Source organism: Microbulbifer sp. SH-1, from assembly GCF_011326135.1.
Taxonomy (GTDB): domain Bacteria; phylum Pseudomonadota; class Gammaproteobacteria; order Pseudomonadales; family Cellvibrionaceae; genus Microbulbifer; species Microbulbifer harenosus.
Genome location: NZ_CP046948.1, coordinates 2800172 through 2857842 on the forward strand (window position 1 = coordinate 2800172; position 57671 = coordinate 2857842).

At 57.9% G+C, this 57671-nt stretch carries 48 protein-coding genes and 1 tRNA gene (2 of these 49 running past the window's edge); 32 read left to right on the forward strand and 17 right to left on the reverse strand.

All coding sequences use genetic code 11. The features are described from left to right. The 7 genes from trpD to GNX18_RS11570 form a co-directional block, all read right to left on the reverse strand. Window positions 1-622, reverse strand: the 5' portion of a protein-coding gene (trpD, locus tag GNX18_RS11540; RefSeq protein ID WP_166218212.1) for an anthranilate phosphoribosyltransferase. It extends 413 nt beyond the left edge of the window; only the first 622 of its 1035 coding nucleotides appear in the window; its start codon is at window positions 620-622; the stop codon falls past the left edge of the window. A 227-nt stretch (window positions 623-849) separates the two neighbouring features. Continuing rightward, a complete protein-coding gene (locus GNX18_RS11545; protein ID WP_138235024.1) occupies window positions 850-1428 on the reverse strand; it encodes an aminodeoxychorismate/anthranilate synthase component II in 579 nt (192 codons plus the stop codon). Beyond that, on the reverse strand, window positions 1425-2291 hold the full coding sequence (locus GNX18_RS11550) for an ion transporter (protein ID WP_166218215.1): 867 nt from the start codon (window positions 2289-2291) through the stop codon (window positions 1425-1427). The genes GNX18_RS11545 and GNX18_RS11550 overlap by 4 nt, the downstream gene beginning before the upstream one ends. A 35-nt stretch (window positions 2292-2326) precedes the next feature. After that, window positions 2327-3808 carry an anthranilate synthase component I gene (trpE, locus tag GNX18_RS11555; RefSeq protein WP_166218217.1) on the reverse strand — a complete coding sequence of 494 codons (1482 nt, stop codon included), beginning with the start codon at window positions 3806-3808 and terminating at the stop codon, window positions 2327-2329. A gap of 339 nt (window positions 3809-4147) precedes the next feature. After that, entirely contained in the window at window positions 4148-4816 is a 669-nt protein-coding gene (gene rpe / locus GNX18_RS11560; RefSeq protein WP_166218220.1) for a ribulose-phosphate 3-epimerase, read from the reverse strand. A 228-nt stretch (window positions 4817-5044) separates the two neighbouring features. Continuing rightward, on the reverse strand, window positions 5045-5752 hold the full coding sequence (gene murU, locus GNX18_RS11565; protein WP_166218223.1) for an N-acetylmuramate alpha-1-phosphate uridylyltransferase MurU: 708 nt from the start codon (window positions 5750-5752) through the stop codon (window positions 5045-5047). 11 nt (window positions 5753-5763) lie between these two features. Further along, window positions 5764-6870, reverse strand: a complete 1107-nt coding sequence (locus GNX18_RS11570; RefSeq protein ID WP_166218226.1) for an aminoglycoside phosphotransferase family protein — start codon at window positions 6868-6870, stop codon at window positions 5764-5766. A 327-nt stretch (window positions 6871-7197) separates the two neighbouring features. Here GNX18_RS11570 and GNX18_RS11575 point away from each other — a divergent pair, with 327 nt between their 5' ends. From GNX18_RS11575 to GNX18_RS11595, 5 genes are read left to right on the forward strand one after another with little or no spacing between them, the layout of a single operon-like run. Continuing rightward, window positions 7198-9825, forward strand: a complete 2628-nt coding sequence (locus tag GNX18_RS11575) for an LPS-assembly protein LptD (protein WP_166218229.1) — start codon at window positions 7198-7200, stop codon at window positions 9823-9825. Beyond that, window positions 9825-11204, forward strand: a complete 1380-nt coding sequence (locus GNX18_RS11580; protein ID WP_166218232.1) for a peptidylprolyl isomerase — start codon at window positions 9825-9827, stop codon at window positions 11202-11204. Before GNX18_RS11575 ends, GNX18_RS11580 begins: the two co-directional genes overlap by 1 nt. A 17-nt stretch (window positions 11205-11221) precedes the next feature. After that, on the forward strand, window positions 11222-12223 hold the full coding sequence (gene pdxA / locus GNX18_RS11585; protein WP_166218235.1) for a 4-hydroxythreonine-4-phosphate dehydrogenase PdxA: 1002 nt from the start codon (window positions 11222-11224) through the stop codon (window positions 12221-12223). Window positions 12224-12266: 43 nt separating this feature from the next. After that, window positions 12267-13088 carry a 16S rRNA (adenine(1518)-N(6)/adenine(1519)-N(6))-dimethyltransferase RsmA gene (gene rsmA / locus GNX18_RS11590; RefSeq protein WP_166218238.1) on the forward strand — a complete coding sequence of 274 codons (822 nt, stop codon included), beginning with the start codon at window positions 12267-12269 and terminating at the stop codon, window positions 13086-13088. A 12-nt stretch (window positions 13089-13100) separates the two neighbouring features. Continuing rightward, the gene (locus tag GNX18_RS11595; RefSeq protein ID WP_166218241.1) at window positions 13101-13925 is read left to right on the forward strand and encodes a symmetrical bis(5'-nucleosyl)-tetraphosphatase; all 825 of its coding nucleotides are present in this window, start codon (window positions 13101-13103) and stop codon (window positions 13923-13925) included. Window positions 13926-13984: 59 nt separating this feature from the next. Here GNX18_RS11595 and galE read toward each other — a convergent pair whose 3' ends face one another. Next, complete coding sequence (gene galE / locus GNX18_RS11600; RefSeq protein ID WP_166218246.1) at window positions 13985-15010, reverse strand: UDP-glucose 4-epimerase GalE; 1026 nt, start codon at window positions 15008-15010, stop codon at window positions 13985-13987. Window positions 15011-15400: 390 nt separating this feature from the next. Between galE and GNX18_RS11605 the strand changes: the two genes are divergently transcribed. The 3 genes from GNX18_RS11605 (at window position 15401) to GNX18_RS11615 (ending at window position 20415) form a co-directional block, all read left to right on the forward strand. Beyond that, window positions 15401-17323, forward strand: coding sequence for a PrkA family serine protein kinase (locus tag GNX18_RS11605; RefSeq protein ID WP_138235036.1), 1923 nt, complete (start codon window positions 15401-15403; stop codon window positions 17321-17323). Between the two features lie 249 nt (window positions 17324-17572). Then, the gene (locus tag GNX18_RS11610; RefSeq protein ID WP_166218249.1) at window positions 17573-18853 is read left to right on the forward strand and encodes a YeaH/YhbH family protein; all 1281 of its coding nucleotides are present in this window, start codon (window positions 17573-17575) and stop codon (window positions 18851-18853) included. Continuing rightward, window positions 18853-20415, forward strand: a complete 1563-nt coding sequence (locus GNX18_RS11615) for a SpoVR family protein (RefSeq protein ID WP_166218251.1) — start codon at window positions 18853-18855, stop codon at window positions 20413-20415. The genes GNX18_RS11610 and GNX18_RS11615 overlap by 1 nt, the downstream gene beginning before the upstream one ends. Window positions 20416-20462: 47 nt before the next feature. On the opposite strand, the gene GNX18_RS11620 is transcribed toward GNX18_RS11615, so the two are convergent. Further along, on the reverse strand, window positions 20463-21026 hold the full coding sequence (locus GNX18_RS11620) for a response regulator (RefSeq protein ID WP_166218254.1): 564 nt from the start codon (window positions 21024-21026) through the stop codon (window positions 20463-20465). Between the two features lie 483 nt (window positions 21027-21509). On the opposite strand from GNX18_RS11620, the gene GNX18_RS11625 reads away from it, so the two are divergent. From GNX18_RS11625 to GNX18_RS11635, 3 genes are read left to right on the forward strand one after another with little or no spacing between them, the layout of a single operon-like run. Further along, window positions 21510-22742: a multifunctional CCA addition/repair protein gene (locus tag GNX18_RS11625; protein ID WP_138235040.1), complete on the forward strand. Its 1233-nt coding sequence runs from the start codon at window positions 21510-21512 to the stop codon at window positions 22740-22742. Window positions 22743-22788: 46 nt separating this feature from the next. Continuing rightward, window positions 22789-23514, forward strand: a complete 726-nt coding sequence (locus GNX18_RS11630; RefSeq protein WP_166218257.1) for a pteridine reductase — start codon at window positions 22789-22791, stop codon at window positions 23512-23514. A gap of 19 nt (window positions 23515-23533) precedes the next feature. Beyond that, entirely contained in the window at window positions 23534-24109 is a 576-nt protein-coding gene (locus tag GNX18_RS11635) for a phosphoribosyltransferase (protein ID WP_166218260.1), read from the forward strand. A gap of 16 nt (window positions 24110-24125) precedes the next feature. On the opposite strand, the gene GNX18_RS11640 is transcribed toward GNX18_RS11635, so the two are convergent. Further along, a complete protein-coding gene (locus tag GNX18_RS11640) occupies window positions 24126-24587 on the reverse strand; it encodes a helix-turn-helix domain-containing protein (RefSeq protein ID WP_166218263.1) in 462 nt (153 codons plus the stop codon). Between the two features lie 127 nt (window positions 24588-24714). Between GNX18_RS11640 and GNX18_RS11645 the strand changes: the two genes are divergently transcribed. The 4 genes from GNX18_RS11645 to GNX18_RS11660 all read left to right on the forward strand — a co-directional run bounded on the left by GNX18_RS11645 (window position 24715) and on the right by GNX18_RS11660 (window position 29127). Then, a complete protein-coding gene (locus tag GNX18_RS11645; RefSeq protein ID WP_166218266.1) occupies window positions 24715-25824 on the forward strand; it encodes an NADH:flavin oxidoreductase in 1110 nt (369 codons plus the stop codon). Window positions 25825-26006: 182 nt separating this feature from the next. Further along, window positions 26007-26696 (forward strand): response regulator transcription factor, encoded by a 690-nt coding sequence (locus tag GNX18_RS11650; protein WP_166218269.1) that lies wholly within the window; start codon window positions 26007-26009, stop codon window positions 26694-26696. A 28-nt stretch (window positions 26697-26724) separates the two neighbouring features. Then, window positions 26725-27966, forward strand: coding sequence for a HAMP domain-containing sensor histidine kinase (locus GNX18_RS11655; protein ID WP_166218272.1), 1242 nt, complete (start codon window positions 26725-26727; stop codon window positions 27964-27966). 63 nt (window positions 27967-28029) lie between these two features. Next, the gene (locus GNX18_RS11660; RefSeq protein WP_166218275.1) at window positions 28030-29127 is read left to right on the forward strand and encodes a type 1 glutamine amidotransferase domain-containing protein; all 1098 of its coding nucleotides are present in this window, start codon (window positions 28030-28032) and stop codon (window positions 29125-29127) included. Window positions 29128-29200: 73 nt separating this feature from the next. Here GNX18_RS11660 and folK read toward each other — a convergent pair whose 3' ends face one another. The 3 genes from folK to tsaD are packed head-to-tail and all read right to left on the reverse strand — an operon-like array spanning window position 29201 to window position 31138. Further along, window positions 29201-29698 carry a 2-amino-4-hydroxy-6-hydroxymethyldihydropteridine diphosphokinase gene (gene folK, locus GNX18_RS11665; protein WP_166218278.1) on the reverse strand — a complete coding sequence of 166 codons (498 nt, stop codon included), beginning with the start codon at window positions 29696-29698 and terminating at the stop codon, window positions 29201-29203. 3 nt (window positions 29699-29701) lie between these two features. Further along, window positions 29702-30070, reverse strand: coding sequence for a dihydroneopterin aldolase (gene folB / locus GNX18_RS11670; protein ID WP_166218281.1), 369 nt, complete (start codon window positions 30068-30070; stop codon window positions 29702-29704). Window positions 30071-30094: 24 nt separating this feature from the next. Next, complete coding sequence (gene tsaD / locus GNX18_RS11675; RefSeq protein WP_166218284.1) at window positions 30095-31138, reverse strand: tRNA (adenosine(37)-N6)-threonylcarbamoyltransferase complex transferase subunit TsaD; 1044 nt, start codon at window positions 31136-31138, stop codon at window positions 30095-30097. A gap of 370 nt (window positions 31139-31508) precedes the next feature. Between tsaD and rpsU the strand changes: the two genes are divergently transcribed. From rpsU to GNX18_RS11750, 15 genes are all read left to right on the forward strand, one after another. Continuing rightward, window positions 31509-31724: a 30S ribosomal protein S21 gene (gene rpsU, locus GNX18_RS11680; RefSeq protein ID WP_010133379.1), complete on the forward strand. Its 216-nt coding sequence runs from the start codon at window positions 31509-31511 to the stop codon at window positions 31722-31724. Window positions 31725-31926: 202 nt separating this feature from the next. Next, window positions 31927-32370 (forward strand): GatB/YqeY domain-containing protein, encoded by a 444-nt coding sequence (locus tag GNX18_RS11685; RefSeq protein ID WP_138235051.1) that lies wholly within the window; start codon window positions 31927-31929, stop codon window positions 32368-32370. A gap of 21 nt (window positions 32371-32391) precedes the next feature. Continuing rightward, window positions 32392-34395, forward strand: a complete 2004-nt coding sequence (gene dnaG / locus GNX18_RS11690) for a DNA primase (RefSeq protein ID WP_166218287.1) — start codon at window positions 32392-32394, stop codon at window positions 34393-34395. 222 nt (window positions 34396-34617) lie between these two features. Then, entirely contained in the window at window positions 34618-36495 is a 1878-nt protein-coding gene (gene rpoD, locus GNX18_RS11695) for an RNA polymerase sigma factor RpoD (RefSeq protein ID WP_138235053.1), read from the forward strand. 112 nt (window positions 36496-36607) lie between these two features. Next, on the forward strand, window positions 36608-36997 hold the full coding sequence (locus tag GNX18_RS11700; protein WP_138235054.1) for a diacylglycerol kinase: 390 nt from the start codon (window positions 36608-36610) through the stop codon (window positions 36995-36997). A gap of 185 nt (window positions 36998-37182) precedes the next feature. Next, a complete protein-coding gene (locus GNX18_RS11705) occupies window positions 37183-39162 on the forward strand; it encodes an autotransporter outer membrane beta-barrel domain-containing protein (RefSeq protein WP_166218290.1) in 1980 nt (659 codons plus the stop codon). A 101-nt stretch (window positions 39163-39263) separates the two neighbouring features. Beyond that, window positions 39264-39340 (forward strand) — tRNA-Ile (locus GNX18_RS11710). Between the two features lie 240 nt (window positions 39341-39580). Beyond that, window positions 39581-39784 (forward strand): helix-turn-helix transcriptional regulator, encoded by a 204-nt coding sequence (locus GNX18_RS11715; protein ID WP_166218294.1) that lies wholly within the window; start codon window positions 39581-39583, stop codon window positions 39782-39784. Window positions 39785-39811: 27 nt separating this feature from the next. Then, on the forward strand, window positions 39812-42943 hold the full coding sequence (locus GNX18_RS11720) for a type I restriction endonuclease subunit R (protein WP_166220592.1): 3132 nt from the start codon (window positions 39812-39814) through the stop codon (window positions 42941-42943). Between the two features lie 139 nt (window positions 42944-43082). Then, on the forward strand, window positions 43083-44597 hold the full coding sequence (locus GNX18_RS11725) for a class I SAM-dependent DNA methyltransferase (RefSeq protein WP_205827895.1): 1515 nt from the start codon (window positions 43083-43085) through the stop codon (window positions 44595-44597). Beyond that, the gene (locus GNX18_RS11730) at window positions 44590-45825 is read left to right on the forward strand and encodes a restriction endonuclease subunit S (RefSeq protein WP_166218300.1); all 1236 of its coding nucleotides are present in this window, start codon (window positions 44590-44592) and stop codon (window positions 45823-45825) included. Before GNX18_RS11725 ends, GNX18_RS11730 begins: the two co-directional genes overlap by 8 nt. Continuing rightward, window positions 45822-46382 carry a hypothetical protein gene (locus tag GNX18_RS11735; protein ID WP_240913987.1) on the forward strand — a complete coding sequence of 187 codons (561 nt, stop codon included), beginning with the start codon at window positions 45822-45824 and terminating at the stop codon, window positions 46380-46382. Before GNX18_RS11730 ends, GNX18_RS11735 begins: the two co-directional genes overlap by 4 nt. Window positions 46383-46384: 2 nt before the next feature. Further along, entirely contained in the window at window positions 46385-47218 is an 834-nt protein-coding gene (locus tag GNX18_RS11740; protein WP_166218303.1) for an ATP F0F1 synthase synthase, read from the forward strand. Continuing rightward, window positions 47190-48242 (forward strand): DNA-binding protein, encoded by a 1053-nt coding sequence (locus GNX18_RS11745; protein ID WP_240913988.1) that lies wholly within the window; start codon window positions 47190-47192, stop codon window positions 48240-48242. The genes GNX18_RS11740 and GNX18_RS11745 overlap by 29 nt, the downstream gene beginning before the upstream one ends. Window positions 48243-48258: 16 nt before the next feature. Continuing rightward, window positions 48259-48741 carry a type II toxin-antitoxin system death-on-curing family toxin gene (locus GNX18_RS11750; protein WP_166218305.1) on the forward strand — a complete coding sequence of 161 codons (483 nt, stop codon included), beginning with the start codon at window positions 48259-48261 and terminating at the stop codon, window positions 48739-48741. Between the two features lie 447 nt (window positions 48742-49188). On the opposite strand, the gene GNX18_RS11755 is transcribed toward GNX18_RS11750, so the two are convergent. Then, window positions 49189-49386 (reverse strand): hypothetical protein, encoded by a 198-nt coding sequence (locus GNX18_RS11755; protein WP_166218308.1) that lies wholly within the window; start codon window positions 49384-49386, stop codon window positions 49189-49191. Between the two features lie 347 nt (window positions 49387-49733). Here GNX18_RS11755 and GNX18_RS11760 point away from each other — a divergent pair, with 347 nt between their 5' ends. Continuing rightward, window positions 49734-50084: a DUF2200 domain-containing protein gene (locus GNX18_RS11760; protein ID WP_166218311.1), complete on the forward strand. Its 351-nt coding sequence runs from the start codon at window positions 49734-49736 to the stop codon at window positions 50082-50084. Between the two features lie 38 nt (window positions 50085-50122). Here the strand turns inward: GNX18_RS11760 and GNX18_RS11765 are convergent, their stop codons facing one another. From GNX18_RS11765 to GNX18_RS11775, 3 genes are all read right to left on the reverse strand, one after another. Beyond that, window positions 50123-52687: an arylsulfatase gene (locus GNX18_RS11765; RefSeq protein ID WP_205827896.1), complete on the reverse strand. Its 2565-nt coding sequence runs from the start codon at window positions 52685-52687 to the stop codon at window positions 50123-50125. Between the two features lie 186 nt (window positions 52688-52873). After that, window positions 52874-54091, reverse strand: coding sequence for an MFS transporter (locus tag GNX18_RS11770; RefSeq protein WP_138235063.1), 1218 nt, complete (start codon window positions 54089-54091; stop codon window positions 52874-52876). A gap of 1 nt (window position 54092) precedes the next feature. Further along, complete coding sequence (locus tag GNX18_RS11775; protein WP_138235064.1) at window positions 54093-54893, reverse strand: DUF3298 and DUF4163 domain-containing protein; 801 nt, start codon at window positions 54891-54893, stop codon at window positions 54093-54095. A 190-nt stretch (window positions 54894-55083) separates the two neighbouring features. Here GNX18_RS11775 and GNX18_RS11780 point away from each other — a divergent pair, with 190 nt between their 5' ends. After that, window positions 55084-57671, forward strand: partial view of a DEAD/DEAH box helicase gene (locus GNX18_RS11780; RefSeq protein WP_166218317.1) — the 5' portion only. The gene runs 646 nt beyond the window's last position; the window shows 2588 of its 3234 coding nt (coding positions 1-2588); the start codon lies at window positions 55084-55086; its stop codon lies off the right edge, out of view.

The window sequence follows — 57671 nt, forward strand, 5'->3', positions numbered from 1 at the left end:
ACACTTCGGCGAGCACCCGGGTGTAGTGGGGATCGTACACCCCGATTACCTGGCGCTTGACCCCGGCGGGGTTGGTGAGCGGCCCCAGCAGATTGAAAATAGTGCGCAGCCCCAGTGCTTTGCGAGCCCCGATCGCGTGGCGCATGGCGCTGTGATAGCTGGGTGCAAACATGAACCCCACCCCCACGCCGTCGATACAGCGGGCAACCTGCTCAGGGGTGAGCGGCAGGTAAATACCGGCTTTTTCCAGCAGGTCGGCGGCGCCGGAAGACGAGGAGACGGAGCGGTTGCCATGCTTGGCCACCCGCGCGCCAGCGGCGGCGGCAACAAAACTCGATGCGCTGGAAACATTGAACAGGTTGGCGCCGTCACCGCCGGTGCCGACGATATCCACCGCGTGGGTGTGATCGATCTCCACCCTGGTGGCGAGTTCGCGCATCACTTCCACGGCGCCGGTAATCTCTTCCACCGACTCACCGGCCATACGCAGCGCCACCAGAAACCCACCGATCTGCGCGTCTTCGGCCTCGCCCTGCATGATCTGGCCCATGGCTTCCCGCATTTCTTCGCGGGTGAGATGTTCGCCGTCCACCAGTTTGCCGATGGCCTGTTGGATATTCATTATTTTTGCTCCCCTTCCCTAAGTATTCGTACCCGGGGTTCGCAATTTCTCCGAACGTCAACGCGAAGGCGCTGATGCCGGTATCCGTTTGCGAGACCTTCTAAAACAGGGATGTTTTAGAAGAGCCCCCATGGATGGGTTCACGGCGTGTCTCGCAAACGGATACCGGCGGCAGTGCCGCCACCAATCCACCTACGAAGCACCATGAACTGGCAGAGCACTCAGGCTCAGCTCTCCAGAAAATTCCTCAACATATCGTGCCCGTGCTGGGTCAGGATCGATTCGGGATGGAACTGCACGCCTTCGACCGCCAGCTCGCGGTGGCGCAACCCCATAATCTCGTCGATCTCACCGTCTTCTGTCTCCGTCCAGGCGGTGATTTCCAGGCAATCCGGCAGGCTGCCCTTCTCCACCACCAGTGAATGATAGCGGGTGGCCTCAAACGGATTGGACAAGCCGTGAAACACACCGACATTGCTGTGCACAATCGGCGAGGTTTTGCCGTGCATCACCTGACGGGCGCGCACCACGCGACCACCGAACACCTGACCGATACTCTGGTGACCGAGACAAATACCCAGAATCGGCAGCTTCCCCGCATACGCGCGGATAGTATCCATGGAAATACCCGCCTCATTCGGCGTGCAGGGCCCGGGAGAAATCACGATTTTTTCCGGACTCAATGTTTCGATATCCGCAACGCTGATTTCATCGTTGCGCTTTACCACGACATCCGCACCCAGCTCCGCCAGATACTGCACCACGTTGAAGGTGAAGGAGTCGTAGTTGTCGATCATCAGGATCATGATTCAGTTCCCTTTTCTTGCGGCTTACCGTCTCCCAGGTCGCCCAGGCGCTTCTGCAAACGCGCGAGGGACTCCTGGGTTGCGCGCAGCTCGCGCAGAATTTCAGTCTGGCTCGGCGGCATGGAAAGTTCATCCAACCTCCGCAACTTGGCCTCTTCCAGATTGTTCAGCACCACCCCGATAAACAGGTTGATCATCACGAATGCACCCATCACCACAAAGCTGATGAAGTACACCCAGGCATAGGGCATGGACTCCATCGCGGTGTACATGATGTCTGTCCAGTCCTCGAAGGTGACGATGCGGAACAGGCTCAACAGCGCGATGGGCAGACTGCGCCAGTGGGTGGGGTCGATTTCGTGAAACAGGAAATAGCCGGCCACCGCGTAAATATAAAAGATGATGCCCATCAGCAGGCTGATATGGAACATGCTCGGCAGACTGCGCAGCAGCGTATCCACCAGCAGCCGCAACTCCGGAAAGGCGGACACCAGGCGCAACACCCGCAGCACGCGTACCAGTCGCGCCAGCGTCGCCATCGGCCCCGCGGCGGGGATCAGGCTCAGCACGATGATGGAGAAATCAAAACAGTTCCAGCCATTGGCGAAATAGCGCCAGGGGCGGTTGCCGTGGGCGGCAATCTTGATCGCGGCCTCGATCATGAACGCCAGCAGGATCAGCTGGTTGATGCCGTGCAGCACACCGCTGTAGCGCTCCAGAATCCATGTGGACGTTTCCAGCCCCACCACCAAGGCATTGACCGAAATCAGGGCAATAATGATCTGATTGAACAGCGGCAGATCCACCAGCTGGCGGCACTGATCCGCAAAACTTTTCTTGGCCGCTACTGAGACTTCATTCATCGGGAATACTTCTTCCAATGGTTACACAGCAAAAGTTATTGACCGGTGGCGATGGCCACGGCGCGGAATAGCGCCCGCGCCTTGTTCATGGTCTCATCCCACTCGGATTGTGGATCGGAATCCGCCACCAGGCCGGCACCGGCCTGCACGTATACTTTCCGGTCCTTGATAACCGCGGTGCGGATAGCAATCGCGGTGTCCATATTGCCGTTCCACGCCAGATAGCCCACGGCTCCGCCGTAGACCCCGCGTTTTTCCGGCTCCAGCTCGTCGATGATTTCCATCGCGCGAATTTTTGGTGCCCCCGATAAAGTGCCCGCCGGGTGCGCCGCACGCAGGGCGTCGATGGCACTGAATTCCGGGCGGATTCTGCCGGTAACGTTGGACACGATATGCATCACGTGGGAGTAGCGCTCCACCACCATTTTTTCCGTGACCCGCACACTGCCGGTCTCGGCCACACGGCCCACATCGTTGCGGCCGAGGTCGATCAGCATCAGGTGTTCGGCAATCTCCTTCGGGTCAGCCAGCAGATCCTGCTCCAGTGCCAGATCCTGCTCCTCGGTGGCTCCGCGACGGCGGGTACCGGCGATCGGGCGCACGGTCATATCGCCGTGTTCGAGGTGCACCAGGATCTCGGGGCTCGAGCCCACCACCTGGTGGTCGCCGAGGTCGAGGAAATACATATACGGTGAGGGGTTGAGGCTGCGCAGGGCGCGGTAGAGATTGAGCGGCGGCACCGTGAACGGCGCCGACAGGCGCTGCGACGGCACTACCTGCATCACGTCGCCGGCCAGAATATATTCCTTAACCCGGTGCACCCCCTGCTTAAAGGCCGCTTCGCCGAAGTGGGAAGTGAAGGTGTCCTCGGCGGTGTGGTCACCATCAATGCCCAGCGGGTCAACGCTGGTCAGCGGCTGCGCCAGCTGCCCTACCAGTTCGTCGAGGCGGCGCTGGGCCTGTTCCAGCGCGCCGGCCTGTGCAGGGTCCGCGTGCACGATGAAGATGACCGCGCCCGCGAGGTTGTCGAACACCACCAGCTCGTCGCTGACCATCAGCAAGATATCGGGGGTGCCGAGGGTATCCGGGGGGCAGCTGTGGGCGAGCTTGGGCTCCACGTAGCGCACGCAGTCGTAGCCGAAATAGCCGACCAGGCCGCCGTTGAAGCGCGGCAGGCCGCCGATTTCCGGCACCTTGTAGCGCTCCTTGAAGGCCTCCACAAAGGCCAGCGGGTCTTCCACCTGTGACTGCTCGATCACTTTGCCGTCGCGCTCGATGCTGACTTCATGGCCGATGGCGCGCAGCACGGTGCGCGCAGGCAGGCCGATGATGGAGTAGCGCCCCCACTTTTCCCCGCCCTGCACGGATTCGAACAGGTAGCTATAGCGACCGCCATCGCGGGCGGCGAGTTTCATATAGGTTGTTAGCGGGGTTTCGATGTCGGCCAGTACACGGCGGACGAGTGGTATGCGGTTGTATCCTGCAGACGCAAGTTGGGCGTATTCGCTGGGGGTCATGGCGACTCCGATCTGTGCAAAGCTTCGTTTTTTGTCGTGGGGTGTGGATTGCGCATCGTTTGAGGAATCCTACCCGCGGGAAAGGCGCCCGTCGGACCGGTTCTTGGTCTTCAGGCTGGAAGGATCAGTGGCGCCATCGCCAGCTGTTGATGTGGGGGGCAGTGCAGTTCAATGTCACTTTCTCGCAGCGTCGAGTTGCTTCCCGGTATTCGGTCGGCAAGTGTACAAATCTCTGGTAGAGGCGGCAAGCACCAGATTTTGTTGCTCCATTGCGGCCCTCTGCAGGCCTTTATGACCGAATGACAGGGAGTGGCGCCGGAGCGCCACTTACTAAGAACTTCAGACCTGCGCCAGTTCCGCCCGCATGGCCCGGATTACGTCGGCGTAGTCCTCGGCATTGAAAATCGCGGAGCCGGCGACGAAGCTGTCGGCACCCGCCTGGGCAATTTCACGGATGTTGTCCTTGGTGACGCCGCCGTCGATTTCAAGGCGGATGTCGAGGCCGGAGTCGTCGATGAGTTTGCGGGCCTCTTTGAGTTTGCCGAGGGTGGCGGGGATGAATTTCTGGCCGCCGAAGCCGGGGTTTACGGACATGAGCAGGATCATGTCGAGTTTGTCGAGTACGTATTTAGCGGCGTCGAGGCTGGAGGCGGGGTTGAATACGAGGCCGGCTTTGCAGCCCAGCGACTGGATCAGTTGCAGGGAGCGGTCGACGTGCCGGCTGGCTTCCGGGTGGAAGGTGATGTAGGTGGCGCCGGCGTCGGCGAACATGCGGATCATGTCGTCGACGGGTTCGACCATGAGGTGGACGTCGATGGGGGCTTCTACGCCGTGGCTGCGCAGCGCTTTGCAGACCATGGGGCCGATGGTGAGGTTGGGGACGTAGTGGTTGTCCATTACGTCGAAGTGCACCCAGTCGGCGCCGGCGGCGAGGACGTTGTCGACTTCTTCACCCAGGCGGGCGAAGTTGGCGGAGAGGATGGAGGGTGCAATTTTGTAGTCCGGCATGTTCTCGTCTCGGTGCTTTGGTTTTTTGTGTCTCCGAGCTACTTGCTTTGTTTCAGCTCGGCAGCGGCCGGGCACCGGGGGAAGCTTTTCGAAACCGCTGTGAATACATCCATGTACGCTGCGTCGGCAACATCCCTGTTGCCGACGCTTTCGAAAAGCTTCCCCCGGCACCCGGCCTTCAATTCGGGTTTTCGTACTTCGTAAGCCGCTGTACTCCGGGCTTCGCGATTATTCAGCCCGCAGTCTTTCTTCCAGATTGTTCAGTCTTTCCGGCGTACCCACATCGCACCAGTCACCCTCATACACTTCCGCCTGCATCAGGTCTTCATTGTGGGCGAAGACTTCACCCAGGCCGTAACGCTCGCGGGCATTGGGGTAGCCGGTCAGGATTTCCGGTCTCAGGTAGCTGATGCCGGCGAAGGTGTAGCGCGGTTTGGTGGTGCCAGAGAGCAGGCCGTTGTCGATTCCGAAGTCGCCCTCGGGGTTGTGCGGCGGGTTCGGCACCATCAGCAGGCGGCCCGGGCAGTTTTCCGGCAGTGGGTCCGCAATCCAACGGGAGAAGTCGAAGTCGCACCAAACATCGCCGTTAACCACCAGAAATGGCTCTTCCCCGAGCATGGACAGCGCTTTGGTAATACCACCGGCGGTTTCCAGCGGTTCGTTTTCCTCGGAGTAGCGGATGTCGAGTCCGAAGCGGTCGCCGCTGCCGAGGTGGTCGCGGATCCGGTGGCCCAGATGCGCCAGGTTGATGACGACTTTTTTAACACCGGCGGCAGCGAGGCGATCGAGGGTGTATTCGATCAGGGGTTTGCCCAGCACCGGGATCAGCGGTTTGGGCATGTGGTCGGTGAGCGGGCGCATGCGCCTGCCGAACCCGGCGGCGAGGACCATGGCCACGGGGGCAGTTGTCGGTGTTTTGCTCGGCTTGGCTGTCATTGCTGCTTGCTTCAGGAGGGCTCAGTTTCCGTGGAGCGGCGTTCGCCGGCGGTGCGGTAGTCGCGATACCAGTCCTGCTGCTCGATCAGCGGCAGTATTTCCGCGCGGAACCAGTCGGCGAAGGGCTGCATTTCCGGGTATTTGTCGCTGACTTCCAGGGTGTAGCGGATCACCAGGGGCAGGTCCGGCAGGTAGCCGTGTTTGCCGTCGCGCAGGTAGAGGCGCGGGAAGAGGCCGAGCACCTTCAAATGACGCTGCAGTCCAATCCAGTCAAACCAGCGCAGGAAGGTTTCCGGGGCGACCTCGGGAATGATTCCGGCGTCGATGGCAGAGGAGGCGTAGGCGAGCGCCCAGTTTTCCACCTGTTCCTGCGGCCAGCGGATATAACAGTCCCGCAACAACGAGACAACGTCGTAGGTAACCGGGCCCCACACGGCGTCCTGGAAGTCCACCACCCCTGGGCGTTCGCCGTTGCGCAGCATCAGGTTGCGGCTGTGGTAGTCGCGGTGTACCAGTACCTGCGGCTGGCTGCTGGCGCTGTCGAGCAGGTGGGCGAAGGTGCGCTCCAGCAGCTGGTGCTCCTCGGCGCTGAGTTCGCGCCCCAGCAGCTTGCCGATCAACCACTCCGGCAGCAGCGACATTTCCATGTGCAGCAGCTCGCGATTGTAGGGCGGAAACAGGCCCTCGGCGCGCGGGATCTGCTGCAGGCACAGCAGTTCATTGATGACTTCGGCGTAGAGTCCGGTGGCGCTGTCGGAATTGAGCATCCGCAGCAGCTGGGTATCCCCCAGGTCTTCCAGCAGCATGTAGCCATGCTCGATGTCGGCGGCGATGACCAGCGGCGTGTGAATACCGTGCCGGCGCAGATAATCGGCGAGGGCGACAAAGCGGTTGATGTTGGTCCTGCTCGGCGGCGAATCCACGGCGATCAGCGCCGGTGTGGTATCGGTGCGGAAATAGCGACGGAAGCCGGCATCGCCGGAGAGCGGGCTCAGACCGAGGACGTTTTCCAGCGGCGGCACACGAAGAACCTCATGCCCCGACTGCAGGGCGCGGGCAGCCCACTGGCGCAGCGCTTCGCGGCGCTCGTCGGGGGCCTGGGTTACACATTCATTCATCCGCCACCTGCTTTGTTCGGTACTGCCGGGATTGGTACTGCCGCTATGACGGGGGCACTCTCCACCCGCCTAAAAACTGTGCATTGTAACTGCGCTGGCGGCACGGATCACCCGCTATTGTTTCCATGGTTACGGCCATTCAAGTAGAATCGACCGCTGATTTTCGCGCACCGGCCTGGCGGCGGCGCCGTAAATTTCAGCCGTTGTCACAGGCTATGCCATTTAGCGCTACAACACTGGCTGAAGATACCAGGCGACATCGTCGCATCAGGATTGCGCCACTCGCCAACGGAACAGACCCTAAAGATAGCCGGAACCAATCATTCGATGCTGGAAGCTTCCCGCTGGCGCCGCCTCGCGCTGGCCATTGGACACGTAACACACCCGCGCACTCTCGCTTTCGGTCTTATTGCCGCCAACCCGCTGTGGCCGATGGCGGCGACCGCCGAATCGTCTTCCGGTGTCGCGGATGAACCCCAGCTGGTATCGCCATCGGCAAGCAATCCGTACCTGTATCTCGACTGGTTCCCCAGAAGCCAGTTGGACCCGCTGGAGCGCAGCCAACTGCCGTCGGTTTGCGGCGGCATGTTCATCGAGCCGCCACGCAACTACCCCAATGCCAACCTGCTCCCGGAGGAAGCACCGCTGCGTGCCACCTCCGACAGCTCCAACTGGCTGGAAGACGGAACCGCACAACTGCGCGGCAATGTGCACATTACCCAGGGCTACCGCCAGCTGTTCGCCGACCAGGTAGATGTGAACCGCGAGGAGAGCACCGCCTACCTGAGCGGCGCGATCGAGATGCGCGAGCCCAGCCTGCTGGTGCGGGGCAAAGCTGCCGAGATTCACACCGATAGCAAGGCGGCGTCCATTGAAGACGCCACCTACGTGGTGCACGACGAATTCGTGCACGGTTCCGCCCGCTTCGCCTCCCGCGAGGCCAGCGGTGAGTTGATTCTGACCGAAGGCAGCTACACGCGCTGCGAACCGGACGACGTTTTCTGGCGTATGACCGGTGGCGAGATCACCATCAACAACGTCGAGCGCCAGGGCACCGCGCGCAATGTGCGCCTGGAAATCGCCGATGTGCCGGTATTCTATTTCCCCTACCTGCGCTTCCCGGTGGGCAGCGAGCGCATGTCAGGTTTTCTGTTCCCGAGCGTCAGCAACAGCGAAGAAAACGGCTGGGATATTGCCATCCCCTACTACTGGAATATCGCCCCACAGCTGGATGCAACCATCATCCCCCGTTATATACAGTACCGCGGCACCGGGCTGGAACTGGAAACCCGTCACCTGAGCCCATGGTTCAGCACCGAATTGCGCATGGCCGGCCTGCCCGACGACAAGGGTGGCAACGACGATGATGCACAGCGCCTCATCAATGAAGGCTTTCCGGAGGATCTGGTGCTGCCCGCCAAAGGCGAGGATCGCTGGTTTGTGAACCTGGATCAGCTGGGTGGCAACGGCGGCCCGTGGCGCACACGTATTGACTACACCAAAGTCAGCGACGCGGACTACTTCCGCGATCTGGACAATGCCGAGCTGGAAACCCCACAAATGACCAGCCCGCGTACGCTCACCGCACTCAACCAGTCCGCCGAGGCCAGCCTCGCCAGCGAGCACTGGTTCGCGAGCGTGCGCGCTCAGGAATACCAACAACTGGTCAAGGATCGCTTTGATACCTTCAGCCAGCTGCCGCGGGTCAATTTCAACGGCAACTACAAGTGGGATGACTGGCAGCTGCTGATGCACCACGAAGTCACCAGCTTCGACCACGCCGATACCCAGACCATCCGCTTTATTGCCGATGTGGACAACCCGAACAGCGAAACCTCGCTGACGCGGAATTTCGTCAATGCCAGGCGCGCCCGGGTCGATTACAGCTTTGGCTGGGACAAACAGTGGCTGTGGGGTTTCTTCAACCCGAAGGTTACCGGTATCTATCTCGGTTACGAACTGGACGAAACCTTCCTCGCCGATCCCGCCCACAACACGCCGGAAGCCTCTGCCGCCCAGTTCACCATCGACAGCGGCCTGTTTTTCGAACGCTACGGCACTCTGCTGCAGCGGGAGTATGTGCAGACGCTGGAACCGCGCCTGTTCCTGATGGCGAGCAGCGACGCCGACCAGAGCGATTTCCTGAACGTGAGCACCAGCAACAGCGATGGCGGCAACGACCTGCTGTACGATACCTCGCTGTTCACCTTCAGCTATGACCAACTGTTTCGCGACAGCCGCTTCAACGGCAATGACCGCATTGATGACGCCGACCGCGCCGCCTTCGGCCTCACCACCCGCTTCATCGACCCGCGCAGCGGGCGCGATCTGTTCGCCGCCAGTGCCGGGCAGATCTTCTACTCCGAGAGCAGCCGAATCGAACTGGCGAATTTCATCCAGGACGTTCCCCGCTCCGAGTTCGCCGCGCGCCTTGAGAGCCGCCCCACCGATGCCCTGCGTATCAGCAGCGAAGTGATCTACCACGACACAGACCACACCATCAATCGCGGCAACGTCACCCTGCGCTATCTGGACAACGATTTCCGCCTGTTCAACGTGGGCTATCGCTACCTGCGCAAGGAAGAAATTTACGACACCACCGACTCCTACCTGATACAGGGCCCGGTGAAGCAGGGGGATGTATCCGCGGCCTGGCCCATTAACAATAGGCTGTCCATCCTCGCCCGGGCCGCATACGATTTCACCTTCGACCGGGAACTGGAGTACCTGGCGGGACTCGAATACGACACGTGCTGTTACCGCACCCGGCTGCTGTGGCGCCGGGAGCTGGATAACGACCTGGCGGACGTGGTGCCACCGGAAGAGCTGCAATTCGACGAAGGCATCTATATTGAACTGCAGCTGAAGGGCCTCGCCGGCATCGGCGGTTCCGTGACCCGTATGCTCAGCCAGGGCATTGCCAACTTTGACCAGAGAGAAGTACTGAAACAGTGATGACAATAATGCAGATGTTCAACTTCCCCCGCCGCGGTGCACTTGTCGCCGCCGCCCTGTGCGCCTGTTGCGCCCTCGCCCTGTCCGCCCAGGCACAGGTGCAGAAGCTCGACCGGGTGGTGGCGGTCGTGGATGACGACGTGGTCATGGCCAGCGAACTGCAACAGCGCATGAACACCATCACCCAGCAGATCGCCGCCCAGAACGTACAGGCCCCACCCATCGATATTCTCCGCCGCCAGGTGCTGGAGCAGCTGATTATCGAGCGCCTGCAGCTCCAGATGGGCGCCCGCGCCGGCGTCACCATCCCCGAGGAAGAATTGGATCAGGCCATCGCCCGGGTGCAGCAGAACATGAACGTGTCCCCCGCAGAGTTCCAACAGAAGCTGGAAGCAGACGGCATCTCCAACAATGCCTTCCGCCAGCAGATCCGCCAGGAGATGATCATCCGCCGCGTGGAGCAGGGTAGCGTGGCCCGCCGTATCCAGATTACCGATCAGGACATCAACAACTTCCTGCGCTCCAAAGAGGGCGAGTTCTGGAAGTCGCCTCAGTACCAGCTCGGCCACATCCTCATCCCAGTCGGCTCCAGCGCACCGGCGGAAGAAGTGGCCGCGGCCCGCGCCAAGGCAGACGAGGTGTACGAAAAAGCCACCAAAGGGGAAGACTTCCGCGCGCTGGCCATTTCCAACTCCGCCGGCCAGAACGCCCTCCAGGGCGGCGATCTGGGGTGGCGCAAAACGGTGGAGCTGCCCACGCTGTTTTCCGACGCCCTTGACGGGGTAAAAGTGGGCGAGACCACCAAGCCCTTCCGCAGCGACGCCGGTTTCCACCTGCTGAAAATTCACGAGCAGCGCGGCGCCACCGAGCAAGTGGTCGAGCAAACCAAGGTGCGTCACATTCTGGTGAAGACCTCCGCCATTCGCGACGACGATGCCGCCTACAAACTGTTGGTGGACCTGCGCAGCAAGATCGAGGCGGGCGAGCTCAAGTTTGAAGACGCCGCCAAAGAAAACTCCGAGGACATAGGCACCATGCTCCAGGGCGGAGACCTGGGCTGGTCCAACCCCGGACAGTTCGTCCCGGAATTCACCCAGGCCATGGACAACACCCCCGTGGGTGAAATCACCATGCCCTTCCGCAGCCAGTTTGGCTGGCACATTCTGCAGGTCGAAGGCCGCCGCCAGCAGGACATGACAGACCAGTACATCCGCAATCAGGCCGCCAACCTGCTGCGCAACCGCCGCTATGAGGAAGAGCTGCAGAACTGGCGCCAGGAAATCCGCGACCAGGCCTACGTGGAAATCAAACTGCCGGAGCTGCAGGACCCATCCCAGTCCGCAAGCGACGACGCCAAAGGCACAAGCGAACGTCAATAACCGGTTTTGAACCCGCGATGATCCCCCGTATTGCATTCACTCCCGGCGAGCCCGCCGGGATAGGCCCGGAACTCGCCGTCAAACTGGCGAGCTCCCCGCGTACGCCAGACATCGCCGGTGCGCAGATCATCGCCATTGCCGACCCCGAACTGCTGCAGCAGGAAGCCGCCCGCCAGGGTAAACCCCTGCAACTGCTGGCGTTCGATCCCGCGCAGCCCGCCGAGGCCACGCCGGAAGGCAGCCTGCATATTCTGGCGGTTACCCTCGCGGAGCCTTCCAGCCCCGGGCAACTCAACCCAGCCAACGGCCCCTATGTGCTCGAAACCCTGCGGGTCGCGGCCGAGGGCAGTAAGGACCGAACCTTCGACGCCATCGTCACCGGCCCGGTGCACAAAGGTGTGATCAACGACGCCGGTATCCCGTTCAGCGGCCACACCGAGTATTTCGCCGAGCAAGCCGGGATTGAAAAAGTGGTGATGATGCTCGCCGCCAACGACCTGCGGGTGGCACTGGCCACCACTCACCTGCCCCTGAAGGAGGTGAGCGACGCCATCAGCGGGGAATCCCTGCAGCAGGTGCTCACCATTCTCAACCGCAGCCTGCAGCAGCAATTCCGTATTGAGCGCCCGCGCATCGGTGTGTGCGGTCTCAACCCCCATGCCGGCGAAGGCGGGCATCTGGGGCGCGAGGAAATCGAGATCATTGAACCGGCGCTCGCCACCCTGCGCGCGCTGGGCCTGGACCTTATTGGTCCTTTGCCCGCCGACACCCTGTTCACCCCGCCGCAACTGGCACGCTGCGACGCGGTGCTCGCCATGTACCACGACCAGGGGCTGCCGGTGTTAAAATTCAAGGGTTTCGGGCGCGCCATCAATATCACGCTGGGGCTGCCGTTTATCCGCACCTCGGTGGATCACGGCACCGCACTCAATATTGCCGGCCAGGGCATTGCCGATACCGGCAGCCTGATCGCCGCCCTGAGCCAGGCCATCGAACTGGTCCAGCTGCGCCATATCTAATTACCCCTTGTAGGAGCCTGCTCGCAGGCGAACAACCCAATCCATGGACAACTTTTTCCAACACAAGGCGCGCAAGCGCTTCGGTCAGAACTTTCTCGTCGACGAGAACATCATCGAGCGCATCGTGCGCGCCATCGGCCCCAAGGACACCGACAAACTGGTGGAAATCGGCCCCGGCCAGGGCGCCATTACCGCGCTGCTGCTGGACAAGTGCCCTTCGCTGACCGCAGTGGAACTGGACCGCGACCTGATTCCGATGCTGCAGTTCAAGTTCCGCGATTTCCCCGACTTCACCATCATCGAGAAGGATGCGCTGAAATTCGATTTCGGTAGCCTCGCGCAGGGCGAAGGTGAGCAACTGCGTATCGTCGGCAACCTGCCTTACAACATTTCCACACCCCTGCTGTTTCACCTGCTGAGTTTCCGCGGCAAGGTGAAAGACATGCATTTCATGCTGCAGAAGGAAGTGGTGGACCGCCTGAGCGCCGTACCGGGCGCCAAGTCCTACGGCCGCCTGAGTGTAATGACCCAGTACCACTGCCGTGTGCAGGGGCTCTTCCCGGTGCCGCCGCAGTCTTTCCGCCCGGCACCCAAGGTGGATTCCGCCATCGTGCGCCTGATTCCCCACCAGACACTGCCGCACCCGGCGCAGGACGAAGCCCTGCTCGAACGCATTGTCAGCGTCGCCTTCCAACAGCGCCGCAAGACCCTGCGCAATGCACTGAAACCGCTGTTCCCGGAGCTTGACCCGGAGCAGCTGCCAGTGGACGCCAGCCGTCGCCCGGAAACCCTGAGCGTGAAGGAGTATGTGGAGCTGGCGGACTTCTGCGGCAGCCTCGCACTGTCACCGGATCAACCGCAGTAAACGGGGTAGACGTTGGCAACTTACGCAATCGGCGATATTCAGGGCTGTCTGGAACCACTCGAGAGACTGCTGAAAAAAATCCGCTTCGACCCGGACAAGGACAAGCTGTGGCTGGCCGGCGACATGGTGCACCGCGGCCCCGACAGCCTCGGCACCCTGCGCTTCCTGTATCGGCACCGCCACCAGATCACCGCGGTGCTCGGCAATCACGACCTGCATCTGCTGGCCATCGCCCACGGTGCCAAACGCCTTACCGACAAGGAGTACGACCTGGCGGAAGTACTGCGTGCGAAAGACGCGGACGTTTTGCTGGGCTGGCTGCAGGATCAGCCGCTGATGGTGCACAAGAAAGTCGCCGACAAATACTTTTCCATGGTGCACGCCGGCATCCCCCCCATGTGGAGCATGAGCAGGGCGCTTGAACTGGCTGGGGAAGTGCACCGGGCGCTGCGCGACCCGGCCATGGCCAAGGCGTATTTCTACGGCATGTACGGCAATGAGCCGCACAAGTGGAGCGACCACCTGATCGGCGTCGAGCGCCTGCGCTCAATCACCAATTACTTCACGCGCATGCGCTTCTGCAAACCCGACGGCACTCTTGATCTCGTCACCAAACAGGGACCACTGGCGGCCCACCACGACTACAAACCCTGGTTCAGTTTCAAAGAGCGCAAAACAAAAGACGATCGAATCATCTTCGGCCACTGGGCCGCGCTGGAGGGAGAGGCGCACACCAGGAATGTGTACGCGCTGGATACCGGGTGCGTCTGGGGGGGTTATCTCACCGCGATGCGGCTGGATGACGAGGAATTTTTCTGTGCGGATTGCACCTTCTGAATCCGTAAAGAAAAACGGGCCCGAGAGCCCGCTTTGAATAAACACTCCAGAATACTGGCTTAATCGGCATATCCCTGCGGATTCTGCGACTGCCAGCGCCAGGTGTCTTCTACCATGCGCTTCAAATCGAATTCCGCCTTCCAGCCCAGCTCTTGTTCTGCGTAGGCTGGGTCGGCATAGCACTCGGCGATATCGCCCGGGCGGCGCGGTACGATGCTGTAGGGGATTTCCCTGTCCGCAGCCATGGCAAACGCGCGCACGATTTCCAGCACCGAGCTGCCGCGACCCGTGCCCAGATTGTAGGTGTAGCAACCGGCATCGGTTTCCGCCTTCTGCAGCTTGTTCAGCGCGGCCAGATGGCCTCGGGCCAGATCCACCACATGGATGTAATCGCGCACGCCGGTACCGTCTGGCGTAGGGTAATCGTCACCGAAAACCTGAAGTTGCGGCAAACGCCCCACTGCCACTTGGGCCACGTAGGGCAACAGGTTATTGGGAATACCCGCAGGATCTTCGCCGATGGTACCGCTCTGGTGCGCGCCAATCGGGTTGAAATAGCGCAGCAGGCTGATTTTCCAGGCATTGCCCGGCGCCTTGCACAGGTCGCGCAGGATGTCTTCCACCATCAACTTGCTGGCACCGTAAGGATTGGTGGCGCCGGTAGGAAAGTCTTCGCGGATAGGCACGCTGGCCGGGTCACCGTAGACGGTGGCGGAGGAGCTGAAAATCAGCTGGTGCACACCAAACTCCTGCATCACCTCGCACAGAGTAAGCGTACCTGCAACATTATTCTGGTAATAGCGCAGCGGTTGGGAAACCGACTCGCCCACGGCCTTGAGCCCGGCAAAATGGATCACGGCAGAAACGGCATGTGTGCGGAAAACTTCCCGCAGCGCTTCGGCATCGCGGATATCCACAGGGTGAAAATGCACGGATTTGCCGGTAATCATTTCTACCCGTGCCAGCGCCGTTTCACTGCTGTTACACAGATTGTCTACCACCACCGGCTCTATGCCGGCCTCCAGCAATTCTACACAGGTGTGACTGCCGATATAGCCGGCGCCTCCGGTTACCAGAACCTTCATAATCTTCCTTTTTTGTTCATTTCATTCCGCAATATTGCGGCCCCAGGCCAGCCCCGGTTTACTCCGCCAGTCTGACAGACAGGGATGCGATGTATTTTACGCGGCAAACGCCCTTCGCAAAACTGACGCCAGTTTCAACCCATCTTTTGCCGATCTGCCGTGGAAGGTCCCAGCGCTGACTATCCTGAAGGTGCGGGGACGACTGTCCCCCTGTTGCGACAGCAGCATCGTCGCGCAATCAATAGGTAATAAAGTTAGCGTTCTCGCGCGCCGGCATTCACTGGCATTCGTTGCGGGATGTTTTCGCGGTCATTACACGCTGCAGCGCAGTCGGCCCTCCACGGCAGGAGACCGATTACTGGCGCGGTACGCTACAGGGAGTCGTACACCATGTCGATATTCAATCACTACCTGGAACGCTACGAGTCGATTCAGGAAGAAGAACTCACCATCCAGGAGTATCTGGAGCTGTGCAAGAACGACCGCAGCGCCTATGCCTCTCCCGCGGAGCGCATGTTGATGGCCATCGGTGAAGCCGAGCTGATCGACACCTCCCGCGACCCCCGACTCTCGCGCATTTTCTCCAACAAGGTCATCAAGCGCTACAAGGCGTTCAGTGAATTTTATGGAATGGAGGAGGCCATAGAGCAGATCGTCTCCTTCTTCCGCCATGCGGCCCAGGGACTGGAAGAGAAGAAACAGATCCTGTATCTGCTGGGCCCGGTGGGCGGCGGCAAATCCTCGCTGGCGGAGCGCCTGAAGGCGCTGATGGAGCAGATCCCGATTTATGCGATCAAGGGCTCGCCGGTGTTTGAATCCCCTCTCGCGCTGTTTTCGCCCAACGAGGACGGCCAGATCCTGGAGGAGGACTACGGCATTCCGCGCCGCTACGTGAACACCATCATGTCTCCCTGGGCGGTCAAGCGCCTGCACGAGTACAAGGGCGACATCAGCAAATTCAAGGTGGTGAAGATCCGGCCGTCCATTCTCGATCAAATCGCAATCGCCAAAACCGAACCCGGTGATGAAAACAACCAGGATATATCGTCCCTGGTGGGCAAGGTGGACATCCGCAAGCTGGAAGATTTTCCACAGAATGACCCGGATGCCTACAGTTTCTCCGGCAGCCTGTGCCGTTCCAATCAGGGCCTGATGGAATTCGTGGAGATGTTCAAGGCGCCCATCAAGGTGCTGCATCCGCTGCTGACCGCCACCCAGGAAGGTAACTACAACAGCACCGAGGGTCTCGGCGCCATTCCGTTCAACGGCGTGATCCTCGCCCACTCCAATGAATCCGAGTGGCAATCTTTCCGCAATAACCGCAACAACGAAGCCTTCCTCGACCGCATTTATATCGTCAAGGTGCCCTACTGTCTGCGGGTTAAGGAAGAGATCAAAATTTACGACAAGCTACTGGAACACAGCTCACTGGCCAAAGCGCCCTGCGCACCGGACACACTGCGGATGCTGGCCCAGTTTTCAGTGCTGTCGCGAATCAAGATTCCGGATAATTCCAGCGTCTTCTCAAAGATGCGTGTTTATGACGGAGAAAACCTGAAAGACACAGACCCGAAAGCAAAAACCATACAGGAATACCGCGACAACGCCGGTGTAGATGAAGGCATGAATGGCCTGTCCACCCGTTTCGCGTTCAAGATCCTGTCCAAGGTGTTTAACTTCGACGCAACCGAAGTGGCGGCCAACCCGGTGCACCTGTTGTATGTTCTCGAGCAGCAGATTGAGCAGCAACAGTTCCCGCCGGAACAACAGGAAAATTACCTGGGTTTCATCAAGGAGTATCTGGCACCACGCTATGTGGAATTCATCGGCAAGGAAATCCAGACCGCCTATCTCGAGTCCTACGCGGAATACGGTCAGAACCTGTTCGACCGATACGTAACATACGCCGACTTCTGGATTCAGGATCAGGAGTATCGCGATCCGGAAACCGGTGAGATTCTCGACCGTGCCGCGCTGAACGAGGAGCTGGAAAAAACCGAGAAACCCGCAGGTATTTCCAATCCGAAAGATTTCCGCAACGAGATCGTCAACTTCGTGCTGCGCGCCCGCGCGGGCAATCAGGGAAAAAATCCCGACTGGCGCTCTTACGAGAAACTGCGCGCGGTGATCGAGAAGAAGATGTTCTCCAACACCGAGGATCTGCTGCCGGTTATCTCGTTCAACACCAAGGCGTCGGCAGACGACCAGAAGAAACACGCGGACTTTGTCGCACGGATGGTCGAGCGCGGTTATACCGAGAAGCAGGTGCGATTGCTCTCTGAGTGGTATCTGCGGGTGCGCAAGTCTCAGTAACTGTTTAGGGTTTGTGCCTTGAAGTCCTGCGGTGGCGGCCCTGCCACCGGTGGAGCTCTTCGAGACACGCCGTGAACCCATCCCTGGGGGCTTGTCCGTCGGGTCCCTCCGACGGACAGTCTCGAAGAGCTCCACCGGTGCCAGGGCCTTCAGACAACCCCTCCAACCCTGTAACGACTGCGGTTGGAATTAATTGCTGGGCATACCGAGTTATTTGATCGGTTTGGTAAAGCAATATAAGGCAGTACTATGAGCTACATCATCGACCGTCGCCTGAATGGCAAGAAAAAAAGCACGGTAAACCGTCAGCGTTTTTTGCGGCGCTACAAAGCCCATATCAAAAAAGCCGTCGGTGAAGCCATGAACAGCCGATCCATCACCGACATGGATAAGGGCGAAAAAATCAGCATTCCCTCTCGCGATCTCAATGAACCACTATTTTCCCATGGCCGCGGCGGCCATATGGAACAAGTACTGCCCGGCAACAAGGAATTCATCACCGGTGATCGCATCCCCCGCCCCGGGCAGGGGGCGGGCCAGGGTGGTGCCGGCGGCGGTGCCAGCGACAGCGGCGAAGGGATTGACGAATTTGTATTTCAGATCTCCCAGGAAGAGTTTCTCGACTTCATGTTCGAAGGCCTGGAACTTCCAAACATGGTCAAACGCAAGCTCGCTGGCAATGAATCCTTCCAGGTCGTGCGCGCCGGCATCTGCAACGAAGGATCACCCGGGCGCTTGAACGTGGTGCGCTCCATGCGCGCTGCCAATGCGCGTCGCATCGCGCTGAGTGGCGGCAAGCGTCGCAATATAAAAGTACTGGAACAGGAACTCGAGCTCGAGGAAAGCAAAGACCAGGCGCTGAAAGACCACCGCAAAGTGGACGAACTGCGTCTGAGAATCGAAGAGCTGCGCGGTCGCGTCAACCGTATTCCGTTTCTCGATGATTTCGACCTCAAGTACAACCTGCTGATTAAGCAGCCAAGACCTCGCTCGAAGGCCGTGATGTTCTGCCTGATGGATGTATCCGGCTCCATGAACCAGGCCACCAAGGACATGGCCAAGCGTTTTTTCCTGTTGCTGTACCTGTTTTTACAGCGCAGTTACGAATACACCGAAGTGGTGTTCATTCGTCACCATACCAGCGCCAAGGAAGTAGACGAGCAGGAGTTTTTCTACTCACGGGAAACCGGCGGCACCATTGTTTCCAGTGCACTGAAGATGATGCGCGACATTATGCGCGAGCGCTATCCGGCCAGCGAGTGGAATATTTACGGCGCCCAGGCCTCCGATGGCGACAACTGGAATGACGACTCCAGCACCTGCCACAAGATTCTGATCGACGATATCATGCCCCACGTACAGTACTACTCTTACGTGGAAATCACACCGCGGGACCATCAGGCTCTGTGGGACGAATACCAGAGCGTGGCCATGGCCTTTCCCGAGCACTTCGCTATGGAGCAGATCATCGATGTCAAGGATATCTATCCGGTGTTCCGTCAACTATTTAGCCAGAAGGTGGTCGCCTGATGTTAGATACTGCCATCAACCAAAAGCAGCCTATCTCGACCACGTCCGAGTGGACCTTCGAGCTGGTTCAGGAGTACGACCGGGAAATTGCGCTGCTGGCCAAGGAATTTGGTCTCGACACCTACCCAAATCAGATTGAGATCATCTGTTCCGAACAGATGATGGATGCCTATTCTTCAGTGGGCATGCCAGTCGGCTACAATCACTGGTCGTTCGGCAAACAATTCATCAGTGTCGAAAACAATTATCAGCGCGGACGTATGGGTTTGGCGTATGAAATTGTTATCAATTCCAACCCCTGCATTGCCTACCTCATGGAAGAAAACACCATGACAATGCAGGCGCTGGTGATCGCCCACGCCTGCTATGGACACAACTCTTTCTTCAAGGGCAATTATCTTTTTCGCACCTGGACCGATGCCAGCAGCATCATCGACTATCTGTTGTTTGCCAAGAACTATATCGCCCGCTGTGAAGAGCGCCACGGTGTGGATGAAGTCGAATCCCTGCTGGACAGCTGCCATGCACTGATGAACTACGGCGTCGATCGCTACAAGCGCCCCTATCCGATTTCCGCCCATGAAGAAGAGCGCCGCCAAAAGGAACGCGAAGAGTACCGGCAGCGCCAACTGAACGATCTGTGGCGCACCATTCCCAGACCTGGCGGCGGCGAGGAGCAAGCAAAAACACACCGCTTCCCCGAAGAACCCCAGGAAAACTTACTGTATTTCATCGAAAAAAATGCGCCGCTGCTGGAGAACTGGCAACGCGAGCTGGTACGCATTGTGCGTAAAATGGCGCAGTACTTTTACCCGCAGCGCCAGACCCAGGTAATGAACGAAGGCTGGGCGACCTTCTGGCACTACACCCTGCTGAATGAACTCTATCTGCGCGGCAAAGTAACCGATGGGTTCATGCTGGAGTTCCTGCAGAGTCACACCAGCGTTATTTATCAACCACCCTACGATAGCCCCTATTACAACGGCATAAACCCCTATGCCCTGGGATTCAATATCTTTACCGACCTGCGCCGCATCTGCGAAAACCCGACGGAAGAGGATAGGGCCTGGTTCCCAGACATCGCCGGTAGCAATTGGAAAGAGACCCTGCAGTTCGCCATGCGGGACTTCAAAGATGAAAGCTTCATCCTCCAGTTCCTGTCGCCGAAAGTAATGCGGGATATGAAGCTTTTCTGTATTTCCGATGACGACCGGGAAAAAGAAATTCTGGTGAATGCAATCCACAATGAGGATGGCTACCGGGAACTGCGCGCGAAACTCGCAGGGCAGTACAACCTAGGCAACCGCGAACCAAACATTCAGGTGTACTCGGTAAATACCCGCGGGGATCGCTCAATGACCCTGCACCACACCCAGCACCAACGCCGGCCGCTGGGCAAAGAGACCACAGAAGTGCTGAAGCACTTGCACCGCCTGTGGGGATTCAATGTGCACTTGCACAGCCTGAATGGCGACGAGATTACCGCGAGCTACCACTGCCCGGAAATGGGAAGAGACAGAACGGAAGACGAAGAATCCATGCTGGTACCCAAGCCGATCTGACGAGCGGCCGGGGCACCAGATAGAAGCAAAAAAACACCGGCAAAAGATCAGGCGTCCAACAACAGATTGACGCGCCCCACCAGTTCACTGCGATCACAGCTCGCCGCAACTACCGCATCGGCACCGGCATCCAGCCAGCGCTGCTGGTTGGTTTCCTCTTGTGGCGCAATCAGCAGTACACACACGGAAGAAAATTCCGCCCGCGAGCGGATAGTATCCAGAACCTGAAAGCCATTAACGCCATCCAGATTGGTATCCAGCACCAGCATGGTGGGCTTGGCCGTTGCGAGCAGCGCGCCGGCGCTGAAGCTGTCCCCAGCAATTTCCACCTCACACCCCGCCTGCTGCAACAACTGGCGGGCCGCCGCGAGCTCTGGTGAGTTGGCGACCAACAGGATTTTGCGCGTAGCACTGCCAAGTTCCGCAGGCACCGGCATAGCGTTGTCGCGCAGAAAGCCCACAAAGTCTTCCACACAGATGCGGTGATCGCCGCGCCCCGGAAGCTTGTACGCCTTCAACTGGCCGCGCTCGATCCAGCGGATCACGGTTCGAAAATTCACCCCACAGTACCGGGCGGCTTCCCCGGTAGTGAGAACATGCACCTCGCTCATTTATAACTATCCCCCACGAATCGCGCATTTCTTTATTAATTATGCTGAATTAAACCAAATAAACAGGCTTTAATTCTATGCCTATATATATTTAACGAACCAACCGACACTTCCCTCAATAAAAGTTTGATAGCCAAGGTTGACAGCTAAGACAGGTTAAATAGAATGGACAGCAAGTTGTCATGGGTCAGTCAACCATTGGCAAAAATCGCCAATTTTCTGTGATTTGCGGGCTTTTGCAGCCATCTCCAGAAAAAGCCGGGAAGCCGGAATGCGAGCTTGTTGGGTTTCTCTCTCTTCACGAATACCCTAAGACCCTGGGCCCCCTTGTATTTTCGGGGCCTTTTTTTTATCTTCCCGCCCCCTGATTTCCCAGTTTTTACTCGGCAAGCGCGACGCTTTGTCGGGAGTGGCGGCATTTATGGCAATCCCTGCCCCCCTCTACCCCTCGTCCACAACCGGCAACACCCGGGGAGCACGGCAGTGAAAATCTATCTGGTCGGCGGTGCCGTTCGCGACAAACTGCTTCAGCGCCCGATTCACGAGCGGGACTGGGTGGTAGTCGGCGCGACCGAAGCCGAAATGCTCGCGCGCGGCTTCCGCCCGGTGGGCAAGGATTTTCCGGTATTCCTACACCCCGACAGCCGCGAGGAGTACGCCCTGGCTCGCACCGAGCGCAAGAGCGGTCACGGCTACGGCGGCTTTACTGTTTACGCCAGCCCCGATGTCACTCTTGAGGAGGACCTCCAGCGCCGCGACCTCACCGTCAACGCAATGGCGGAAACCCCGGATGGTGAGATCATCGACCCCTATAACGGCCAGGCGGACATCCGCGCACGCAAACTGCGCCATGTCGCCCCCGCTTTTGCCGAAGATCCACTGCGTATCCTGAGAGTGGCGCGATTTGCTGCCCGCTACGCGCCACTGGGATTTTCCGTGGCCGACGAGACTATGACGCTAATGCAGGCCATGGTGGATGCAGGGGAAGTGGAACATCTGGTGCCAGAGCGGGTTTGGAAGGAAGTGAGCCGCGCTCTGACCGAGCCGCGGGCAGATATCTTTATCCAGGTACTGCGGGACTGCGGCGCCCTCCGCGTGCTATTGCCGGAGGTGGACCGCCTGTTCGGCGTACCCCAACCGGCGCTGCATCACCCCGAAATTGACACCGGCGACCACATCCTGCGCGCTCTGCGCCAGGCGCCGGCGGACCTGCCGGTGCGCTTTGCGGTACTGGTGCACGACCTGGGCAAGGGGATCACTCCGGACCACGTGCTGCCCAGCCACAGGGGGCACGAAGCCGCCGGCCTGCCACTGGTGAAGGCGGTGTGCCAACGGTTGCGGGTACCCAACCCCATCACCGCACTGGCTCTCGGGGTGTGCGAATACCACCTGCACTGCCACAAGGCGTTTGAACTGCGCCCGCAGACAATTCTCAAACTATTGCGCGCTCTGGACGCCTTGCGCCGGCCGGAACGCTTCGAACAGTTTCTGGAGAGCTGCGAGGCGGACGCGCGTGGCCGCCTGGGCCTGGAAGACCGCGAGTACCCACAGGCGGGCTATTTGCGCGCTGCCCGCGAGGCCGCCGCCGGAGTAGACCCACAAGCACTGATGGCGCAGGGGTTCGAGGGTGCGCAACTGGGCAAGGCCCTGGACCGGGCGCGCCTGGAGGCACTGGCCAACCTGAAGCAAACCTACGGCGCCCCCGGGCAGAAGTGACCTCAGCGCCAGCCCATCCAAGTAAACCGGTTTTATGGAGGCCACCATGGCAACAGCCCTGATCACTGGCGCCGCCGCCCGCCTGGGCCGCGCCATTGCCGAAGAACTGCACCTTGATCACCAGGTCATCATCCATTACCGCAGCGCCGATCAGGCGGCGCTGGCGCTGGTGGAGGAACTGAACCGACGGCGTCCGGATTCTGCCGCGGCAGTCCAGAACGACCTCAAGACCGCCGCGGACTGCCGGCGACTCGCCGAAGCCGCGCTCGCCTGCTTCAGCGAGATCTCCGTACTCGTCAACAATGCCTCTGCATTTTTCCCCACCCCCATCGGCAGCGCCGATGAGCGACAGTGGGATGAATTAATGGGCAGTAATCTGAAAGCACCTTTCTTTCTGAGCCAGGCATTGATGCCCGCATTGACCAAAGCCAGAGGCAGTATCGTCAACCTTGCCGACATCCACGCCGACAAGCCGATGCCCAGCCACACCATTTATTGTGCCGCCAAGGCCGGCCTGGTAATGCTGACCAAGAGCATGGCGCGGGAACTGGCACCCGATGTGCGAGTCAACGCCGTAGCGCCCGGTGCAATACTGTGGCCGCAACAGGAGAGCGAAGGCTATAACAAGGAACGGATTCTGGCGCGCATCCCCATGCAGCGCAGTGGCAAGCCGTCGGACATTGCCCGCACTGTGCGTTTTCTGGCGACCGATGCCCCCTACATTACCGGCCAGGTGATCGCCGTAGACGGCGGTCGCAGCCTGAACATCTGAGAATTCAACGAGGCCTTACGTGAGCGACAAGCAATTTATTTCTGCCCAGTCCCTGCTGGATGATTCCTACAGCCTGGCCCTGAAAGTGGTAGAGAGCGGTTTCCGCCCCGACTATATCGTCGGTGTCTGGCGCGGCGGAGCACCCATCGGTATCGCGGTGCAGGAAATGTTTGACTTTCTTGGCTTCCACGCCGATCACATCGCCATTCGCACCTCCTCCTACGCGGGGATCGGCCAGCGCCAGAAAGAAGTGAAGGTGCACGGGCTCACCTACCTGATCAAGCAGGTGGAGTCCCATGAAAAAATGCTGATCGTGGACGACGTTTACGACACCGGCCTAAGTATCCAGCAGGCCATCAGCGATATGCGCAAGGCGTGCAAGAAAAACACCCCGGAAATCCGCATCGCCTGCCCCTATTTCAAACCCAGCCGCAACCAGACCGAATTCGAGCCCGATTACTACCTCCACGAGACCGACAAATGGCTGGTGTTCCCGCACGAATTGAAGGGACTCACCATGGATGAAATTCTGGAAAACAAGGAAGAATTGCGCAAGCATGAGGAGCGGTTGCGCGCGCTGAAGAACAGGGCATAAATCCGGGACTGGGGGGTCAGCCCATCTTCTCCAAGGGCCGCCCCTCATCATCCACAAACAACACATCCCGCACGCCCAACACCGCACCCTGCAAACTCTGGACGGCCACTGGAGCAATGGGTTTTCCGCTGCTGCGCTCCACCAGTTGCATGTCATCCCGGTTGCCATTCCAGCGCTCACTCCACTGGCGCAGCGCCACAACCACCGGAAACAGATCCCGCCCCTTATCGGTCAGGCGATATTCATAGCGGGTGCCGTGCTCACCCACATCCACGCGGATCATTACGCCGTTGTCCACCAGGCGGGATAGGCGGTCACAAAGAATATTCTTGGCAATCCCAAGCTCACCCTGAAAATCCACGAAACGCCGCGTGCCCAGCATCGCCTGCTTGATTACCAGCAGGGACCACCAGTCACCGACTTCATTCAGTGCGCAGGCCACCGAGCAGCCCAGATCATCAAAACGTTTACGTGCCATGGGGCGCAGTATACGGGAAAAGGGTTGCATTAAAAAACCAAATCCGGTTTCATTACGCAACCTTATTTCGGACCACCGGCAGCAAAGCCGCGCAGGTCCATCGAATTCCAGAAATCGGGAGACCGTTATGAGTGGCACCCTGGACAGCCTGTTACGTCCGTTTGAACACAAATCCCTGAAACTCCGCAACCGCGTGGCCATGGCTCCCATGACCCGCACCGCCTCTCCGGGCTACGTACCTAATGACCAGGTCGCCGGCTATTACCGCCGCCGCGCCGAGGGCGAAGTGGGCCTGATCATCACCGAAGGCACATTTGTCGAGCCCGCGGCCAATGGTTACGAAAACGTGCCGGCCATCTACGGTGACGAGGCACTGGCGGGCTGGAAAAAGGTTGTTGCCGACGTGCACGTCGCGGGTGGCCAGATCATTCCGCAGCTGTGGCATGTGGGCTCGGTGCGCAAGGAGGGCACAGGCCCGGATAAATCCCTACCCGGTTTTTCCCCCTCCGGCCTGTTCAAGCCCGGCAAACCCAACGGTCGGGCCATGACCAAAGCCGACATCCAGAACAGCATCAAGGCATTTGCGGACGCGGCGAAGGCCGCCAAGGAAGTGGGCTTCGACGGCGTCGAGCTGCACGGCGCCCACGGCTACCTGATCGACCAGTTTTTCTGGGAAGGCACCAACGAGCGCGACGACGAGTACGGCGGCTCACTGGAAAACCGCACCCGCTTCGCCGTGGAAATCATTGAAGCCGTGCGCGATGCCGTGGGTGAAGACTTCGCCATCGTGCTGCGCTACTCCCAGTGGAAACAGCAGGACTACGACGCGCGCCTGGCAAACACTCCCGATGAACTGCAGCGTTTCCTCACTCCGCTGGCGAATGCCGGCGTAGATGTTTTCCACGCGTCCACAAGACGCTTCTGGGTACCGGAATTTGAAGGTTCCGATATGAACCTGGCGGGCTGGACCAAGGAACTGACCGGCAAACCGGTCATCTCGGTCGGCAGCGTAGGCCTCGACGACGACTTTATCGGCGGCAATAACCAGGGCATGGGCGGCACCGCCAACCCAACCGGTCTCGACGAGCTGGCCCGCCGCATGGACAACAACGAGTTCGACATGATCGCCGTGGGCCGCGCACTGCTGCAGGACCCGAACTGGCTGCAGAAAATGAAGCAAGGTCGGGAAGAAGAGATAGTGCCGTTTACCAAGCAGGCTTTGGCGAGCCTGAGCTAATCCGCACCCTGTAGGAGCCTGCCTTGCAGGCGAACGGTCAAGGGCGATCAATCGTTCGCCTGCAGGCAGGCTCCTACACGTGCAGGGTAGCCAACCTTCGGATCAAGCCATATTTCACTTCAACTTCACCGGCAGATTGTCACAATGTCCAATTCCTCGGATAAGTGGACAGGCAGCTGCCGGTGAACAGACTCAAAATTCTTCTGGTTGAAGACAATCCCACGCTCGCCCGCCAGACAGGTGAATTCCTGGAAGGGCACGGCTGGCAGGTGGATTTCGCCAACTGCGGGCAACTCGGTCTGCAGCTGGCCCTGACAGAAATCTACGACCTCATTCTGCTGGACCTGAACCTGCCGGATATCGACGGTATCGAGGTTTGCCTCCAACTCCGCCAGCAGGCTCCCATCGCCACCCCGATTCTTATGCTCACTGCCCGTGATGCCTTTGCTGACAAAGCGCAGGGCTTCCACTCCGGCGCCGACGACTATCTTTGCAAGCCCTTTGACCCACGCGAGCTGGCCCTGCGCAGCGAAGCGCTGGCACGACGCCGGGAACTGCATCGCAACGATGAGATTTGTATCGGTACCCTGCGCATATCCGGGCGTCGTCGCGAGGCAACAAGAAGCGGACAACCGCTAAAGCTCACAACGATTACATTTAATATTTTGTGGGAGCTGGCACGTGCCTACCCGGAGCCACTCAGTCGAAGTGAACTCAGCCATCGTATCTGGGGCGACGATCCACCGGATAGCGACGCATTAAAATCCCATATTTACAGCCTTCGACGCCAGCTTGACCGACCATTTCCCGAGCCAATGCTGAAAACCATCAGCAATATTGGTTTCAAACTGGAGCAGCCGGGTGCGAACTGAAATGCTAAAAGGAAGCCTGAAACTCTCAGTGTTTACACTTTTCGGGGGATTCACACTGCTGCTTTGCCTGATCTATTCGGGCATTGGCGTACTCGCCGCCTACGTGATTGAAGACCAGCTGATCGACAACCTGATCACCAACGAGGTTGACTATATCGAGCAGCACTTCCAGCAACACGGTGAACTGCCATCGCCCCGACTGCCACAGTTCACGCTCTACACCTCACCAGCCGACACGCCCGCGGCGTTTACGGCCACACTGGATGGCGAGCGACGCAAAGCCGAGTTATTTGTCACCGGCCATCAGCATTACCACCTGCGAGAACTGGCGCCGGAAACCGGCACAATACTCGCGGCAGAGGTCGGCAGCCTACTTACCGTATCCAACCAATCGGGGCGACTGCTCTGGCTGTTGTTTGCCGCGTTCCTGTGCACAACCGGCATGGCAGTCTGGCTTGCCCATGGACTGGTTACCGCCAGTATCCGGCCGATACTCTCTCTCGCACGGGAAGTCGAGGCACAGACTGGAAGCGAGCAGCCGCTGGAGCTGACCACCAACACACGCAACGATGAAATCGGCTTTCTCGCCCGCACGCTTCAGCGCAGCCTCAACGATCTTCGGCAGGCGCAGCGCAGGGAGGCCGAGTTCACGCGCGACGTCAGCCACGAACTGCGCACTGGCCTGGCTATTGCCACCAACACCCTGACCCTCGCTCGGAATCGCAGTTTGAGTGAGATGGAATTGCAGGAGCTCCGTTCGATACTGGCGACAATGAACAGAACCGTCAGCACACTACTGACACTCGCGCGGGCTGAATCCTTCGAATTCAGCACCTTCAATCTGCGCGCGTTGCTCGAACAGCGGTTACTCATGCGACCTGAAATTTCCGATGGGAAAAACTTCCAGCTGGAGCTGATTCTCCCTGAGTCAATGTCGGCAAACGGCAACCCAAACCTCACCGGCCTGCTCTTGGATATTCTGCTGGACAATGCCATCCGACACGCTTCAAAACCCGTATTGCAGGTTTACACCTTGAGCAATGCACTGGTGTTCGAGAATCCGGTTGACGCTATGTTTGATACTGAGCCCTTATTCAATGCGGGTATTCGCGGAGAAAACAGTGAAGGCATTGGCCAGGGACTTTACCTGGCACGACGGATTCTCGCGGCACAGCGTTGGGATTTTTCGGCGCGCTGCGATAACGGGATTTTTTCCCTTTCTATCTTTCCCGCGCAATCCGCCACAGGCGCACTGCAAATTTCCCCGTAAAATTCACCTATCCTTCACGCGCACACGATCAGGATGCACCTTTCTAAAGAAGGGAAATCCATCATGCTTAAAAAAATTCTGATCACCGCGCTGTGTAGCACCCTGTTTGTATTGGGTGCCGGCTACTGGTTAATGGGACTTGTTCCACCGGCGCCGGACCAGCAGTTAATGGCGCGCACTCAAGTCGAAGATATCCCCTATCTGCAACAGAGTCCGTCAACAAACGATCGCGGACGTGTCCTGATAGTCGTCACCAGTACGGCGACAATGGGTAAATCCGGCAAGAAGACGGGGTATGAGTTCACCGAGCTTACACGCCCCTATTACGTATTGCGTGCCAACGGTTTCGAGGTCGATATCGCCAGTCCGCAGGGCGGCGAGCCACCGGCAGTGATGGACAAGGACGACATGGGACCGTTCGATTATGCGTTTCTCAATGACATCGTCGCCATGAAAAAGCTGCGCAACAGCATCGCCCTGGTAGAGGTCGAAGCGGAGCAATATCGAGGCGTATTCTTTGCCGGCGGCAAGGGCGCCATGTTCGATTTCCCGGGCAACCCCGAGATGCAGAATCTGGTGGCTTCCATCCACAGCAACAAGGGTGTGATCGGCGCCGTCTGTCACGGCCCGGCCGCACTTGTAGATATCACACTGGATACAGGTACGAGACTTCTTCAGGGCCGCCGAGTCAGCAGTTTTACCAATGAGGAAGAGCTGTTCCTGATACCCGACGCCGAGCAAGTCTTTCCGTTTTTGCTGGAGAGCCGCCTGCGCAGCAATGGTGCAATTTTTGAAGCTGGCCCGCCCTACCTCCGTCAGGTCAGCATCGACGACAGGCTGGTCACTGGGCAGAATCCTTGGTCTTCCTGGCAAGTCACCGAGGCCATGGTAAAGGCGCTTGGATATCAGCCCGTGGCGCGTGCGAAAACGGATTCCGAGCGGACCGTGGAGGTTTTGCTCGCATACGAGCGAGCCGGCTATACCGGTGGTGCCGCTAAAATTGAGGATTTTTTCCGGCTAGAAAATGGGGAACAACAGGCCATCGACCGTCGCCTGTTGGCGATGCACGGAATTGTTGCTGTCATGCAGGGTCAGCTCGGCAAGGCACTTTCTATCGTACGACTGCTCTCTCTTGCCAAAAAATTACAGCACCGGGAATAGACATAACCCACCTTCTCGGTCGCAGTCGCTATCGTCAGGCAGACGTTAGCCGAATTGCGACCGATAACCTGAATCAGGCTTCAGGCCAGTCAAATACTACGGGCCACAATTTCTGCGAAGCCTGATCATAATCTTCCCACAACTGCTGATAGCTTTTCCCTTCTACCGGATGCACAAGATCCGGAGCAAGCTCTGAAAGCGGCAGCAGAACAAACGCGTTTTTGAGAATTTCCCCGCGCGGCAGTTTTACGCCGTCCACCTCTCCAGTGAGGTCGTCGTAGGTGAGAATATCGATATCCAGCGTCCGCGCGCTGAACTTGGGGCCGCTGCGCACACGGCCGTTTGCATCTTCGATATTGCGAAGACACAGGGCCAGTTCCGCCACAGAAAGATCGGTTTCGATAGCGGCAACGAGGTTGTAAAAATTGTCGCCGTCGAAACCCACCGCTTCGCTCTCGTAGACCTGCGACATGCGCAGGTCGCCAAACGCCGCGACCAGAGCATCCAGCCCGGCACTCAGGTTTTTTTCGCGATCAATATTGCTGCCGAGGCTCAGGTAAACGGTTGCCATTTATCAGGCCTCCACCGTCTGTTTTTGTCCGCGCTCAATGATGACGCCGACATCGCGCGCACCGCGCACCGCGCCGGGCTTTGAAAGCCGCAGGCGCAGCCAGCTCACATTGAATTCATCGCGCACAATGGCCGCGGCCTGTTCCGCCATGGTTTCCACCAGCAGGAACTCACTGCCCTCAATAAACGCTATCAGGCGCTTGGCCACCGCCTTGTAGTTCAGGGTGTGCTCGATATTGTCAGTGCGCGCCGCCTTACTGATATCGAATGCCATTTCAATGTCCAGACTGACCGTCTGCTTCACCTCCCGCTCCCAGTCGTAGATGCCAATGATGGTTTCCACTTTCAGGTCGCGGATATAAACGATATCCAAACCGGTTCTCCTTGCTTCCCGTTTTTACTTTTGGGCGCCCAGCGCACCGGTTAATTCCGTCAACGGCCAGCGCGGGCGAACCTCGACGTCCAGATCCGCACGCTGGCCGGATTGCAAACGCAGGCAGCCGGCGTAGGCGATCATGGCGCCATTGTCGGTGCAGAACTCATGGCGCGGGTAGTACACACTGCAACCGTCTTCAGCGAGGCGCGCCTCCAGGCGCTGACGCAGTAACCGGTTGGCGGAAACACCACCTGCAATAACCAGTGTTTTACGCTCAGCCTGTTTCAGTGCGCGGCGACACTTGATTACCAGCGTATCGACCACCGCCTCCTGAAAGGCAGCGGCAATATCGGCACAGGTCTGGTCGTCCGGGAGACCGTCTTTCAGTGCGTGCTGCTGTACGGTGGTGAGGGTATAGGTTTTCAGGCCGGAGAAGCTGAAATCGAGCCCAGGGCGGTCGGTCATAGGGCGCGGAAAGGTAAAACGCAGCGGGTCGCCCCGCTCCGCCAGTGCCGCGAGGCGCGGGCCGCCGGGGTAGTCGAGATCGAGCATCTTTGCCGCCTTGTCGAAGGCCTCGCCGGCGGCATCATCTAGGGATTCCCCCAGCAACTCGTATTGGCCAAGTCCCTGCACATCCACCAGCTGGGTGTGGCCGCCGGACACCAGCAGCGCCACAAACGGGAAAGCCGGCGGGTTGTCCTCCAGCATCGGCGCCAGCAGGTGGCCCTCCATGTGGTGCACACCCACAGCCGGCACGTTCCAGCCGAAGGCCAGTGCGCGGCCGGCGCAGGCGCCCACCATCAGGGCGCCGATCAGGCCGGGACCGGCGGTGTAGGCAACACCGTCTATGTCTTTGGGGCGGGTATTGCTCTCGGTCATGACTTCGCGGATCAGCGGCAGCAGTTTGCGCACATGATCGCGACTGGCCAGTTCCGGCACCACGCCGCCGTAGTCCGCATGCAGTTTGACCTGGCTATAAAGGGTGTGACCAAGAAGTCCCAGCTCGCTGTCGTACAAGGCGACGCCGGTTTCGTCACAGGACGTTTCTATTCCGAGTACTCGCACAGTCTTCTCACGCTTGTCAAAAAATCCCCATCGACAGCAGAAACGGACAAATGACCGCTGCGATCCGGGCCGAGGGGGCGCTATCATACTCTTTAAGCGCACCTGCGTGCGCAACGCCAGGCGGAAAGGTCCGGGATCTGGGCGTCCCGCAAAGCACTGGACGCCCGTCCCGCCAGCTATAGTTGGTCACCCGCACCGGGATACCGCCACAAGGCTTGCGAAGGCCAAATCATCTGTATAGAATTTGCGCCCTCGCTGTGAACCGGCCTCCGGATTGCATCTGCGAGAAGAGCAATTTGCCGGACAGGCCACCGCCAGAAGTCCTCAGTTTGGACGCTGGCAGAGAGAAACGAATTTTACAGGTAATCTAATGCCCTCAGTACGCATCAAAGACAACGAGCCCTTTGACATCGCTCTGCGCCGCTTCAAGCGCTCTTGTGAAAAAGCTGGTGTACTCTCCGAAGTACGTCGTCGCGAGTTCTACGAAAAGCCCACTTCCGTTCGCAAGCGCAAGGCTGCCGCTGCTGTTAAGCGTCACGCCAAGAAAATGCAGCGCGAAAACCGCAAGTTCCAGCGTCTCTACTGAGTTAGAGCTTAATCTCTCGCTCACAGCAGGACGACGCGAACCGCGGTTCGCGATCTGAAACGGCGCCCGAGGCAACTCGCGCGCCGTTTTTTGTTTCTCAATACAGCGGGCTTTGCTTCAACGCGTCGATCCGCCACTATTGGTCAAATTCTCCGTCCTCATACCCGACAGCACGCCGGATGACACAACCCTGGATGACATCATGAGTACACTCAAGGAAACCCTCGCCACCGCCACCAAAGACGCCATGAAAGCCCGCGAAAAGGCGCGCCTGGCGACCCTGCGCCTGATCAATGCCGAGATCAAGCGAGTGGAAGTGGACGAGCGTATCGAGCTGGACGACGCCCGCATCCTCGCCCTGCTGGACAAGATGACCAAGCAGCGCCGCGACTCCATCACCCAGTTCGAAAAAGCGGGCCGCCCGGAGCTGGCGGCAGTGGAGCAGGCCGAGATCGACGTGATCCAGGAATTCCTGCCGGAGCAGCTGTCGGAAACCGAGATCCAGGAAATCGTCACCGCCGCCGTCAAAGAGACCGGCGCCAGCGGCATGGCGGATATGGGCAAGGTAATGGCGTTGGTGAAACCGCAGGTGCAGGGCCGCGCGGACATGGGCGCCGTCAGCAAGCTCGTGAAAAGCGCGCTCTGATCGTCGCCCCGGCAGCAGTAAATGGCAGGCAAGATCCCGCAGTATTTTATCGACGACCTGTTGGCCCGCGCCGACATAGTTCCGGTCGTCGACAGCCGGGTAAAGCTGCGCAAGACCGGGAAAAACTATTCCGCCTGCTGCCCATTTCACGATGAAAAAACCCCGTCTTTCACGGTAAGCCCGGACAAACAGTTCTACTACTGCTTTGGCTGTGGCGCCAGCGGCAACGCGGTCGGCTTCCTGATGGAGTACGACCGCCTGCCGTTTCCGGAGGCCGTGGAAAAGCTCGCCGCCAGCATGGGCATCGACGTGCCCCGCGAGCAGCTCGCCCCCGGCCAGGTTAAACGCCAGCAGGAGAGCCAGAGCCTCTATCAGCTGACGGAGAAGGCTGCGGAATACTTTCGCGGCCAGCTGAAGGATCACAAGATCGCCGCCCGCGCCATCACCTACCTGAAAAATCGCGGCCTCTCCGGTGCGGTGGCCAAGGAATTCGGCATCGGCCTCGCGCCCGCCGGCTGGGACAATCTGCTGAATCACCTCGGCACCAGTTCGGAGAAGGCCGAACAGCTGGAGCTCGCCGGTCTCGCCATCCGCCGCACCGACAGTGACGGCAATCCGGGCAAGCATGAACCCGGCAAGCGCCACCACTACGACCGCTTCCGCAACCGCATCATGTTCCCGATCCGCGACCAGCGCGGGCGCACTATCGCCTTCGGCGGCCGCGTACTCGGGGACGAAAAGCCCAAGTACCTGAACTCCCCGGAAACCCCGATTTTCCACAAGGGCAAGGAACTGTACGGACTGTGGGAGGCGCGCCAGGCCAATCGCGAACTCAAGCGCCTGATTGTGGTGGAAGGCTACATGGACGTGGTGGCGCTAGCCCAGTACGGCATCCGCTGCGCCGTCGCCACCCTCGGCACCGCCTGCGGCGAAGACCACATCCAGCTCGCGTTCCGCCACACCCAGGAACTGGTGTTCTGCTTCGACGGCGACCAGGCCGGGCGCACCGCCGCGCGCCGCGCGCTGGAAGCGGCGCTGCCCTACATGCAGGACGGGCGCAGCCTGCGCTTCCTGCTGCTGCCGGAAGGCGAGGACCCGGACACTCTGGTGCGCCAGATCGGCGGCGAGCGCTTCGACCAGCTGATCGACGACCAGGGCCGTCCGCTGGAGGACTTCCTGTTCGACCTGCTGGGCGAAGGCATCAACATCCAGACCATGGACGGCCGCGCACGCCTGTCCAAGGCCGCCGCGCCCCTGCTCGACCTGCTGCCCGCGGGCGTCTACCGCCAGCTGATGTTCCAGCAACTGGCCCGCCGCACTGGCCTCGAACAGGACATGCTGGAAGAGATCATCGCCGCGGAAAAGGCCCGCGCAGCGAAGCTCGCCCAGGACGCGCGGCCGCCGGCGCCAAACCCGGCGCCCGCACAGCCCAAGGTCGCTGCAGCACCCACACCGCCGCCGGAATTCCCCAGTGCGGACGACTATCCCACCCCGCCGCCGGACTACGACTACGGCAGCGAACCACACCCCTACCCCGACGAAGATGTGCCACCTCAGTCAACATCGCACCGACGCCGCGGTGGCCAGTACCGCCTGCCCGCCGAGCGCATGTTGATCGCCCTGCTGCTGCACCACCCCCAGCTGGCGCAACTGATCGGCGACAGCGCGCGCTTTACCGACAGCCGCGACGCCGACCTGCAACTGTTCGGCGACATCCTCAAGGTCATGCATCAGAACCCCGCCCTCAACAGCAACCAGCTGTTCGGCCGCCTGATGAACCTCGAGAGCCGCGACGCCCGCGAACTGATACTGCGGCTTGCCATGAGCCACCCGATTGTCGGTGGCGCCGGCCAAAAGCTGGAATACGACCCCGAGACCGAATTCCGCGATTGCCTGCAAAGCCTCGACCTCGCCGCCGAGCGGCAGCGCAAACGCGACCTGGTGGACCAGCTCAAAAGCAGTGGCAGCACCCTCGGCGCCGAACAACTCGCCCTGCTGGCGCAATTCCGCAGGAAATCCGACTGACACCCCTTGAATTCCATAGTGCCATCACCATATCCACAACCCTGCTGCCAAAAGCGGCAGAAAACTGGTCAGACAAACGCCCGGAACCCCCGAAACCACTCACCTGTCTAAACGGCCACAGTGGTTATTGCTTACGCGAATACGCTATAATCCCGCGTCTTTGTCCGAAGAAAAGCCCAGACAAAAGTCCCGACTATCAATCCCCAGAATTCAGGGTTGTGCATGACCGACAAAACCCAACAGCAAAAGACCACCTCCCGCATCAGAGAGCTGATCGCCCGCGGTAAAGAGCAGGGCTATCTGACCTATGCGGAGGTGAATGACCACCTGCCGGAGGACATCTCCGATCCCGATCAGGTGGAAGACATCATCGGCATGATCAACGACATGGGTATCAAGGTGTTCGAAAGCGCACCGGATGCCGAAGAACTGTTGATGGCCGAAGGCGACAGCTCTGCCGATGAAATCGCCGCCGCCGAAGCCGCCGCCGCCCTCGCCGCGGTAGAGTCCGATGTCGGCCGTACCACCGACCCGGTGCGCATGTATATGCGCGAAATGGGTACCGTGGAGCTGCTCACCCGCGAAGGCGAGATCGCCATCGCCAAGCGTATCGAAGAGGGCCTGCGCGAACTGATGGCCGCCCTCGCCTACTGGCCGGGTGCCGTGCAGCAAGTCATCGACGAGTATGCGCTGATCGAGAAGGAAGAGCGCCGCATCCCCGACGTGGTTGCCGGCTGGCTCGACCCCGCGGAAGACGTGCCCCCCGGCGCCCAGGCCGGCCAGGACAGCGACACCTCCAGCAGCGACAGCGACGACGACAGCGATTCCGACAGCGATGACGACGACGATGACGACTCCTCTACCCAGGATGAGGAAGAGAGCACCAGCGGCATCGACCCGGAAGAGCTGGCCGCGCGCATGAATGCGCTGATCGCCGCGCAGAAGAAAGCCGACGCCGCGATCAAGAAGCACGGCCGCGATTCCAAAGAGGCCGGCGAGGCCATGGAAGCCGTGGGCGAGATCTTCCGCTTCTTCAAACTGGCCCCGCGCCAGTTCGACCCGCTGTACAACCAGGTACGCAGTATTCTCGACGAAGTGCGCGAACAGGAGCGCATCGTCATGAACCTGTGTATCAAGAAAGCGAAAATGCCGCGCAAGACCTTCATCAAGGAATTCCCCGGCAACGAGGTGAACGACGACTGGATTCCGTCCATCGTCAAGAAAAAGCGCGATTACTCCGACGCCCTGCGCCAAGTCGCGGAAGAGATCCAGCGCGCCCAGCGCAAGCTGACCCAGGCCCAGGACAAGGCCCAGCTGGAAATCGGCCAGATCAAAGAGATCAACCGCCGCATGTCCATCGGTGAGGCCCGCTCCCGTCGCGCCAAGAAGGAAATGGTCGAGGCCAACCTGCGTCTGGTAATCTCCATCGCCAAGAAGTACACCAACCGCGGCCTGCAGTTCCTGGACCTGATCCAGGAGGGCAACATCGGCCTGATGAAGGCGGTGGACAAGTTCGAATACCGTCGCGGCTATAAGTTCTCCACCTATGCAACCTGGTGGATTCGCCAGGCGATCACCCGCTCCATCGCGGACCAGGCGCGCACCATCCGGATTCCGGTGCACATGATTGAGACCATCAACAAACTCAATCGCATCAGCCGCCAGATGCTGCAGGAAATGGGCCGCGAGCCGACTCCGGAAGAGCTGGGCGAGCGCATGGACATGCCGGAAGACAAGGTGCGCAAGGTACTGAAGATCGCCAAGGAACCGATCTCCATGGAGACGCCCATCGGCGACGACGAAGACTCGCATCTGGGAGACTTCATCGAGGACCAGAACCAGTCGTCCCCGGTGGACACCGCGACCGCCACCGGCCTGCACGATGCCACCCGCGCCGTGCTCTCCGGGCTGACGGCACGGGAAGCCAAGGTGCTGCGCATGCGCTTCGGTATCGACATGAACACCGACCACACCCTCGAGGAAGTGGGCAAGCAGTTCGATGTGACCCGCGAGCGTATCCGCCAGATCGAAGCCAAGGCGTTGCGCAAACTGCGCCACCCCTCGCGCTCCGAACACCTGCGCAGCTTCCTGGACGAGTAAGCCTTTATCTTGGCGATCGTCGTCCATACTGAAAAAGCCCGGCTCGCCGGGCTTTTTTATGGATGGCAGAATTGTTGCAAACCGATGAACCCGCGGAGACAGTCAGAGAACAATGGAAGAGCAGTTTGTGAACAAGCCCGGTAAAACCGGCATTTCCCGCCTGATCGATGCCACTGAATACTCCCGCCAGGGACTCCTCGCCACCTGGCGCAACGAGGCCGCCTTCCGCCAGGAAGTCACCCTCGCCATATTCCTGATCCCCGCGGCCCTGTGGCTCGGCGAAAGTGGTGTGGAACGCGCCCTGCTGATCGGCACCACGCTGATGGTAATGATCGTCGAGCTGCTGAACAGTGCGGTGGAAGCCGTAGTAGACCGGGTCGGCCCCGAAAAGCACCCGCTGTCGAAGATCGCCAAGGACACCGGCTCCGCCGCCGTCTCCATCTCCCTGCTGCTTTGGCTCAGTACCTGGGGATGTATCCTGTTGCCGCGCTGGATCGCATGATCCCGGCCGCAGGCATACTGCCAGCCTCCAACTGCGGCGCAGCTTAACCCGACAAAATTCACCCCTGCCGAGCCGAATGCCCGGCAGGAATCTCCCCCTCGACTAAAATTCTGAAACCATCGTACCGATTGGTGCGCGCAATGGATCTGCGCGCTCAGAACCAATAACGAACCAGGGACGGAATCATGTCGTACCCCCGCCATGCCGGTGTGCCCGACACCAACGCACCGACTCTGAACAACGTCGCACTGCCACCTCTGCTTCTCCTACTGGTTTCCATAGGTGCATCCACCCAAAGCGCGGCAGCGCCGCTCAGTTTCGGTGCCGGAAACGACCGTTACACGCTGACATCCAACAGCCCCCCCGGCAGCGGCTCTCAACTATTGATCGACGGCGGTAATGGCAACGACACCCTGGCAATCCACAACTTCGATCTTGCCAATCCAGCGCGACTGCAGCACTGGGAGACCATTGAGCTGACAGGAACCTCCCGCCTCACCCTCAACACTCACCTGACGTTCGGTGGCGAAGACCAGCTGCCCGGCCAACTGGTGATTCACAGCGGCAGCACCCTGTTACTGCCCTATTACAGCGCCGGCATATCGGCGAGCGGCGGCCAACCCCTCACCGTGACCAACCACGGTCTCGTCGATATGAGCGGCAGAAGCGCCAATCTCATGATGATTCAGGGAGACTATGTGGGGATCGGTCGCGGCAGCATCCGCATGGATATGGTGGCAGGTGGCGACGACAGCCTCGCCGACCGGCTCGTGATCAGCGGTGGGCACGCCAGCGGCAGCACCCAACTGTTGTTCAACCGCCTTGCCGGCAGTGGTGCCGACACCCACAACGGCATCCTTGTGGTAGAAACCCGCCACGGCGGCAGCACCAGTGCCGGCGCCTTTTACATGCCCGAACCAGTCTCCGCCGGCCCTTATGAATACTTCCTGTTCCGCGGTACCGGCGACCCGGCCAACGCAGACAACTGGTACCTGCGCTCGACCCTGCGCCCCGGTGACAAGCCCGCCACCAGCCCGAGCCCGGACTTCCAGTCCGTTGCCAGTTTTGGCGGCCTGTCAACCGGCACAATCAGCGGCCCAGCCACTAATATCACCAATGCCAATACCGGAAGTGCCGGTGCCAGCCTGGCACCACCGACCGCCACCGCCGGCCTGTTGGCCGCGGCGCCGCCCGCGGGCAGCGCCCCCATCCCAATTTACCGCCCGGAAATCCCGCTCTACGCCCAGGCAAAATCCCTCGCCCGTCTCACCTCACTGCAGGAAATAGGTAGCTACCACAAACGCCGGGGCGAACAGCGCAGCTGGTTCGACGGCCTGAACCAGGACTGGTTGCGCGTGCACCACTTGAACGCCGACTACAACTGGACCGGCGACGTCAGCAACCGCTTCGACGGCAATATCACCGGCGTGCAACTCGGCACCAACCTCTGGTCCGGCCCCACCTGCACCGGCGGTGCCCGCGAGATGGGGTTGTTCATCGGCAGCACCCGCGCCAGCGGCGATGTCAGCGGATTTGCCCGCGGCTTCGACGATTACAACACCGGGCAGAACCAGCTCACCAGCCACCATATCGGCTACTACTTCAACGACTACCGCCCGGACATGGGCTACTTCGACTTCACCGCCAAGGTTGCCTACCTGAAGCTGGAAAGCCGATCCTCCCGGGGCATCGGCGACACCATCTCCGGTGCCCAGCTCACCCTCTCCGTCGAGAAAGGATTTACCTGGCAGGCAGCGGAGCACGTCAATGTGGAACCTCAGCTGCAGGTCATCGCCAATTACAGCAACTTCAGCGCAATAGACGACGGCATCTCCTGGATGGAGGTGGACGTAACCCCCGAAGCCAACTTCCGCGCTGGACTGCGCGCCTACAACACGGATACCCCCTGGCTCGACGGCCAGCTGCGGCCCTATGTATTCGGTAATGTGTGGCATACCCTCGGCGGCAACGACCAGCTGCTGTTTGACACCGAGCTGCAAACCGATCTCGAGCGCCAGGCCACCTGGGGGGAAGTCGGCGGCGGCGTGGTACTGCTGGAGCATCCGCTCGGCAGCGCCTTTTTAAATGTGGGCTACCAGCGCTCCCTGGACAGTCTGGACTGGTCCGGCGGCAGCGCCAATCTCGGCTTCAACTGGGCCTGGTAACACTGAGGCAGACCGCGCCAGCGGCCAAAGCCGTTGATCTGAAAGGGGAAATCAGGTAATTTGCCAACCCGCTCGCGTATCGTCGCAAGCACTCCTCTTGGGGGCCTTTAGCTCAGTTGGTTAGAGCATCCGACTCATAATCGGCAGGTCCTGGGTTCAAGTCCCGGAAGGCCCACCAATCACCTGACACCCATACATACGCCACATTTCAGGCCCCACGTTCCGCCCCGGGCGTAAGTTCCTCACCAGATACGCAACCACGCACAGACAAGTAATTCCGTTTACCCCAACAAAGCCAAGCCTGGGTTTTAGAGTAGGGATAAATAATTCAATTTCATCTCGCAAAATATCACTCAAATATCAATGTCGTGGTATCTTTTCAGGCCATTCCCAGAACTTGAACGATAGAGGCCCAGCTATGATCCGCTGCCATCTTGCCCGCATGATGGGCGAACACAAGATGCGTATTGCCGACGTTGCCAGAGAAACGGGCCTCAGCCGCGCCACGGTGACCCTGCTCTATAAAGAGACCGCGCAGAAAGTGGACCTGGAAGCCATCGAAAAGCTATGCCAGCTATTCGAATGCCGGGTGGGTGACCTGCTTGAGCTGACACAACAATAATCAGGGAAGGAGATAACGTTGAGTACCATGAAGTTCAACGAGGATACCCGGGTAAAAATCCCGACCATCCTCCACCTGATGAGACTGGGCTACCAGTATCTCTCGCTTAAGAGTCAGAGCTGGGATCTGGATACCAATATCTTCCCCGAGCTATTCAAGTCAGCGATCACCCGGATCAACCCCGGTATCGAAGCGGACGATGTTGCCCGGCTACTGGAAGACATCAAGCTGCTACTGGACAACGAAGACCTGGGGCGCGCCTTCTTTGAAAGGCTGACCGACCGATCCAATACCAAGCTGATCGACTTCAAGAACTTCAACAACAACAGCTTCCATGTCGTTACCGAACTGACCTGCCAGAATGGCGATGAAGAGTTTCGGCCAGACGTCACCCTGCTGATCAACGGCATGCCGTTGGTCTTTATAGAAGTGAAGAAACCGAACAACCGTGAGGGCATATTGGCGGAGCGAGATCGCATCAACAAACGCTTCCAGAACCCCAAATTCAAGCGTTTCGCCAATATCACGCAGTTCATGATTTTCTCCAACAATATGGGGTATGACGACGGCGACCCGGAGCCAATCCAGGGAGCCTTCTACGCCAGCAGCTCGTACCACAAGCCGGTTTTCAATTACTTCCGCGAAGAAGAAGTGTTAAACCTTACAGCCCTGCTCAAGTCGCCATCAGAGGATGACGAGCTCAATGTGCTGAAAGACAACAACCTGGAAGTAATTCGCAGCAACCCCGAGTTCATCATCAATAAAGAGCCAAACCGGCCAACCAACCGCATTTGTACGTCTCTGGTCAGTAGAGACCGTCTCGCGTTTATCCTGCGCTATGCACTGGCATATGTGTCAGAGACGGACGGGCTGCAAAAGCACATCATGCGCTACCCGCAGCTATTCGCCACCAAGGCAATCGAAAGCAAACTCGCTGAAGGTATTAAAAAAGGGATCATCTGGCACACCCAGGGTAGCGGCAAAACAGCGCTGACCTTCTACAACGTGCGCTTTCTGACGGACTACTTCCAGAAGCAACAGATCATCCCCAAGTTCTACTTCATCGTGGATCGGCTGGACCTGCTGCAACAAGCACAACGAGAGTTTACCGCGCGCGGCCTGACCGTCCACACCGTTAATTCCAGAGAAGCCTTCACCCGCGATATCAAAGCGACCCAGGCTATTCACAACCATTCCGGGAAGCCTGAAATCACAGTCGTGAACATCCAGAAATTCAAAGACGATCCGGATGTTGTCTCGACCAAGGACTACGATATCGCCATTCAGCGCGTGTACTTTCTGGACGAAGTACATCGCAGCTACAACCCTAAAGGCAGTTTTCTGGCGAATCTGACCCAATCGGATACCAATGCCATAAAAATTGGCCTCACCGGTACCCCGCTATTGGGAGACGATTACAATTCCCGCGTTTTGTTCGGCGAATACATTCACAAATACTACTACAACGCCTCCATTGCCGATGGCTACACCCTGCGTCTGATCCGGGAAGAGATCGCCACCAACTACAAGATGGTGCTGCAACAAGCTCTGGATGAAGTGGAAGTCAAAATGGGCGATGTGGATCGCAAGCTCATCTATGCCCACCCAAGCTTTGTCGAGCCCATGCTCGATTACATCGTCACCGACTTTGCAAAAAGCCGCAGCGCCCTGAGTGACCCCACCATCGGTGGCATGGTTATCTGTGATAGCGCCAACCAGGCGAAAGAGATGTTCAGGCTCTTCGGTGAGAAATACGGTGTACAGCAACTACAGGAAACACAGTTAGTAGAGGCCAACGACTCAAATCACTATCTGCCTATGGTGGCAGAAGCGTCGCCCGCATATGCAGCGACCAATAAAAGCAGCAAAACCAAAAACAGCGCCAAGAACGCAGCGCTGATCCTGCATGACGTAGGCACCAAGGAAGAGCGCAAGACCTGGGTGGAAGACTTCAAAGCTGGCAAGATCGACTTCCTGTTTGTCTTCAATATGCTGCTTACCGGATTTGACGCTCCGAGGCTGAAGAAAATTTATCTGGGTCGCGTCATCCGCCAGCACAATCTGCTGCAAGCCTTAACGCGGGTGAACCGCACCTATAAGGACTTCCGTTACGGCTATGTGGTGGACTTTGCCGATATCCGCAAGGAGTTTGACGCAACCAACAGAGCCTATTTTGACGAGCTGCAGTCCGAACTCGGCGATGAAATGGAGCACTACTCCGACCTGTTCAAATCCCAGGAGGAAATAAGGCAGGAAATTGAGCATATCAAGGATCTGCTGTTCCGCTTCGATATAGAAAATGCTGAGGTCTTCACCGACCAGATAAGCCAGATACAGGATCGGGAAATCGTTCTGGCTCTGAAAAAGGCCTTGGGCGATGCCAAAAGCCTGTACAACCTCATCCGCCTGCAAGGTGAATGCAGCATCCTGAACGAGCTGGACTTCGCCAAACTGAACATCCTCTATCGGGAAACCTGCAACCACCTGGACATGCTCAACCTCAAGGAAAGTATCGAACAGGGCACGGATACCGCCAACCTGCTGAATGTGGCCCTTGAGGACGTCATCTTTAAGTTCATCAAGGTGGGCGAAGAAGAGCTGGTGCTGGCGGACAAGCTGAAAAACACCCTGCGCCAAACCCGCGAGGCCCTGGCCGGCAACTTTGACCAGCAGGACCCCAAGTTCGTCACTCTAAAGGAAGAGCTGGAAAGGCTGTTCAAGAAAAAAAACCTCAGCGAAGTCACCCAGGATGAAATGGTGGCCAACATCGACGCGCTCAATAAAATCCACGAGCGGGTCAAAGAGCTCAACCGCCAGAACAATCAGCTTCGTCAGAAATACCATGGCGATGTGAAATACACCCGTATTCACAAGCGCCTGCAGGAACGCCAGCACGGTGATAAAGATATCAGTGAGTCAGAGCGCAGGATCTTTACCGCCCTCACCGGTGTCAAACAAGACGCCGATGAGCAGGTTCTGAACAACAGCCAGATACTGGAGAACGAAAGCTACTTTGAGCGCCAGATGATGCCCTTAGTAGTCAAACGCTTTATGGATGAGCAAAAAATCAATCTGACCCCGAATGCCTCAGACTACATCAATCACCTTGTAGTCGCGGAGTACCTGAAAGAATTTCATACCGGCAGTAGAGCCTACTGAACCATAACGAGCTGTAAGAATGGTAGAACTAGAGTTTCAACAGAAGACCAAAACGCTGATCGATAGCCTAAAGAGTATTTGTGCTCATTATGGCCTGGGTAATGACGGCAATGAATTCAAAATCATTACTCAGACTTTTTTGTACAAGTTTCTTAACGACAAATTTGCTTTTGAAGCAAAACAAATCGACAAAAAGGTCGCTAAGGCTGAAAAGTGGGAAGACGCCCTGGTCGCCATGAGCGAAGACAAGTTGGAGATGCTCTACAGGAAAATGGGGGGTGACACCGCACGCTTAAAACCTCACCATTTCGTTAGCTACCTGTTTAATCGCTCAAACACACCAGATTTCGCCAAGCTATTTGACGACACCCTGCGCGATATAGCCCTTAGCAACAATGATGTGTTCGCGGTAAAAACAGACGGTGGTGCCAAGGTGGTGCTGTTTGATCGGGTGAGTGAGTACATTGCCGATGAGTCCAAACGCGACGCCTTCTGCCGCGCGATCATCAACAAGTTGGTGGAGTTCAGCTTCGAGCGCATCTTTACACAGAAATTCGACTTCTACGCCACCATCTTTGAATACCTGATCAAAGACTACAACAGCAACGCCGGCGGCAAATACGCCGAATACTATACGCCCCATGCCGTAGCGCGCATTATGGCGGCCATTTTGGTGCCCAAACGTCAGCGCGGAAAATTACGTAACAAAGCCTGCTACGACCCCTCCGCCGGCTCCGGCACCCTGTTAATGAACGTGGCCCATGCCATCGGCGAGAACCGTTGCAGTATTTATACCCAGGATATCTCGCAGAAGTCCTCCAACCTGCTACGCCTGAACCTGATCCTCAACAACTTGGTGCACTCCATCCCCAATGTCATCCAGGGCAATACCGTCTTGCACCCCTATCACCGAGACGGCAAAGACCTTAAGAAGTTTGACTATATTGTCTCCAATCCACCGTTTAAGATGGATTTCAGCGATTTCCGCGATGAGCTGGACAGCCAGGAAAACAAAGGGCGATTCTTTGCCGGCATTCCAAAGGCACCAGCGAAGGCCAAGGACAAAATGGCAATCTACCAGCTGTTCTTGCAGCATATCATCCACTCGCTCAAGCCCGGTGGCAAAGCAGCGGTGGTGGTGCCGACCGGCTTTATCACCGCCCAGTCGGGTATCGACAAAGGCATCCGCAAGCATCTGGTCGAGCACAAGATGCTGGCAGGCGTGGTTTCTATGCCCTCCAATATCTTTGCCACCACCGGCACCAATGTCTCCATCCTGTTTATGGATGACAGCAACAAAGACAAGGTGGTATTGATTGACGCCTCCAACTTGGGCGAACAAGTTACCGTAGACAAAAGTAAGAAAACCGTACTGAGCACGGAAGAAGAACAGCACATCATCGACACGTTTAATGCCAAACAGGCCGTGGAAGATTTTTCCGTTGCAGTCAGTTATGGCGAGATCGAAGCCAAAAACTACAATCTAAGTGCCGGCCAGTATTTCGATGTCAGAATCGAATACGTGGATATTACCCCGAAACAGTTTGCTGAGAAAATGCAGGACTTTACCAGCAACTTGGATAGTTTGTTTGCCCAGTCTCGCGAGCTGGAAACTGAGATTAAGAAACAGTTGGCGGTACTGAATTATGAATAATTGGTCACGCCATAATTTGGGAGATATTTCTGAATCCTGCCTTGGAAAAATGCTGGACAAAGAAAAAAACAAAGGATCCTTTCATCCATATCTCGCAAACTATAATGTCAGGTGGGGTGAATTTGATCTGATTAACCTCCAAGAAATGAGATTCGAAGAACACGAGCATGAAAGATACGGTCTTGAGTATGGTGATTTAGTTATATGCGAAGGTGGCGAACCTGGCCGGTGTGCTGTGTGGCGCGACAATGCGCCAAAAATGAAGATTCAAAAAGCATTACATAGGTTAAGAGTAAAGAAAGGTTTCAGCTTTGATTTTTTGTATTACCGAATTCTTCTAGCAAGTAGAATTGGTGAGCTTCAGAAACATTTTATTGGCTCGACCATTAAGCACCTGACTGGAATATCACTAAGGCAGGTTGAGTTTGATTTCCCAACTGAGAAAGAGCAAATTTCTATTGCTTCCGTATTGCGTTCGATTGACAAAAAAATCGAACTCAATAACCGCATCAACGCCGAACTGGAAGCCATGGCCAAAACCTTGTACGACTACTGGTTTGTACAGTTCGACTTCCCCGATGCCAACGGCAAGCCCTATAAATCTTCCGGCGGAATAATGGTCTACAACCCAACCCTCAAGCGGGAAATACCGGAAGGTTGGAATGCCACACCTTTATCGAAAATCACTCCAGTTAGTAACCAGTCAGTAAATCCAGTCAACTATCCCAACAAGGTTTTCAGGCACTTCAGTATCCCAGTATATGACGCCACTAAAACGTTTGGCCTTGAAGCTGGGGAAACCATTGGTAGCAACAAATTTACTGTCAAAGAAAACGACATTCTAGTCTCAAAGCTAAACCCGTGGTTTAGCCGGGTCATCTACGCCATGGAAGAGGAAGATCTTATCTGCTCAACCGAGTTCGTAGTATGGCGAACACCGAATAGCAGCGTTAAGAACTTTCTTTATATGGTGGCCACCTCACCACAATTTATAGTGCACTGTACCCAATCAGCAACGGGCACCTCCAACAGCCATAAGCGGGTAAATCCAGGTGTCATGATGCGCTTCGATACTCCTTTTAAGGAAGAAATCGCTAGTGCTCTTGGCGAGAAACTAGAACCCATGATCAAACAAATGGTAATTAATCAGAGAGAGAATACTGAGCTGTCAAAACTGAGGGATTGGCTTTTGCCCATGCTAATGAACGGCCAGGTGACGGTAAAATGATAATAAACACTGCGTTCCGGCTGCTGCTAACACTCAACGCCACTTCACTCCTGGTGATTATCTTTCTTGTGCAGAAGGGCTATACATTGGGCCAGATTTTCAGTGGCGTCGCATGGCTCAATTGGACTGGAATGCTCCCGAACGCGGTGTCTTATCTGCTTTATTTTCTAATTCCGGTGTTTTCCACGGGGGCCAGTATTCTGCTGAGTTCCAAACTGGGGAAAGATGACTTCAAATCTGGTGAGGTGGAAAGCATTGAACATGCAAACAACAGCTTTCTGCCCAGTTACTTGGGGTACTTTTTTGTCGCACTTAGCGTAGGAAACTGGGAAACGCTTGGGTTTGTATACGGCGTATTGTTCATTTTTACATTCCTTTCGCAGGCTTTGTACTTTAACCCCCTATTTTTATTGTTCGGTTATGAGTTCTACAACATAACCACAAAGAACGGCACAGCCATTTTTCTGATTAGTCGCCACAAGTACAAAAGACCAGACGAAATTCAGATTCCTGTGGCATATCGAATCAACAATTACACATTTATAGAACGGGGATAACGATGGATCAGGTACTTGCCAGAGTTAAGGGGAAAAGGAAGAAGCAGCATTTCAAGCTAATTTCCGATGAAGCGCTTTTTGATGCTGTGGCCATTGATTTGAATTCCTGCGTGGCCTACAACCCTGATCATAATTTGGATGAAGATTCCTGGTTTAAAATCGACCAATTTAGTCAACAGGCCTTTTGCATTGACTTGCTGAAAAAGGACTTTGATTCAAAAGACTTCGATGACCTGACTAAAGATCAGTTCTCTCAAATAGCCTATCTTTTTTCTGTACAGGGGGACGATTTTTATTTTCAGAAGATCACTCCAAGACTGTTCATCAAAAGAAAAACTCTCGTCTTCGGCGAAGCTGCGCAGCTAGAAGAAAGCGAGAACCGGTTAGTCGTAAACCCAACTCCCGATGCGGTCTATTTCAAGAAATCAGACACCCTGATCTTTCGCAATTTGGCAACCATTTCCAGTATATTTAAAGGAATCGATGAGCTCTACAAGGAGGCAACTAATGATGAAGTTGGACAATTCCTGGATGAATCGTTCATCGAACTGGCTAATGATTATGACATTGGAAAAGTTTCCAAGCCAAACAGGAAACGGATAGCGCTCGCGATGGCGACTCTAGCTTCTATGTCAGATGATGAAAAATCAAACATGCTCGGCTACGTAAACGATTACTGTCACGAAAAGCTGAAGTTTGATGGCCAGAACAAGAAATTCGAAATATCCACAGACGATGAACTAAAGTTTTTACTCTACGGCATAGAACAGCGATTTTACACAACACCTTTTGGTCGAGAAAAAAGGATTGCCAACTCAGTACAACCACTGGATTGATCAATTGAAAATGGCTAAAGACCTCACAGAGTCGTCCCACGACCGCCAGAATATCCTCAATAACCGCTACGCCCTGCAGCAGGCCGAACGACACCTGGCTCTGGGTGGCATGGCCTTTGACGGGGAGACGGTGTTTACCAAGGCGCAGGTGATGGCGCTGTATGAAGTCAGTGACAGCACCATCGAGAAGTATCTGGTCAGTCATGCGGACGAGCTCAGAGCCAATGGCTACCGGGTCTTGAAAGGAAAAAAACTCAAGGATTTCAAAGAGTTAGATGATGGTACCGTAATGAATTACGGCACCAAAGTGAGCGCCCTGGGCGTGTTCAATTTTCGCGCAGTGTTGAACCTGGGTATGTTGCTGACCGAGAGCGAACCCGCACGACTGCTGCGCTCCCGCCTGCTGGATATCGTGCTGGACGTTATGGCCGAGCGCGCGGGCGGGCATACCAAGTTCATCAATCAGCGGGACGAGAACTACATGGTCAGCGCGCTGCAGGAAGAGAACTACCGGCGCCAGTTCACCGATGCCCTGGACAACTATGTGGAAGGCAACCACTGGAAATACGCCCGCTTCACCAACCTGATCTACCAAAGCATTTTCCACGAAAACGCCGCCGAATATAAAAAGGTGCTGAGGCTCGCAACCAAGGCCAACCTCCGCGAAACCCTGTATTCGGAAGTGCTGAATCTGATTGCCAGTTATGAAGCGGGCATCGCCCACGAGCTGGAACTCGCCAGCCAGGCACAAGGCCGCAAACTCACCCAAAAAGAAGCCGAGAGCCTGTTTACCGGTTTCGAGCAACATCCCCTGTTCAAGCCATTAATCCTAGACGCGCGAACCAAAATGGCGAGCAGAGACTTGTGTTTTCGCGATGCCCTGCACGAGAAGCTGAAGACCTACATCCAATCCGTACCCGAAGCCGACTTCGAGCGTTTTCTCGGCGAGAAAAGTCGCTCACTGGAAGAACAATTGAGCGACCCGGAAACACTGGCGGTACTCAAGCGCCTGAAAGATCGCTAGTGGAAGGATCGCAGGGATGAATGATTCAATAGGTACAGATACTGAGATCCGGTTTTTCTATTTCGATGCAGAGCATGCTGTCAGGGTTCACGACTGGATCATCGAACACTCCGGTGGGCTGGCAGGTACCAAAGATATTGGCCAGCTGGAAAGCCCTTTGGAGCATATCCAGAACGATTTGTACTACCCAGAGATGGAAGACAAGCTTACCCACCTGGTGTTTTCCATTAACAAGCACCATGCGTTTAACGACGGCAACAAACGTTCATCACTGGTTCTGGGCGCCTACTTTCTCGAATTGAACGGCTTCGATTACGTAGTGAAGCGCTTCGTCAAAGAGATGGAAAATATCGCCGTCTGGATGGCCGACAATGTAATTGACAAAGATTTGCTACAGGAGATTATCAATTCCGTGCTTTATGAAGACGATTATTCCGAAACAGTAAAATTGGCCATCTTTGAAGCTATTGACGCCGCTAAGCAAATGAAACAGGAATAGACATCACGTGGTACCAAGCGCGATTCAACGAGTAGGGTTCGCTGAACATATACGACCTTCTTGCTATTCACCGAAGGTTAAAGCAGATTTTATTGAAAAACCTTTCCGACCTCCATTAAGTAGAGTACGAGCAAGACGCGATTTCCGCGCAAGGCGGACAACAAAACAGACCGCAAGACCGCCCTCGGCGAAGCCCTGGTGTCGTACACCGACCAGCTGTACAAGAGCGACAGAAAAAGGCCACTGCATAAGCCTTCACAGACTTAGGATGCCGCCGAGAGTACTCTCCGGCATCATCGTCTTCATCGACTGCCGGGCGGCTTTTTCTGCGGGTTACTAAGAGGGCTCGTTCTGGTCGGAAAATTATGCGGAGGGTTAACCCTTCTCTCCGTTTTCAGGACCGTCTCTATCCTCTCCCTAGCTTCGGCCATGCTTGTCACTTCGCCCTTATTCCTCATCTGAATCACCATCAAACTCTTCGTCAAACTCTTCGTCAAATTCCCCCGCCGCAGATTTCTTGACGAGATCCGGGGAGCCCATATGCGTAACATCGTCAGGGAAATCGCTCTCAAGTATGTGCTTGTTCTCATCAACAGATTGCTTCATTTTCTTGAGGCGTTCTTGATAGGAAGATTTGTCTTTCATAGTTTCCTCACACAATAGTCTGGGAAATTTGCCGCTCCTGTGGAGGGGACAGATCTGTAACCACGAGATACATAGTATGCCCTGACACTATCATTAACCGGCTCCATGATTCTCACTTCGGCGGCTCCAAGCAGGTTGGCGAATGCAATAAATCACGCCAAAATACTGATGCACCAGTACCATTAACTCAATTTTTGATACAACCCAAGCTCAGAATTCGAAAAGCCCTGGAAATGCCAATGTCACCCGTTTTGATAATTGACACCAACGTCTCAATTGCGCTGGAAAGCTTCAAACTAGAATTTTTGCTTCCGATATTGGAATGATCAAACTGGGAGGAAACGATCATGCCCCGACATAATATTTTCACCATGCCCTTCGCGCGAGTCTATCCGATGTATGTACAGAAAGCCGAGCGCAAGAACCGCAACAAAGCAGAAGTCGACGAGATCATCCGATGGCTGACCGGTTACGATCAACAGGAATTGCAACAGCAAATCGCCAGGGAAATCGATTTCGAAATATTCTTCGCCGAGGCACCGGCGATGCATCCGAACGCCTGCCTGATCAAGGGCGTGGTGTGTGGTGTGCGGGTGGAGGAGGTGGAGGATCCGCTGATGCAGAAGATCCGCTATCTGGACAAGTTGATCGACGAGCTGGGCAAGGGCAAGGCGATGGAAAAAATTCTGCGGCAATAATTTGCCGCAGAATTTTCAACGTTTCCTTTCTGTGTCCGCTATTGAATCCCCATACCGGCCTTTTTCATCCCCGCCTCCAGCTTCTTGATGTCTTCCGGTGACAACTCGGGGCGGTCGACATTGATCGTCAGTTTGTTCAGTTTCGCGGTCAGCGGGAAAGGCGGCAGATAGTCGGAGTCGTCAATACCGGTGATGGTGTCGGAGCCGATATCGAAGCTCTCGTCCCACTGCAGGATGATGGGGATGGTCTTTTCCATGCGCTGGGTGGCGACGACCTTGCCGTCCACTTTTAGGGTGCCGGTGCCCCCTTTGCCCACCCCGGCAAAGCTGTTGTAGGCAATGGTGCCGAGGCCGAGCCCATCGTATTCAAAGTCGAACTCGATGGTGTGGCGGCCCGGCGCAAGCGCCTGCGGTGCTTCCCATCTCACCCAGTCGAGGTTGAGCAGGTTCCAGTTGAATACCGGCTTGCCCTTGAGCAGATAGAAACCCCAGCCGGCGAAGCGCCCGCCGGAGGTGGCGATCATGCCCTCGGCACCGCCTTCCGGCACGGTGATGTCCGCGGTGATGGTGTAGGAGGTGTTGAGCAGGAAGGGCGCATCGCCCTGGGGGGTTCCGGTCATCGGCCTTGTATAGACCAGCTCGTTGCGGCCGGCGGTGAGGCTCGGGCGCTCGGCCGCGACTCTGGCGGCCACCGAGGCGTTCATTGGGAATACCTGATATTTTTTGGCCTCTTCAACAAACAATGCCCGCAACTGTTTGACCTTATCCGGATGCTGGGCCGCGATGTCTTCCGACTGGTTCCAGCTCTCGTTCAGGTTGTAGAGCTGGAATGTCTGGTTGTTGAGGGGATCGGTATTGGCCTCTCCAAACGCTTGCCACGGTGCGCGGTTGACCTTGGTGCTCAGCAGCCAGCCGTCATGATACAGCCCCCACTGGCCCATCATTTCGAAGTACTGGGTTTTATGGCGCGATTCGGCCTTGGCGTTTTTCGCGTCGAAGGTGTAGGCAAAGCTGGTGCCTTCGATAGGCTTCTGTTTGATGCCGTCTACATACTCGGGTGCGGGGATGCCGATGACTTCCAAAAGCGTGGGGACAACGTCGATGACGTGGGTGAACTGCTGGCGCAGCGCGCCTTTGTCCTTAATGCGTTTCGGCCATGAGATGACCATGTTCTGGTTTACGCCGCCGAGGCGCGAGGCGTTCTGCTTGAACCAGTCGAACGGGGTATCGAAGGCCCAGGACCAGCCCGCCGACATATGGTTGTAGGCAAACTCGGTGCCCCAGGCATCGTAATACTTCATCTGCACGTCGATCGGCGGCAGCACGTCATTGAAAAATGCGACCTCACTGAAGGTCCCCTCCGGACCGCCCTCGGCGCTGGTGCCGTTGTCGCCGTTGATGTAAATGACGATGGTGTTGTCGAGCCGACCCAGATCCTCGAAGGCCTGGATCACGCGGCCGATCTCATGGTCGTTGTAGGCGGCGTAGGCCGCGAACACTTCCACCTGGCGAATATAGAGTTTCTTGGCGTCTTCGCTGAGGGAGTCCCAGGGGGGGAGTATGTCCTTGGGCCAGGGCGTGAGCTTCTGATCCGGCGGAATCACGCCGAGCTTTTTCTGGTTTTCGAAAATGCGCTCGCGCAATTTTTCATAGCCGTCGTCAAACAGGTGCATCGCGTGAATTTTATCGACCCACTCCTTGGTGGGGTGATGGGGCGCGTGGGTTGCGCCGGGTACGTAGTGCAAGAAGATCGGCTGGCTGGGATCGGTCTGGTGGATACGCGTCATCCAGTCGATGGCATCGTCCGCCATGGCGGTGACCAGGTTCCAGGAGGGCTCCTTCCCGGTGACCGGCCAGATCTTCGCATTGGGGTCCGAGCGGTCCATCTTCAGGCTGCCCTCGTGACCGATCCAGGGGTAGATTTGCGTGGTGTTGCGGAACAGGTTCGGCCCCCACTGGTTGGCGTCGCCGCCGACAAAACCGTAAAAGTAGTCAAAGCCCATGCCCGTGGGCCATTGCGTGAAGGGACCCACCTGGCTCGCCTGATAGGTGGGCGTGTTGTGGTTTTTACCGAACCAGCTGGTGGCATAGCCGTTGTCGCGCAGGATGCGGCCTATGGTGGCGTTGTCCACGCCGATAACGCTGTCGTAACCGGGAAAGCCCGTGGCCTGCTCGGCGATAACGCCGAATCCCACCGAGTGATGGTTGCGCCCAGTGATCAGTGCCGCACGCGTGGGCGAGCACAGGGCGGTGGACATGATGCGGTTGTAGCGCAGTCCGTTTTCGGCAATGCGCTCCATGGAGGGCGTCGGAATCACACCGCCAAATACACTGTTGATGGCAAAGCCGGCGTCGTCGGTCATGATCAGCAGGATATTGGGCGCGTCTTTCGGCGGCACCACCCGTGGCGGCCACCACGGCGTGGATTGCAGTGCGCCCTCCTTAATGACACCGCCGAATTTTGGTGCTGGGGGCGGTAGCTGGTCACCGGGAATAGTGGTGGTGGCACTTGGGGAGCCGGGCTTGCCGGTCTCCTGCTGTGCCATCACTGGAATGGTGATTGCGAGCGCGGCAATAGCCGCCATCCATGACATGAGCTTCATGAGCCGTCCTCGAAACCTGTTTACCAACATATGAAAAAGGGTTGGCGGTATGCGCCCCCTATAAGGCTAGTTAACAGATTGCCTGCTACTACCAATCGGGCACGATACCGTCGCAATGGTCAACGAGCAGGGAGCGGACATGGCGGAGAGAAAACCCTGCGGCAGTCATCCACTACAGGGTCCGTTTCAGCCGACGGGTTCCGCCGGAGAGGGAGTGGGCTTGGCGCGCAGCCGCAGTATCGCGAGCGCGATGACGGTGATGGCGAGCGGCGGGAAAGACACCCACAGTACGGTATTCCACCCATACACACTCAGGATGCCGCCGGAGGCAAACGAGCCGAGGGCCATGAGGGTAAACACGATAAAGTCATTCATAGACTGCACCCGGGTCTTCTCCTCGTCGCTGTGGCACTCCAGCACCAGCGCCGATGCACCGAGGAAGCCGAAGTTCCAACCCAGCCCCAACAGAATCAGTGTCCACCAGAAGTGCGGCACCTGCGCGCCCATAAGACCCACCGCCGCGGAGACGCCGATCAACAGTAACCCCAACAGCATCACACGCTCGGCGCCGAAGCGCGCAATGAATTTGCCGGTGAAAAAACTCGGCGCGAACATCGCAATCACATGCCACTGCAGCCCGAGATTGGACGACGCGGTGGAGTGTCCGTGCATGTGCATGGCGAGCGGGGCGGCGGTCATGAGAAAGTTCATCAGTGTGTAGGAGATGGCCCCGCAGGTGGCGGCGGCGATAAAGCGCGGTTGCCGCACGATGACAGCCAGAGGACGCCCGCCGCGGTGCGCCGTGGCGACCGGCCTGGGCAGGCGCACCCCAATCAAAATGAATGCTGATAGCGCCGCAACGGCGGCCTGCGCATAAAAGGTGGCGACAAACATCGGCTGTGGCATCAGGTCCATGGTCCAGTTGACCAACTGCGGACCTACGACGCCCGCGGCCACGCCACCGGCCATTACCATCGACAGCGCCTGTGCCTTGCGCGCGGGTTCCACCGCATCCGCCGCGGCAAAGCGGAAAGACAGCACCACCGCGGCATAGGCGCCACCGAAAAACGTCGACAAACAGAACAGCCAGAAGCCGCTCGCCCCATCCACATACACTGCAACCACCGCCAGCAGCCCGGCGAGTACACCGGCGCCGGCGCCGCTCAGAAACGCGGCGCGGCGACCGTAGCGCCCGGCAATTGCCCCCACGGGTAAAATGCACAGGGCCATACCCACCACAAAGATCGACAGCGGCAGCGTTGCCAGCAGCGGCGTCGGCGCCAGATTGTTACCGACAATGGCACCGGTGGCGTAAGCAACCACGGAGTTCGCCCCAGCCAGTGCCTGAGCGACAGCGAGCCGCCAAATGTTATTGCGCTGTTCGCGCGCGCTTAATTCCTGCATATCAGTTTTCTGGCTCGGACAGATAGGGTTCGCGAAGCAAGCCTGTAAGCTTTTCCCGCGGCAAGGTCAGTTCAATCTCGCCCATGGAATAGGGGGCGAGGGTGTAAACGCCATAGAGCAATTTCAGCCCGCTATCGGTGAGCCGGAAATCGTCACTGCGCACAAAGGGCCAGTTCTCGCGGAAGTCCACGTCTACCTCCTGCGCCTCCATCCACTGCTTGTGGGCAGTCTGCGCCAGCGACCAGAACCGCTCCTCCGCACCCGGTGCTATCACATCGGCAAGCGCAACTTGCCGATTCTCCGCCAGGTCCCAGTTTAGCCAGTGGGTTACCGGCATTCCATGGGCGCCTCCGCTGTATATATAACTGCTGATGGCAACGGTGAGCAGGTTGTCGTGCAGCGCAAGCTTCTTGGCATCGCCGGTCAGCTGCCAGGCCGCGCTGGATATTTCGGAGGCCTCCGCAGCGTCAGCGATAAATGCTTTCGCCACTTGTTCGAAGTTGCTGGCAGTGGAGCCCGGCGCCTCGCCATTGCCCTGCAACTGCTCAAGCAATTGCACGCGCACCGCATCGTTGAGCGCTGGGCGCTCGGCAAACACTTCGCGCTTTATCACTACGGAAGTGCAGCGCTCTTCGGCATCGCAGCCCGGTGTGCGCCATTCCCGCGTCTCTACATTTGAGGCCAGGGGCGCCGCGCGCGCGGGTTCGCGTTTGTCACAGGCGATCAGCGCCAGCAGGGCCCACAGCACGGCCGTCGTAGTGGCAAGCCGAGATTGCATCCCAAGGCGATTCAGAGTGTCCATTCAGAGTTCCTCATTCCTGTTGGCGGACGCCACAGCATACTCCTTTGCACAGACGCATCGAACCCCGCTACCGCGTTCAATCCCCCTGCGCAGCATGGTAGAGTGCGCGGTTTGCAATCGGGGCCGAGCGCAATTGCGCAGCCCCTCCCCCGCGCTTGCGAAGTTTTCTTCCGTATTCCCGGAGTGCTGCTTGATTACGTTCACCATCAGCGATATCCGCAAAATGACCGATCCCCGCACATTTGCCCGCGGCCAGGATTACTTTGATCGCGGGCGCGTGCTGAACGCGTCTTATGACGACGAAGCGGATATTTATCGCGGCACAGTGAAGGGTTCGGCCCGGTATGTGTACCGGGTGGAACTGGACGTGGAGCGCGGCCTGCTGGTAGGCCTCTGTTCCTGCCCGGTCGGGCTCAATTGCAAACACGCCGTAGCCACGGCGCTGAAGCTGCATCAGGATGCGCGGATTGCCGAAAGCACACTGGACCTGTTCGCCCCCGCGGCGCCGCCGGTTCCCGGCGTACAGAAGGCGCATAGCGCCGAAGGCTGGCAGCAGTGGCTGGCGGATCTGCCGCCGGCACCGCAGCGGGAGCCGGAGCCACTGGAAAACGGGCGCCACTACCTGGTGTATTTTCTGGAACCCGACACGCGCTTTTCTCCGCCGCGGTTGCGGCTCAATATCCGCAAGGGCTACCTGAAAAAAGACGGCAGCTGGAGCCAGTTGCGCTATTACCAGCCCGATACCAGTAACCTTAGCTGGAACCGCCCCAGCCACCTGCGCGATGACGACGTCAATATCCTGCAACTGCTGTCCCGTGCCAATGCGACCGGGCAGCTGGAGCTGCGCGGCGAGTCCGGCCATCGCGCGCTGGTGCACCTATTGAACTGCGGGCGCTTCTATCTCGACGAAGACGCCATCCAGCGCGGCCCCGCCAGAACCCTGCAGTGGCAATGGCGGAAACTTGAACACCAGCAGCGGCAACTGGCCGCGGAATTGGAAGGAATGGCGGACGCCGCGCACTGGCTGCCCATTCCGGTCACGCCGCCGTGCTATCTGGATATGGAAGGCGCAACCATCGGCGATATCCTCACCCCGGTGGCCAGCAACCAGCTCCCTCACCTGATGGCCATGCCGCCGGTGGCGGAAACCGAGTTCACCCGGATGTCGCTGCAGCTGCGCCAGCTGATCCCACAGGACCAGCTGCCGCTGCCGGTGGAACCCGCGCTCACCGAGGTCAACACCTTCACCCCGCGGATAACACTGGTTGGCTGCGAGCTGCAGAATTTTCGGCTGCCGGCCCTCAAGCTGCAGTTCGATTACGCGGGAATCAGCCTGCCAGCCCCGTACAGCCATGCGTTTACCGGCGGGGAAGAGCTTCTGGAACGCGACGGACACCACTACCTGATCCACCGCGACATCGCCGCGGAGCACGACTGCTGCGACGAAATTCACCAGATGGGCCTGGTCCTCATGTACGAGGAGCTGGGCGGCCACGAGGAAATCTGGTTTCCCGATGCCCACGGCCCCGACGAGGTCCCGCCACTTTGGAACGCCTTTCTCGACAACGGATTGCGTGAGCTGGAGCAGCGCGGCTGGATCATCGACACCGATCCCAGCTACGCCTTCAATATCAAGCGCGCGAATTTCGCGTTCAGTGTCGCAGATGCCCCCAACCACTGGTTTGAACTCGGGCTCGATCTGACTCTGGCCGACGGCACCCGGTTGCCGACGGCCGCCCTGCTGGAGCACTGGCTGGAGTCCGGTACCCCGGACGAATTGACCCTGAACCTGGAGGGGGACTGGGTGCAGGTCGACACCCGGCCACTGCAGAGCATTCGCAGCCTGCTGGTGGATCTGCTGCAGCAGAAAAAGCTCGATGGGCCGATCAGGCTGCCCGCCTTCCAGGCCGGGCAACTGGAGGAGTTCCCCGATCTCGACCAGCGCAAGGCACCGCTCACCCGCAAACTGGCACGATCGCTGCGCGACTTCTCCGGCCTGGAAAAAATTCCCGCCCCGCGCAGTCTCAATGCCAACCTGCGCGGCTATCAGCAGGAAGGGCTGAACTGGCTGGCATTTTTACAGCGCTATGGTTTCGGCGGCATTCTCGCGGACGATATGGGTCTCGGCAAAACCCTGCAGACGCTGGCGCTGATTCAGCATATGAAAGAATCCGGCCAGCTGAAGAAGCCGGCACTGGTGGTGGCACCCACCAGCCTCACCGGCAACTGGATGCACGAGGCGGCACAGTTTGCACCTGAGCTGAAGGTCACCCTGGTCCACGGCCCGAACCGCGATCCCGCCTTCAAGCAGATCGCCAAAAGCGATCTGGTCATCACTACCTACCCACTTCTGGTGCGCGACAAGGCCCGCTACGACAAACGCAAATTCAGCCTGATGGTGCTGGATGAAGCCCAGGCCATCAAAAACCCCACCACCAAAATCGCCGAGTGTGTGCGCGCCATCAAAAGCACATTCCGCCTGTGCCTCTCCGGTACACCGCTGGAAAATCATCTGGGGGAACTGTGGTCGCTGATGGACTTCGCACTGCCCGGGCTGTTGGGCGGGCGCAAGACATTCAACCGACTCTACCGCAATCCGATCGAGAACGACGGCGATGTGGAGCGCCAGCGGGAACTGGCGCGCAAGGTCAGCCCGTTCATGCTGCGGCGCACCAAGACCGAAGTGGTGAAAGAGCTGCCGCCGAAAACCGAAAGCATTCAATACGTGGAATTGGCAGACAAACAGCGCGCACTGTACGAAAGCGTGCGCGCGAGCAT

Bases quoted from the DNA above. Each gene is read 5' to 3' on its own strand.
- GNX18_RS11755 (WP_166218308.1), bottom strand. From the start codon at position 49,386: ATGAAAGACAAATCTTCCTATCAAGAACGCCTCAAGAAAATGAAGCAA.
- GNX18_RS11620 (WP_166218254.1), bottom strand. From the start codon at position 21,026: ATGAGCGAGGTGCATGTTCTCACTACCGGGGAAGCCGCCCGGTACTGT.
- GNX18_RS11545 (WP_138235024.1), bottom strand. From the start codon at position 1,428: ATGATCCTGATGATCGACAACTACGACTCCTTCACCTTCAACGTGGTG.
- GNX18_RS11575 (WP_166218229.1), top strand. From the start codon at position 7,198: ATGCTGGAAGCTTCCCGCTGGCGCCGCCTCGCGCTGGCCATTGGACAC.
- GNX18_RS11760 (WP_166218311.1), top strand. From the start codon at position 49,734: ATGCCCCGACATAATATTTTCACCATGCCCTTCGCGCGAGTCTATCCG.
- GNX18_RS11580 (WP_166218232.1), top strand. From the start codon at position 9,825: ATGACAATAATGCAGATGTTCAACTTCCCCCGCCGCGGTGCACTTGTC.
- GNX18_RS11730 (WP_166218300.1), top strand. From the start codon at position 44,590: ATGAATAATTGGTCACGCCATAATTTGGGAGATATTTCTGAATCCTGC.
- GNX18_RS11735 (WP_240913987.1), top strand. From the start codon at position 45,822: ATGATAATAAACACTGCGTTCCGGCTGCTGCTAACACTCAACGCCACT.
- rpe (WP_166218220.1), bottom strand. From the start codon at position 4,816: ATGCCGGACTACAAAATTGCACCCTCCATCCTCTCCGCCAACTTCGCC.
- GNX18_RS11630 (WP_166218257.1), top strand. From the start codon at position 22,789: ATGGCAACAGCCCTGATCACTGGCGCCGCCGCCCGCCTGGGCCGCGCC.
- GNX18_RS11765 (WP_205827896.1), bottom strand. From the start codon at position 52,687: ATGAAGCTCATGTCATGGATGGCGGCTATTGCCGCGCTCGCAATCACC.
- galE (WP_166218246.1), bottom strand. From the start codon at position 15,010: ATGAAGGTTCTGGTAACCGGAGGCGCCGGCTATATCGGCAGTCACACC.
- rpoD (WP_138235053.1), top strand. From the start codon at position 34,618: ATGACCGACAAAACCCAACAGCAAAAGACCACCTCCCGCATCAGAGAG.
- pdxA (WP_166218235.1), top strand. From the start codon at position 11,222: ATGATCCCCCGTATTGCATTCACTCCCGGCGAGCCCGCCGGGATAGGC.
- GNX18_RS11645 (WP_166218266.1), top strand. From the start codon at position 24,715: ATGAGTGGCACCCTGGACAGCCTGTTACGTCCGTTTGAACACAAATCC.
- GNX18_RS11705 (WP_166218290.1), top strand. From the start codon at position 37,183: ATGTCGTACCCCCGCCATGCCGGTGTGCCCGACACCAACGCACCGACT.
- folK (WP_166218278.1), bottom strand. From the start codon at position 29,698: ATGGCAACCGTTTACCTGAGCCTCGGCAGCAATATTGATCGCGAAAAA.
- GNX18_RS11770 (WP_138235063.1), bottom strand. From the start codon at position 54,091: ATGCAGGAATTAAGCGCGCGCGAACAGCGCAATAACATTTGGCGGCTC.
- GNX18_RS11570 (WP_166218226.1), bottom strand. From the start codon at position 6,870: ATGAATGAATGTGTAACCCAGGCCCCCGACGAGCGCCGCGAAGCGCTG.
- GNX18_RS11660 (WP_166218275.1), top strand. From the start codon at position 28,030: ATGCTTAAAAAAATTCTGATCACCGCGCTGTGTAGCACCCTGTTTGTA.
- GNX18_RS11640 (WP_166218263.1), bottom strand. From the start codon at position 24,587: ATGGCACGTAAACGTTTTGATGATCTGGGCTGCTCGGTGGCCTGCGCA.
- GNX18_RS11610 (WP_166218249.1), top strand. From the start codon at position 17,573: ATGAGCTACATCATCGACCGTCGCCTGAATGGCAAGAAAAAAAGCACG.
- trpE (WP_166218217.1), bottom strand. From the start codon at position 3,808: ATGACCCCCAGCGAATACGCCCAACTTGCGTCTGCAGGATACAACCGC.
- GNX18_RS11715 (WP_166218294.1), top strand. From the start codon at position 39,581: ATGATCCGCTGCCATCTTGCCCGCATGATGGGCGAACACAAGATGCGT.
- GNX18_RS11605 (WP_138235036.1), top strand. From the start codon at position 15,401: ATGTCGATATTCAATCACTACCTGGAACGCTACGAGTCGATTCAGGAA.
- GNX18_RS11550 (WP_166218215.1), bottom strand. From the start codon at position 2,291: ATGAATGAAGTCTCAGTAGCGGCCAAGAAAAGTTTTGCGGATCAGTGC.
- rpsU (WP_010133379.1), top strand. From the start codon at position 31,509: ATGCCCTCAGTACGCATCAAAGACAACGAGCCCTTTGACATCGCTCTG.
- GNX18_RS11615 (WP_166218251.1), top strand. From the start codon at position 18,853: ATGTTAGATACTGCCATCAACCAAAAGCAGCCTATCTCGACCACGTCC.
- GNX18_RS11720 (WP_166220592.1), top strand. From the start codon at position 39,812: ATGAAGTTCAACGAGGATACCCGGGTAAAAATCCCGACCATCCTCCAC.
- dnaG (WP_166218287.1), top strand. From the start codon at position 32,392: ATGGCAGGCAAGATCCCGCAGTATTTTATCGACGACCTGTTGGCCCGC.
- GNX18_RS11740 (WP_166218303.1), top strand. From the start codon at position 46,385: ATGGATCAGGTACTTGCCAGAGTTAAGGGGAAAAGGAAGAAGCAGCAT.
- GNX18_RS11685 (WP_138235051.1), top strand. From the start codon at position 31,927: ATGAGTACACTCAAGGAAACCCTCGCCACCGCCACCAAAGACGCCATG.
- murU (WP_166218223.1), bottom strand. From the start codon at position 5,752: ATGACAGCCAAGCCGAGCAAAACACCGACAACTGCCCCCGTGGCCATG.
- GNX18_RS11700 (WP_138235054.1), top strand. From the start codon at position 36,608: ATGGAAGAGCAGTTTGTGAACAAGCCCGGTAAAACCGGCATTTCCCGC.
- GNX18_RS11775 (WP_138235064.1), bottom strand. From the start codon at position 54,893: ATGGACACTCTGAATCGCCTTGGGATGCAATCTCGGCTTGCCACTACG.
- GNX18_RS11750 (WP_166218305.1), top strand. From the start codon at position 48,259: ATGAATGATTCAATAGGTACAGATACTGAGATCCGGTTTTTCTATTTC.
- rsmA (WP_166218238.1), top strand. From the start codon at position 12,267: ATGGACAACTTTTTCCAACACAAGGCGCGCAAGCGCTTCGGTCAGAAC.